The sequence below is a fragment of the Corallococcus macrosporus genome (genome assembly GCF_017302985.1).
GTDB lineage: Bacteria > Myxococcota > Myxococcia > Myxococcales > Myxococcaceae > Corallococcus > Corallococcus macrosporus_A.
On record NZ_JAFIMU010000012.1, the window covers coordinates 1 to 57671 of the forward strand.

Annotated in this window: 23 protein-coding genes (1 of these 23 running past the window's edge); 2 read left to right on the forward strand and 21 right to left on the reverse strand. The window is 71.5% G+C overall.

What is annotated here, in order from left to right; all coding sequences use genetic code 11:
- Both JYK02_RS33170 and JYK02_RS33175 read left to right on the forward strand, forming a co-directional pair.
- Positions 1 to 1583 (forward strand): Hsp70 family protein (locus JYK02_RS33170; RefSeq protein WP_207056921.1); only part of this gene is annotated, 1583 nt, incomplete at its 5' end.
- Between the two features lie 138 nt (positions 1584 to 1721).
- Positions 1722 to 39200, forward strand: a complete 37479-nt coding sequence (locus JYK02_RS33175) for a non-ribosomal peptide synthase/polyketide synthase (RefSeq protein WP_207056922.1) — start codon at positions 1722 to 1724, stop codon at positions 39198 to 39200.
- A 75-nt stretch (positions 39201 to 39275) separates the two neighbouring features.
- On the opposite strand, the gene JYK02_RS33180 is transcribed toward JYK02_RS33175, so the two are convergent.
- From JYK02_RS33180 to apbC, 21 genes are all read right to left on the reverse strand, one after another.
- Positions 39276 to 40064, reverse strand: coding sequence for a VTT domain-containing protein (locus JYK02_RS33180; RefSeq protein WP_207056923.1), 789 nt, complete (start codon positions 40062 to 40064; stop codon positions 39276 to 39278).
- Between the two features lie 308 nt (positions 40065 to 40372).
- Complete coding sequence (locus JYK02_RS33185; RefSeq protein ID WP_207056924.1) at positions 40373 to 40843, reverse strand: Crp/Fnr family transcriptional regulator; 471 nt, start codon at positions 40841 to 40843, stop codon at positions 40373 to 40375.
- Positions 40844 to 40876: 33 nt separating this feature from the next.
- A complete protein-coding gene (locus JYK02_RS33190) occupies positions 40877 to 41392 on the reverse strand; it encodes a gamma carbonic anhydrase family protein (RefSeq protein WP_207056925.1) in 516 nt (171 codons plus the stop codon).
- Positions 41393 to 41428: 36 nt separating this feature from the next.
- Positions 41429 to 42814, reverse strand: a complete 1386-nt coding sequence (miaB, locus tag JYK02_RS33195) for a tRNA (N6-isopentenyl adenosine(37)-C2)-methylthiotransferase MiaB (RefSeq protein WP_207056926.1) — start codon at positions 42812 to 42814, stop codon at positions 41429 to 41431.
- 73 nt (positions 42815 to 42887) lie between these two features.
- Positions 42888 to 43403 (reverse strand): hypothetical protein, encoded by a 516-nt coding sequence (locus JYK02_RS33200; RefSeq protein WP_207056927.1) that lies wholly within the window; start codon positions 43401 to 43403, stop codon positions 42888 to 42890.
- Positions 43404 to 43432: 29 nt separating this feature from the next.
- The gene (locus tag JYK02_RS33205; protein WP_207056928.1) at positions 43433 to 44830 is read right to left on the reverse strand and encodes a VWA domain-containing protein; all 1398 of its coding nucleotides are present in this window, start codon (positions 44828 to 44830) and stop codon (positions 43433 to 43435) included.
- 4 nt (positions 44831 to 44834) lie between these two features.
- The gene (locus JYK02_RS33210) at positions 44835 to 46130 is read right to left on the reverse strand and encodes a class I SAM-dependent RNA methyltransferase (protein ID WP_207056929.1); all 1296 of its coding nucleotides are present in this window, start codon (positions 46128 to 46130) and stop codon (positions 44835 to 44837) included.
- 39 nt (positions 46131 to 46169) lie between these two features.
- Positions 46170 to 46562, reverse strand: coding sequence for a PilZ domain-containing protein (locus JYK02_RS33215; RefSeq protein WP_207056930.1), 393 nt, complete (start codon positions 46560 to 46562; stop codon positions 46170 to 46172).
- 86 nt (positions 46563 to 46648) lie between these two features.
- Entirely contained in the window at positions 46649 to 47311 is a 663-nt protein-coding gene (locus JYK02_RS33220; RefSeq protein WP_207056931.1) for a CoA transferase subunit B, read from the reverse strand.
- Between the two features lie 3 nt (positions 47312 to 47314).
- A complete protein-coding gene (locus tag JYK02_RS33225) occupies positions 47315 to 48016 on the reverse strand; it encodes a CoA transferase subunit A (protein WP_207056932.1) in 702 nt (233 codons plus the stop codon).
- Between the two features lie 16 nt (positions 48017 to 48032).
- Positions 48033 to 49214 (reverse strand): thiolase family protein, encoded by a 1182-nt coding sequence (locus tag JYK02_RS33230; RefSeq protein ID WP_207056933.1) that lies wholly within the window; start codon positions 49212 to 49214, stop codon positions 48033 to 48035.
- 145 nt (positions 49215 to 49359) lie between these two features.
- The gene (locus JYK02_RS33235) at positions 49360 to 51066 is read right to left on the reverse strand and encodes a 30S ribosomal protein S1 (RefSeq protein ID WP_014397002.1); all 1707 of its coding nucleotides are present in this window, start codon (positions 51064 to 51066) and stop codon (positions 49360 to 49362) included.
- 271 nt (positions 51067 to 51337) lie between these two features.
- The gene (locus JYK02_RS33240) at positions 51338 to 52483 is read right to left on the reverse strand and encodes an acyl-CoA dehydrogenase family protein (RefSeq protein ID WP_207056934.1); all 1146 of its coding nucleotides are present in this window, start codon (positions 52481 to 52483) and stop codon (positions 51338 to 51340) included.
- A 20-nt stretch (positions 52484 to 52503) separates the two neighbouring features.
- The gene (locus JYK02_RS33245; protein ID WP_207056935.1) at positions 52504 to 52980 is read right to left on the reverse strand and encodes an AgmX/PglI C-terminal domain-containing protein; all 477 of its coding nucleotides are present in this window, start codon (positions 52978 to 52980) and stop codon (positions 52504 to 52506) included.
- Between the two features lie 9 nt (positions 52981 to 52989).
- Positions 52990 to 54132 (reverse strand): acyl-CoA dehydrogenase, encoded by a 1143-nt coding sequence (locus tag JYK02_RS33250; protein WP_120530068.1) that lies wholly within the window; start codon positions 54130 to 54132, stop codon positions 52990 to 52992.
- 35 nt (positions 54133 to 54167) lie between these two features.
- The gene (locus tag JYK02_RS33255; protein WP_207056936.1) at positions 54168 to 54782 is read right to left on the reverse strand and encodes a hypothetical protein; all 615 of its coding nucleotides are present in this window, start codon (positions 54780 to 54782) and stop codon (positions 54168 to 54170) included.
- A gap of 1 nt (position 54783) precedes the next feature.
- Positions 54784 to 55560: an enoyl-CoA hydratase-related protein gene (locus JYK02_RS33260; protein WP_207056937.1), complete on the reverse strand. Its 777-nt coding sequence runs from the start codon at positions 55558 to 55560 to the stop codon at positions 54784 to 54786.
- A gap of 21 nt (positions 55561 to 55581) precedes the next feature.
- Positions 55582 to 56430 (reverse strand): 3-hydroxyacyl-CoA dehydrogenase family protein, encoded by an 849-nt coding sequence (locus tag JYK02_RS33265; protein ID WP_207056938.1) that lies wholly within the window; start codon positions 56428 to 56430, stop codon positions 55582 to 55584.
- A gap of 59 nt (positions 56431 to 56489) precedes the next feature.
- Positions 56490 to 56897 (reverse strand): hypothetical protein, encoded by a 408-nt coding sequence (locus tag JYK02_RS33270; RefSeq protein WP_207056939.1) that lies wholly within the window; start codon positions 56895 to 56897, stop codon positions 56490 to 56492.
- Between the two features lie 4 nt (positions 56898 to 56901).
- The gene (locus JYK02_RS33275) at positions 56902 to 57411 is read right to left on the reverse strand and encodes a hypothetical protein (RefSeq protein ID WP_207056940.1); all 510 of its coding nucleotides are present in this window, start codon (positions 57409 to 57411) and stop codon (positions 56902 to 56904) included.
- A gap of 28 nt (positions 57412 to 57439) precedes the next feature.
- Positions 57440 to 57671 carry the end of an iron-sulfur cluster carrier protein ApbC gene (gene apbC, locus JYK02_RS33280; protein ID WP_207056941.1) on the reverse strand. 854 nt of this gene lie beyond the right edge of the window, so 232 of the gene's 1086 nt are visible here — the last part of the coding sequence; its start codon lies beyond the right edge, outside the window — the gene reads right to left on this strand; its stop codon occupies positions 57440 to 57442.

The following is a 57671-nucleotide window of genomic DNA, read 5'->3' on the forward strand; positions in this document are numbered from 1 at the left end:
TCGCGTTCAACCAGCGCGGCAAGCTGGTGGTGGGCCACCCCGCCAAGGGGCAGATGCTCACCAACCCGCGCCAGACGGTGTACGGCGCCAAGCGGCTGGTGGGCCGGCCGTACGCGTCGCCCATCGTGGGGCAGATCAAGGGCCGCTTTCACTACGAGATCGCCGCGGGCCAGAACGGCGAGGCGGCAGTGCGCCTGGGCGACCGCATCTATTCGCTCCAGCAGATCTCCGCGCTGATCCTGCGCGAGGTGCGCGAGGTGGCGCAGAACCAGCTGGGCCAGCCCATCTCGCGGGCGGTCATCACCGTGCCCGCCTACTACAACGACAACCAGCGGCACGCGGTGCGCGAGGCGGGCAAGCTCGCCGGGCTGTACGTGGAGCGCATTCTCAACGAGCCCACGGCGGCGGCGCTGGCGTACGGCTACGGCAAGAAGCTCAACCAGCGCGTGCTGGTGTACGACCTGGGCGGCGGCACCTTCGACGCGTCGGTGCTGGAGCTGCACGACACCGTCTACGAGGTCATCAGCACCGGCGGCGACACGTTCCTGGGCGGCATCGACTTCGACAACGCCATCGTGGAGTACCTCCTGGAGGAGTTCCAGCGGCAGACGGGCCGCGCCTTCCAGGGGGACCGGGTGGCCCTGCAGCGCATCAACGACGCGGCGGAGCGGGCCAAGTGCGCCCTCTCCGAGCGCTCCGAGATGCGTGTGCACGTGGCCTTCATCACGATGATCGACAACAAGCCGTACGACCTGGACGTCACGCTCACGCGGCAGAAGCTCATCGCCCTGACGGAGGGGCTGGTGGACCGCACGGTCCAGGTCTGCGAGGAAGTGCTGCAGGCCAAGGGGCTGAAGCCCACGGACATCGACGAGGTGATCCTCGTGGGTGGCCAGAGCCGCTTCCCGCTGGTGCACGAGAAGATCACGAAGTTCTTCGGGCGGCCGCCCAGCAAGGGCGTGCACCCGGACGAGGCCGTGGCGCTGGGCGCGGCGCTGCTGGCGCACAGCCTGGGACAGCTGGAAGGCGTGGTGCTCATCGACGTGCTGCCCATGGCCATTGGCGTGGGGCTGCCGGGTGGGCGCTTCAAGCCGGTGCTGGAGCGCAACGTGTCGCTGCCAGCCGCCAAGAGCTACACGCTGTCCACGCACCGGGACGACCAGACGGAACTGGAGCTCACCGTCTTCCAGGGCGACTCCGAGCGCGCGCAGGACAACGAGTACCTGGGCACGCTGCGGCTCGCGGGCCTGCCGAAGCGGCCTCGCGGCGCGGTGCAGGTGCAGGTGACCTTCGAGGTGAACAACGAGTCCCTGCTGAAGGTGACCGCGCGGGAGGGCACCTCGGGGCGTGAGGTGGTCAGCACGTTCACCACCCGCGACACGCCGGAGGCGGTGAAGGCGCGGCTGGCGCAGCAGGAGCCCGCGGCGGCTCCGGTGCCTCCCGTCGTGGGCCCGGGAGCGGCGGCTCGCAACCCCGTGGCGGCATCCCCTCCGGTCGTCGCGGAAGCGTCCGCGGACGTCGCGGTCGTGTCACGACAGAAAGGTTTCATGGGGTGGTTGAAGGGGTTGTTCGGCCGCGCATGATTCCCGGCGGGTTCCCGCTCGCCGAGTGGGCTGGCGGCGGGGGCCACGGCTTCGGGTCATCACCGCGAGTGCCTGCGGGACAAATCGCGAGGGCTGCTATTAAGTGTCGGCGGTTTTTCGACACATGGACGGCCCCCCGTGCCCGACTTCTCGCGAACCCTTCCTGGCGTCCTGCTGAAGCTTGTCCAAGGGCCTTCCGCCCACGCGCCGCTCTATACCTTTTTGGGAGACGGCGACGGCGAGGAGACCGTCTGGAGCGCGGCGGACCTCGACGTGCGCGCGCGGAGGATCGCGACGGCGCTGCGTGAGCGTGGCGCGGTGGGCGAGCGCGTGCTGCTCCTGTACCCGCCGGGGCTGGATTACGTCGCGGGCTTCTTCGGGTGTCTGTACGCGGGCGCGGTGGCGGTGCCCGCGTATCCGCCGGATCCGATGCGGCTGGAGCGCACCCTGCCCCGCCTGCGCGCCATCATCCAGGACGCGCGTGCGTCAGTGGTGCTCACCACATCCGGCATCCTGGACCTGTCGGACTTCGTCTTCGAGCAGGCGCCGGACTTCCGCGCGCTGCACTGGATGGCGACGGACGCGCTGCCGGAGGGCGGCGAGCGGGACTGGGTGGCGCCCGAGGGCGTGGGGGCGGAGTCGCTCGCGTTCCTCCAGTACACGTCCGGGAGCACGGGCACGCCGAAGGGCGTGATGCTCACGCACGGGAACCTGCTGCACAACCTGTCGCTGATCCACGGCGCGTTCGGGGCGCGCTCGGACAGCGTGGGCGTCATCTGGCTGCCGCCGTACCACGACATGGGGCTCATCGGCGGCATCCTGGAGCCGCTGTACGGTGGCTTCCCGGTGGCGCTGATGTCACCGATGGCGTTCCTCAAGCGGCCCATGGCGTGGCTGGAGGCGGTGTCGCGCTTCGGGGGCACCATCAGCGGCGGGCCGAACTTCGCGTTCGATTTGTGCGTGCGCAAGAGCACGCCGGAGCAGCGCCAGGCGCTGGACTTGAGCCGCTGGGAGGTCGCGTTCTGCGGCGCGGAGCCCATCCGCCCGGAAACGCTGGACCGCTTCGTGGAGGCGTTCGGTCCGAGCGGCTTCCGGCGCGAGGCGTTCTATCCCTGCTACGGACTGGCGGAAGGCACGCTCATCGTCTCCGGAGGCGAGAAGTCGGCTCCGCCGGTGTCGGTGACGCTTTCGGGTGGAGCGCTGGAGCGGCATCGCGCGGAGGAAGTGGGCGCGGCGGAGCCCGGGGCGCGGACGCTGGTGGGGTGTGGCCGGACGCTGGCGGAGCAGAAAATCGCCATCGTGGATCCGGAGACGCTGGAGCGGCGCGTCTCGGGTGAAGTGGGCGAGGTCTGGGTGTCAGGGCCGAGCGTCGCCCAGGGGTATTGGGGTCGCGAGGATGCGACGCGCGAGACGTTCCAGGCGCGCATCGCCGGTGATGCTTCCGGGCCGTATCTGCGCACGGGAGACCTGGGGTTCCTGCGGCCGGATGGCGAGCTGTACGTCACCGGGCGGCGCAAGGACCTGATCATCCTGCGAGGCAGGAACCACTATCCGCAGGACCTGGAAGCGACGGTGGAGCTGGCGCACCCGATGCTGCGGCCGGGTGGCGGCGCGGTGTTCGCGGTGGAGGTGGCGGGCGAAGAGCGCGCGGTCGTCGTGCAGGAGCTGGACGTCCGGCGGTTGGGTGGGCTGCGTGAGCAGTTGGCGGCGGCGGACGCGGCGGTGGGGGCCATCCGGCAGCGGCTGGCGGAGTCGCACGAGGTGCAGGCGCACGCGGTGGTGCTCATCGAGCCGGGCAGCCTGCCCAAGACGTCCAGCGGCAAGGTGCAGCGGCACGCGTGCCGCACGGGTTTCCTGACCGGGACGTTCCAGGAGGTGATGGCCTGGCGGGAGGAACTGCCCGGTGGGCCGGGTGCGTTGTCGGAAGCTCCCCTTCCCTCGGGTTCCAGCATCGCCGGGTCTGTTCTCGCATCGGGCGCTTCGGGATCGCATGGCTCCCCCAGCACAGGCTCCGGACCATCGGCTGCATCTGGTTCGCATGGCTCCCTCAGCGCGGGTCCTGGCGCACGCGACGCGACTGGCACGGGTCCTGACGTACGCGGGGCGTCGGGCGCTTCGGGTTCGCATGGTCCCTCTGGCACGGGATCCGGAGCACGCGACGTTTCGGCCGCCTCCGGTCTGCACGGATCCTCTGGCACGGGTTCCGGCGCACGCGAGGCGGCAGGTGCTTCCGGGGCGCATGGATCCCCTGGCACGGGTCCTGGCGCGCGCGAGGCCTCGGGCGCTTCGGGTTCGCATGCTTCGTCTGGGCGGGATCCGGCGGCGCTGGCTGCGAAGCCGGACGCGGAAGCGTTGGTGGCGTGGCTGCGCGACATCGTGGCGCGGCACGTGCGCATGCGCCGTGAGGAGATCGACGTCGAGGCTCCGGTCACGCGCTTCGGACTGGACTCTCTGGGCGCGGTGGAGCTGGCCCACGAGGTGGGCACGGGCACGGGCCTGACGGTTCCCATGGAGTGGTTGCTCCAGGGGCCGAGCATCACGTCGCTGGCGCGGCAACTGCTCACGCTTCGAGCGTCGACGGGGCCGGCTTCGAGCACGCTGCGTCGCCGGGACGTCGAGGGTGCCCGGGCTGTGTCCTTCGCTCAGGCGCGGTTGTGGTTCCTGGACAAGTACGCACCGGGCGACGTGGCGTACAACCTCCCCGCGGCCGTGCGCCTGGAAGGCGACCTGGACGTAGCCGCGCTGGAGGGCAGCCTCACGGCGCTCGCCGCGCGCCATGACGCGCTGAGGACGTCCTTCGGCAGTCAGGACGGACGGCCCCTTCAGCTCATCGCGAAGGACGCGGTGCTGCCGCTGGCCCGCGTGTCGCTGGAGTCCCTGCCTCTGGAAGCCCGCGAGGCTGAAGCCTCCCGCCTTGCTCATGAAGAAGCCCGCCGCCCGTTCAACCTGGCGCAGGGGCCGCTGGTTCGCGCCACGCTGCTGACGCTGGATGCACGCACGCATGTGCTGGTGCTCGTCATGCACCATGCCGTGTCGGACGGCACGTCCATGGCCGTGCTGGTGCGTGAGGTGTCCGCCCTCTACGCGGCGCTGCGTGAGAGCCGGCCTTCTCCGCTGCCCGCGCTGCCGCTGGGATACGCGGACTACGCGGAGTGGCAGCGGGAGTGGCTGGACGGCGCCGCGCTGACTTCGCAACTGGACTACTGGCGCAAGCAGCTTGCGGGTGCACCCCGGTTGCTGGAGCTGGCCACGGACCGGCCTCGTCCCGCCGAGCGTGGAACTCAAGGCGCGCGGGTGCCGGTGGTGCTGGACTCCCGGCTGGCTGAAGCAGTGCGCAAGCTGGCGGTGCGCGAAGGCGTCACGCCCTTCATGGTGCTGCTGGCGGGCTTCCAGGCGGTGCTCGCTCGCCGCGCCGGACAGGACGACGTCAGCGTGGGCACGGCCATCGCGGGCCGGGGACGTGCGGAGCTCCAGGGGCTGGTGGGCTTCTTCGTCAACACGCTGGTGATGCGCACGCGGCTGTCCGGTGCGCCCACCTTCCGTGAGCTTTTGGGCCGGGTGCGCGCGACGGCCATGGGCGCGTACGCGCACCAGGACGTGCCCTTCGAGAAGCTGGTGGAAGCGCTTCAGCCCACGCGCGAGCGCGGGCACACGCCCCTCTTCCAGGTCATGTTCATCCTCCAGGGCGCGCAGGTGGGCGCCCCCGTGCTGCCGGGCCTCCAGTCGAAGCTGCTGGACGTGCACCCCGGCACGGCGATGTTCGACCTGACGCTGTCGCTCTCCGAGTCCGCTCGGGGCTTCGAGGGCTGGCTGGAGTACGCCACCGACCTCTTCGACGCGGACACCGTGGCCCGCCTCGCTGGCCACCTGCGCGTGCTGCTGGAGGCCGCCGTCGCGGACCCGTCGCGTCGCGTGGATGCGCTGCCGTGGCTGGACGCCTCGGAGTCGGAGCACCTGCGCGCCCTCTCGCGCGGACCCGACATCGAGTTCCCCTCCGACGCCACCATCTCCGCGCGCTTCGCGGCGCAGGTGGCGCGCACCCCGGATGCCGTGGCGCTCGTCGCCGGGGAGACGCGGCTCACGTACCGCGAGCTTCGTGCTCGAGCCCGGGCCCTGGCGCACACGCTGAGGCAGCGTGGCGTAGGACCGGAGTCCGTCGTGGGGCTGTGCGTGGACCGCACGGCGGAGCTGGCCGTGGGGTTGCTCGGCATCCTGGAGGCGGGCGCGGCGTACCTGCCGCTGGATCCGGCCTACCCTGCACAGCGGCTCGCCGCGATGTGGGAGGACTCCGGGGCGAAGGTTCTCGTGAGTCCTCGTCACCTGGAGGACGTGGTCGCGGTGCCGGTGGAGCGCCGGCTCTTCCTCGACGACGTGGACCCCTCCGTAGGCGGGGACTTCGTGCGGTCCGCGAGTGACGCGCGGACGCTCGCGTACGTGCTCTACACGTCCGGTTCGACGGGGCGCCCCAAGGGCGTCGGCGTGCCGCACCGGACGGTGATGAACTTCTTCCGCGCGATGGATGCGCACGTCTCGCCGTGCCCGGGCACGTGGCTGGCGATGACGAGCATCTCCTTCGACATCTCCGTGCTGGAGCTGCTCTGGTCCTGGACGCGCGGCTTCCAGGTGGTGCTCGCGCCCACGGGCCTGGAGCCCGCCGCGCTCGCGGAGGCGCTGGAGCAGCACGCCGTCACCCACTTCCAGTGCACGCCGTCCTACGCGCGCGCCGTCGCGGAAGAGCCCCGGGCACTGCATGCACTGCGCGGCCTGCGGCAACTGCTCGTGGGCGGTGAAGCCCTTCCGGGCAGCCTGGCCTCGCGGCTGCGCGAGCACGTCCCTGCCCTGCTCAACATGTACGGCCCCACCGAGACGACGGTGTGGTCGTCCATGCATCGCGTGGAGACGGACACCGCTGGAACGGTGTCGCTGGGACGGCCGCTGGCGAACACCGGGCTCTACATCCTGGACGCCCGGCTGCAACCGATGCCGGTCGGTGTTCCCGGGGAGCTGTTCATCGGCGGTGAAGGCGTGGTGCGCGGTTACCTGGGCCGCCCGGACCTGACGGCCGAGCGCTTCGTGCCGGACGCGTTCCGCGACGAGCCGGGCACGCGGATGTACCGCACGGGGGACCGGGCGCGCTGGCTCCCGGACGGGACGCTGGAGTTCCTGGGCCGCATCGACCACCAGGTGAAGCTGCGGGGCTTCCGCATCGAACCCGGTGAAATCGACGCCGCGCTCCGCACGCACCCCGAGGTCCGCGAGGCCGTGGTCACCGTGCGCGAGGACGTGCCCGGCGAACAGCGCCTCGTGGCCTACGTCGTCCCCGCCTCCGTGGACGCGGACGCCCTGCGTGAACACCTGCGCTCCCGCCTCCCCGGCTACATGGTGCCCTCGGCCTTCGTCGGCCTGGGCGCCCTGCCCCTCACGCCCAACGGCAAGGTGGATCGCCGCGCCCTGCCCGCCCCCACGGCCGTCACCACCACCGGGGATGCCGGCCCCCTGACGCCGCTCCAGGCCCAGGTGGCCGCGCTGTTCCAGGACGTGCTGCACGTGGAGCGCGTGGGCGCGCACGATGACTTCTTCGCGCTCGGTGGGCATTCGCTGCTGGCCACCCAGCTCATCACCCGCGTGAGCGCTCGGTTCGGCGTGGACCTGCCCGTGCGTGCGCTGTTCGACGCGCCCACCGTGGCGCGGCTCGCGGAGCGCATCGAGGCGCTTCCGTCGCGGCATCCCGCCACGCCCATCCCCACCGTGCCCCGCGACGGCGCGCTGCCGCTGTCGCTCGCGCAGCAGCGCATGTGGTTCCTGGACCGGCTGGAGCCCGGTCAGGCCCTCTACAACATCCCCCTGGCCCTGCGGCTCTCCGGCCCCCTGGACGTGGAGGTGCTGCGCCGCACCTTCGCGGAGGTCGTCCGCCGGCACGAACCGCTGCGCACGACGTTCGAGGAGCGCGACGGTCAGCCGCTCCAGCGCATCCACGCTCCGCCCGCGGAGTGGCCGCTCCCGGTGGAGACGCTCCCCGAAGGTGACGCGCGCGAGGCCACCCTGCGCCAGCGCATGCGCGAGGACGCGACCTGGCCGTTCGACCTGGGCACCGGTCCGCTGATGCGCACGCGCCTGCTGCGGCTGGCCCCGGACGAACACGTGCTGCTGCTGTGCATGCACCACATCGTCACGGATGGCTGGTCCATGGGCGTGCTCGTGCACGAGGTGGGCAGCCTCTACTCGGCGCTCGCGGCGGGACAGCCGTCGCCGCTGCCGGCGCTGGAGGTGCAGGCCGCGGACTTCGCCGCATGGCAGCGCCAGCAGGAGGACTCCGATACCTCGCGGGCCAACCTGGGCGCGCTGCGCGAGTCCCTGAAGGACGTGCCCGTGCTCACCCTGCCCGCCGCGCAGGGGCTGCCCGGGACGCGGTCGACGCGCGGGGACACGCACGTCTTCACGCTGCCCGCGTCGCTGGTGCGCTCGCTGGAGCAGGTGGGCCGCGCGCATGACGCCACGCTGTTCATGGTGCTGATGGCCGGCTACCAGGCCGTGCTGTCGCGCTACTCCGGGCAGGACGACTTCGCCGTGGGCACGCCCGTGGCGCACCGCACCCGGCCGGAGCTGGAGCCCCTCATCGGCGTGTTCCTCAACACGCTGGTGCTGCGCGCGCGCCTGGACGGAGCCCCCCGCTTCTCCCAGCTCCTGGAGCGCGTGCGCGAGTCCTCCCTGGCCGCGTTCGCGCACCAGGACGTGCCCTACGAGCAGCTCGTGGAGGCGGTGGCGCAGGCGCGCGGCGGCGACCGGACCGCGCTGTTCCAGGTGATGTTCGTGCTGCAGAACGCGCCGCTGTCCGCACCGTCCCTGCCCGGCGTCCGCGTGGAGCGGCTGCCCACGTCGACGGAAACCGCGCGCTTCGACCTCATCCTGTCGCTGACCGCGCGGGACGGCGGCCTGGAGGGGGCGCTCGAATACAGCCGCGACCTCTTCTCCGCGGACGCGGCGGCGCGGTTCGCCACCCACTTCCGGGTGCTGCTGGAGGCCGTGGCTCGCGAGGCCTCGACGCCTGTGCGCCTGCTGCCCCTGATGGCCGAGGCGGAGCGTGAGCAGGTGCTCAACGACTTCAGCGCGCCGGACGTCCGGCCGCTGCGCGAGCCGCCCCTGCTGGACCTCTTCGACATGCAGGTCCGTCGCGCCCCCGACGCCATCGCCGTGGAGCACGAGGGCCGCACGCTCACGTACGCGGCGCTGGATGCGCGCGCGAACCAGTTGGCGCGGCACCTGCTGGCCCGGGGGCTCCAGCCCGAGGGCCGCGTGGGCCTGTGCGTGGAGCGCGGCCTGGACCTCGTCGTGGGCATGCTCGGCATCCTCAAGGCGGGCGGCGCTTACGTGCCGTTGGATCCGGCCTATCCGGCGTCGCGCCTGATGTTCATGTTCCAGGACGCGGGGCTGTCGCTGGTGGTGACGGAGCGCTCGCTGCCCGAGGCCGTCCAGGACCGGGCCTGGCCCACGGTGAGCCTGGAGGCGGACCGGGAGGAGCTCGAGCGCCACGACACGTCCTCGCCGGGCGTGCGGCTGCTGCCGAACCAGCTGATCTACGTGCTGTACACGTCGGGCTCCACGGGCACGCCCAAGGGCGTGGGCGTCACGTACGCGTCCGTCGTGCACGTGGTGCGGGACACGAACTACCTCCAGGTCACTCCGGACGACCGGATGGTGCAGGGCGGGACGCCGTCGTTCGACATCGCGACGTTCGAGGTCTGGGGCGCGCTGCTCAACGGCGCGCGGCTCGTCATCCTGCCTCGCGACGTGACGCTGGCTCCGGCGCAGCTTGCGCGCGTGCTGCGTGAGACGGGCGCCACCGTGGCCATGTTCCCCACGGCCCTGTTCCACGTCGTGGCGCGAGAGGTCCCCGACGCGTTCGCCACGATGCGGGCGGTCTACTTCGCGGGTGAGGCCGCGAACGCGGATGCGATCCGCGCCGTGCTGCGCGCCGGACCGCCGGTGCAGCTGGTGAACTTCTATGGCCCCACGGAGATCACCGTGGGCGCCAGCACGCAGGTCCTCAACGGCCTGTCCGAGCACGTGACCATCGTGCCCATCGGCCGGCCGATGACGCGCTGCCGGACGTACGTGCTGGATGCGCACCTGCAGCCCGTGCCCGTGGGCATCCCGGGCGAGCTGTACCTGGGCGGCGACGGCGTGAGCCGGGGCTACCTGGGCCGCCCCGCGCTGACGGCCGAGCGCTTCGTGCCCCTGCCCTTCGGTGACGTGCCCGGGGCGCGGCTGTACCGCACGGGCGACCGCGTGCGCTGGATGGCGGACGGCACGCTGGAGTTCCTGGGCCGTATGGACACGCAGGTGAAGCTGCGCGGCTTCCGCATCGAGCTGGGCGAGGTGGAGGCCATCATCCGTCAGCACCCGTCGGTGAAGGCCTCGGCGGCCGGGGTGCTGGACGATGGTGTGGGCGATCCGCGCCTGGTGGCGTGGTACGTGCCGAAGGCCCCGCTGGACGCGGCGGAGCTGCGAGCCTTCGTGTCCGAACGGCTGCCCGCGCCGCTGGTGCCCGGTGCGTTCGTGCAACTGGACGCCCTTCCGCTCACGCCCGTGGGCAAGGTGGACCGCAAGGCCCTGCCCCCTCCGGATGCGCGCTCGGTCGCGGCGGCAGCGCCGGAGAAGCCCGTACGGATGACGCCCTTCCAGCAGCGCATCGCGGATCTGTTCCGCGACGTGCTGCGCGTGCCGCAGGTGGGCGTGCACGATGACTTCTTCGCGCTGGGCGGCCACTCGCTGCTGGCCACGCGGCTGCTGTCGCGCGTGCGTTCCACCTTCCAGGTGGAGCTGCCCCTGCGCGGCCTCTTCGAGGGCGCCACCGTCGCCGGTGTCACCGAGCAGGTGGAGGCGCAGCTCCTCTCCCGCTCCGACCTGCCGCGCGTGCCCGCGATCCGCAAGGTCGCCCGTGATGGTGAGCTGCCCCTGTCGTTCGCACAGCAGCGGCTGTGGCTGGTGGAACAGCTCCAGCCCGGTGCCACGCCGTACATCCTGCTGGGCGCGGTGCGGCTGGAGGGCGCGCTGGACGCGGAGGCCCTGCGCCGCGCGCTGGAGCTGCTCGTCGAACGTCACGAGGCGCTCCGCACCACGTTCGCCCTGAAGGGCCGTGACCCCGTCCAGATCATCCAGCCCACGCCCCACCTGGCCCTGCCCCTGACGGACCTGGGCGGCGTGCCGGCGGCGGACCGCGAGGCGGAGGTGCAGCGGCTGGCGCGCGAGGAGGCCGGCCGGCCCTTCGACCTGGGCACGGGACCGCTGCTGCGCACCCGGCTGCTGCGGCTGACCCCGTCGCACCACGTGTTGCTGCTGGGCATGCACCACGTCGTCTCCGACGGCTGGTCGCTGGGCGTGATGGTGCGTGAGGTGGCCACGGCCTACGCGGCCTTTGCTTCCGGCGCGGCGCCGTCCCTGCCCGCCCTGCCCATCCAGTACGCGGACTTCGCGGCGTGGCAGCGCGGCTGGCTCCAGGGCGACGTGCTCGCCGATGAAGTCGCGTGGTGGAAGGAACAACTCGCCGGTGCGCCTCGGGTCCTGGACCTGCCCACCGACAAGCCGCGTCCCACGACGCGGTCCCCGCACGGTGCGCTGCTTCCCGTGCACGTGCCTCGCGACCTGACGGACCGTCTGGCGGGGCTTGCCCGCGCCGAAGGTGCCACGCCGTTCATGGCGCTGCTGGCCGTGTGGCAGGTGCTGCTGTCGCGCTACAGCCGGCAGGAGGACCTGCTCGTCGGCGCTCCCATCGCGGGCCGCACGCATGGCGACGTGGAGGGGCTGGTCGGCTTCTTCGTCAACACGCTGGCGCTGCGGGCGCACGTCCGTCCGGAGGCGTCGTACCGCACACTGCTGGGACAGGTGCGGGACACGACGCTCGCGGCCTACGAGCACCAGGACCTGCCGTTCGAGAAGCTGGTGGAGGAACTCCAGGTGCCTCGCGACCTGGGCCGCACGCCGCTGGTGCAGGCCGTGTTCGCGCTCCAGAACGCTCCGGCCGGGGCGCTTGAAGCGCCGGGCTTGAGGATGGAGTTGCTGGAGGTGGACGCGGGCACGGCGCACTTCGACCTGGGCCTGCTGCTCACGGAGACGCCGGACGGACTGCGCGGCTCCATCGAGTACAGCACCGACCTCTTCGAGCGCGACACCATTGCCCGGATCTCCGGACACCTGCGCGTGCTGCTGGAGGCCGCCGTCGCCGGCCCGGACGTGCCGGTCTCCGCGCTGCCGTGGCTCACGCCGGAGGAGCGCCAGCAGGTGCTCGTCGCGTGGAACGACACCGCGCTTCCCTACCCCTCCGACAGCACCGTCGCGGCGCGCTTCGAGCTTCATGCCGCGCGGCAGCCGGACGCCATCGCGGTGGAGGACGGGGATGAGCGGCTGACGTACTCGCAGCTGGATGCCCGGGCGAATCAGCTTGCGCATGTCCTGCGGGCCAAGGGCGTAGGGCCGGACGTGCCGGTGGCGCTGTGCCTGGAGCGCTCCGTGGGCTTCGTCGTCACGGTGCTCGGCATCCTCAAGGCGGGCGGCGCTTACGTGCCGCTGGATGCTTCGTATCCCGCGCAGCGGCTGAGCTTCATGCTGGAGGATGCGCGTCCGCACCTGCTCGTCACCACGCGCGAGCTGCGCGGACGGCTGCACCTGCCGGACGCGTCCCTGCCCTGTCTGTTCCTGGAGGAGCCGTCGCTGGCGGATCAGCCCGCCACCGCGCCGGAGTCCGGCGTGGGGCCGCGACACCTGGCCTACGTCATCTTCACCTCCGGCAGCGGCGGACGGCCCAAGGGCGTGGGCATCGAGCAGCGCGGTCTGCTGCGCCTGATGCACTCGGCGCCTTACACGCGCTACGGCGCTCGTGACACGGGGCTGCTCTTCGCGCCTGTGTCCTTCGACGGCTCCGTGCTGGAGCTGTGGACGCCGCTGCTGCATGGCGGCCGGCTCGTCGTCTTCCCGGGCAACGTGCCCGCGGGGGACATGGACACCCTGGCCCGCGTGGTGGAGCGCCACGGCGTCACGTTCGTCCACCTGCCCTCCGGCCTCTTCTCGCAGTTGATGGAGCACCGGCCGGACATCCTCGGGCGGCTGCGGGAGCTGCACGCGGGCGGCGACATCGTCTCCGTGCCGCACGTGCGCAAGGCCGTGGAGTCGCTGGGCATCCCCTTCACCAACGCCTACGGCCCCACGGAATGCTCCGTCGTCGCCACCGCCTTCACGGTGGAGCGGCCGGAGCAGGTGTCGCTGTCGGTGCCCATTGGCGCGCCGCTCTCCAACACGTCGGTGTACGTGCTGGACGCGCGGCTGCACCCGGTGCCGGTGGGCGTGCCGGGTGAGCTGTTCCTCGGCGGTGACGGCGTGGCGCGCGGCTACGTGTCTCGGCCGGACCTCACGGCGGAGCGCTTCGTTCCGGACGCGCACGGCGCGACTCCGGGCGCGCGGCTGTACCGCACGGGCGACCTGGTCCGCTGGCGCGCGGACGGGACGCTGGAGTTCCTGGGCCGCGCGGACCACCAGGTGAAGGTGCGCGGCTTCCGCATCGAGTTGGCGGAGGTGGAGGCCGCCCTGCGCGACCTGCCCGCGGTGCAGGAGGCCGCGGTGGTGGTGCGCGAGGACGTGGCCGGGGACAAGCGGCTGGTCGCCTACGCGATGCCCCGCATGGGGCAGGTGCTGGAGGCGCAGGCCATGCGCACGGCGCTGCGGCAGCGGCTGCCGGAGTACATGGTCCCGTCGGTGTTCGTGACGCTGGCCACCCTGCCCCTCAACCCCAGCGGCAAGGTGGACCGCAAGGCGCTGCCCGCGCCGGACGCCGCGTCCACCGGACGGCAGGGCCGGTTCGTGGAGCCCTCGCACCCGCTGGAGCAGCGGCTGGCGCCTGTCTTCGCTCGCGAGCTGGGCACGGACAAGGTGGGCGCGCAGGACCACCTCTTCGAGGACCTGGGCGCCACGTCCCTGACCGTGGTGCGCCTGGCCGCGCGCCTGCGCGAGGAGCTCCAGCGCGAGGTGCCCGTGGTGTGGCTGTTCGAGCACCCCACGCTCGAAGGCATCGTCCAGCGCCTGGAGCGCGAATCGCAGGGCCCGGGAATTGCCCCGCCCGCGTCCCCGGCTCCGGGGCATCGTCCTCGCGAGGCCCCGAAGGCGGGCGCTTCCGGTGGCATCGCCATCATCGGCATGGCGGGCCGCTTCCCCGGCGCGATGACGGTGGCGGAGTTCTGGAGCAACCTGCGCGGGGGCGTGGAGTCCATCTCGCGCTTCTCGCCGGAGGAGCTGGAGCACATGCCCGCCCTGCCGGAGGGCGTGGAGCTGTGGCACCACCCGGCCTTCGTGCCGGCCGCGGGCGTCATCCACGGCGTGGACAAGTTCGACCACGCCTTCTTCGACATGAGCCTGCGCGAGGCGCAGTTCACGGATCCGCAGCAGCGGCTGTTCCTCCAGACGGCGTGGGCCGCGCTGGAGGACTCGGGGATTGATCCGGACCGCTTCCCGGGCGCCATCTCGCTGTACGCGGGGGCCACGGGCTCCGGGTACACGGACGCCGTGCGCCAGGCGATGCCGCTGGACGCGGCGTCGTTCATGGAGCTGCACGGCACCGCCACGCACGAGAGCCTGGCGACGAAGACGTCCTTCAAGCTGGGGCTCACGGGTGAGAGCACGCTGCTCTACACCGCGTGCTCCACGGGTCTGGTGGCGGTGCACCTGGCCTGCCAGAGCCTGCGCACGGGCCAGTCCGACGTGGCGCTCGCGGGCGCGACGCGCCTGTCCGTGCCGCAGCGCACGGGCTACGTGCACCAGGAGGGGCTCATCTTCTCGCCGGACGGCCACTGCCGCGCGTTCGACGCGAAGGCGGGCGGCACGCTGTCCGGTAACGGCGTGGGCGCGGTGGTGCTCAAGCGCCTGGAGGACGCGGTGCGGGATGGGGATGCCATCTACGCCGTCATCCGGGGCTCGGCGCTCAACAACGACGGCCGGAACAAGTCCGGCTTCACCGCGCCCAGCGTGCAGGGCCAGGCCGCCGTCGTGTCCCAGGCGCTGGCCAACGCGGGCGTGTCCCCGGAGGCCGTGGGCTACGTGGAGGCCCACGGCACCGCGACGCCGCTGGGCGACCCGATTGAAGTGGCGGCGCTGACTCGCGCATACGGCCTGGGCGCCGAGCGCCGCGGGAGCATCGCGCTGGCGTCGCTGAAGACGAACGTGGGCCACCTGGACACGGTCGCGGGCCTCGCGGGGCTCATGAAGGCCGCGCTGTCGCTGCACCACGGGGAGATTCCTCCCAGCCTCCACTTCGAGCGGCCCAATCCGCAGATCGACTTCGACGCGGGGCCGTTCTTCGTCAACACCACCTTGCGGTCGTGGCCCCGGGGCGAGACGCCCCGCTTCGCCGCGGTCAGCTCCTTCGGCATTGGCGGTACCAATGCCCACGCGGTCCTCGAGGAAGCCCCCATGCGGCAGAGTGGTTCCACCACGCGGTCCCACCAGGTCGTCGTGCTTTCCGCGCGCTCGCAGGAGGCGTTGCAGGCGGCGGCGCGGCAACTGGACGCGCACGTGGCGGAGGGCATGGACGCGCAGGCGCTGGCGGACCTGGCCTTCACGCACGCCGTGGGGCGCAAGGCGTTCGAGTTCCGCAAGGCGCTGGTGGTGAAGGACGCGGCGGACCTGGCGCGGCAGCTGGGCAAGCCGGTGATTGCCGTCAAAGGCGAGAAGCGCGCGCCGCGCGTGGCGTTCGTGTTCTCCGGCCAGGGCGCGCAGCGGGTCGCGATGGGGCGTGAGCTGGCGGAGGCGTCGCCCCGGTTCCGCGCGCACCTGGACGCGTGCCTCGCGCTGATGGAGGCGCCGCTGCGGGCGCGGGTGTCGAAGCTGCTGTCGCCGGAGGCCGGCGCGGAGGCGGAGGCCTCGGCGGCGCTGGCGGACACGCGCGTGGCGCTGCCCGCGTTGTTCAGCGTGCAGGTGTCGCTGGCTCGGCTGTGGCAGGACCTGGGCGTGACGCCCTACGCAGTGATGGGGCACAGCTTCGGGGAGTACGCGGCGGCGTGTGTCGCGGGCGTGCTGTCCCTGGAGGACGCGATGCGCCTCACGGTGGCGCGCGGGGAGCTGATGCACCGCATGCCGCCGGGGGCGATGCTCGCGGTGGCGCTGCCTGTCGCGCAGGTGCAGCCGCTGCTGTCGGGCCGGCTGGAGCTGGCGGCGGTGAACGCGCCGGACCGCTGCGTGGTGTCCGGGCCGGTGGAGGAAGTGGAGCGGCTGGAGGCGGAGCTGAAGGGCCGCAAGGCCGGAGCGGTGCGCATGCCCGCGCCGCACGCGTTCCACTCGGTGGACGTGGAGCCGGTGATGCCGGAGCTGGCCCGGGTGGTGGGGACGCTGCGCCGGTCGGAGCCGACGGTGCGTTACGTGTCCAGCCTCACGGGGACGGTGGCGCAGCCGGGGCAGCTCGCGGATCCGCGCTACTGGACGGAGCAGATGCGCAGGCCGGTGCACTTCACCCGCGCGGTGGAGACGCTCCAGGAGGAAGGCTGCGCGGTGCTGCTGGAGGTGGGCCCCGGTCAGGACGTGACGCCGCTGGTGCGCGCGAACCTGACGCGCGAGGAGAACGGCCGCAGCCGCGTCCAGGCGCTGGCGTCGCTGCGCGTGAGCGGGGCGACGACGGAGCAGATGGGCTGGCTCCAGGCCGTGGGAGAGCTGTGGACCGCGGGCGTCGCGGTGGACTGGAACGCGTTTTACGCGCACGAGCAGCGCCTGCGGATGCACCTGCCCACGTACGTCTTCCAGGAGAAGACGGTCTGGGTGGAAGCGAAGGCACAAGCTCCTGCGTCTGGCCGCATTACCACGGGCACGCGTTCTCCAGCGCAGGTGCATGGCGCTGATGGAGGAGGAACCGACGGGCTGTCCAGCACCGCGCATCTGAGCGGGACAGGCCGGGTGGCACCGCCCACCGACAACCGCATGGCAGGGCCGTCGTCTTCGCTAATGGGCGCTGCGTCCGCGTCCTTCGACAGCGGGCCGCGGGCCGCGACCCAGACGCCGGCCGCGTCCTTCGACCCCTACGCGGCGATACAGCAGCCGGCCGCGTCCTTCGACCCCTACGCGGCGATGCAGACGGCGGCCTCGTCCTTCGATGCAACTGGCCGGGTAGCGCCCCATGCCGGAGCGACGTCCTTCGACAGCGGCCCTGGCGCCGCGACCCAGACGACCGCGTCCTTCAACAACGGGCCCTACGCCGCGACCCAGACGGGGTCTTCGTCCTTCGGAAGCACCCACGGGGCGACCCAGACCGCGTTCTCCGGCACGGGTCGCGTGGCGACGCTGACCGAGACCTCCTCCTTCGACGGACCTCCGTCGACGCCTTCCACCTCCGCCTCCCAGCCTCAGACCGGCGCCGCACCCTTCGACAGGTCCCAGATGCCCACGCGCACCGACGCCGCAGACTTCGACGAGCCTGTCTCCGCGGCCCCGGCCTCCTCGAAGCCTCCCGTCCGCGACGATGCTCCTCGCGGTGAGGTGGAGGAACGCGTGGCCGCGCTGTGGCGCGAGCGCCTGGGCCTGGAGTTCGTCGGCCGCAACGACGACTTCCTGGAGATTGGCGGCAACTCGCTGACGGCCGCCCAGCTCCTCAACCAGGTGCGTGACGCCTTCGGCGTGAACCTGCCGCTCGCGGCCCTCTTCGAGGCTCCCACCGTCGCGGGCATCGCGGAGCGCCTGGTGCCCCTGCTGCGCCAGGCCCCGCAGGCCCCCGTCTCCGTGGAGCTCCCCCTGGTGCCGCTGCCTCGCACCGGCGAGCTGCCCCTGTCCTTCGTGCAGGAGCGCGTCTGGCGCCTGGAGCAGCACCTGCCCGGCCAGTCCGCGTACAACATCCCGTTCGTCCTGCGGCTCGAAGGCGACGTGAACGCCGACGTGCTGGAGCGCGGCATCCAGGAGATCGTCCAGCGCCACGAAGCACTGCGCACCACCTACGACGTCGTGGACGGCCGCCCCGTGCAGCGCTTCCACGCGCACATGCGCGTCCCGCTCACCCGCGTGGAGCTGCGCGGCCCCATGGAGACGCGCGAACCCGAGGCCATGCGGCTCGCTCGCGAGGACGCCGCCAGGCCCTACGACCTCGTCAACGGCCCCGTCGTGCGCACCACCCTGGTCCGCCTGGATACGCGGCTGCACATGCTGATGGGCGGCATCCACCACATCGTCAGCGACACGCTCTCCATCGCGCTCTTCGTCCAGGAGCTGGTCCACCTCTACAACGCGTTCCTCCAGGGACGTCCGTCTCCCCTGCCCCCGCTGCCCCTGCAGTACGCGGACTTCGGTGCGTGGCAGCGCCACAGCATCGCGGGCAACCGGCTGCCGGAGCAGGACCAGGGCTGGCGGCAGCGGCTGGCCGGCATGCCGCGCAAGCTGGACCTGCCCACGGACCGCCCGCGCCCCCCGGAGAGCCCGCTCACCTCCGCGCGCATGAGCGTGGACTTCCCGCCCACGCTCGCCCGCGACCTCACGGCCTTCACGCGCCGCGAGGGCTTCACCGGCTACATGACCGTGCTCGCCGCGTGGCAGGCGCTGTTGCACCGCTACAGCGGGCAGACGGACGTCATCGTCGGCACGCCCATCGCCAACCGCACGCGGCCGGAGCTGCTGCCGCTCATCGGCTACGTGGCGCACTCGGCGGCGTTCCGCACGCGCTTCACGGACGGGCTCACGTTCCGCGACCTGCTCGCCCAGGTGCGTGACGAGGTCGCCGACGCGCAGACGCGTCCCGACGTTCCCTTCGAGTACCTGGTGGAAGCCCTCATCCCGGGCAAGGACATCGGCCGCGGCCGCATGACGGACTCCGTGTTCGTCTACCACACGGGCGCGGGCGCCGGCGCGACGACGCTGGAGCTCACCGGCCTGCGCGGCTCACTGGTGGAGGTGCCGGGCACGCCCGTGCAGTGGGGCGCCACCCTGGCGGACCTCACGCTCGTGCTCTCCGAGGCCCCCGGCCGCGTCCACGGCGCGCTGGAGTACGCGACGGAGCTGTTCGACGCGTCCACCGTGTCGCGGCTCGTGGCGCACTTCGAGGTGTTGCTGGCCGCCGCGCTCGCCCGGCCCGAGACGCCCGTCTCCCACCTGCCCCTGGCCACGGAGGCCGAGCGCCGCGCCTGGCCCGCGCCCCGGGCCTCGCAAGGCTTCACCTCCGTGCCCGCCCTCCTCGCGGAGCGGCGCGCGCGCCACGCGGACGCCACCGCCGTCTCGCGCGGGGACACGCACTGGACCTGGGCCGAGCTGGGCTCGCGCGCGGACGCGCTGGCCTCGCGCTTGAAGACCCTGGGCGTGACGGCCGGGACGCCGGTGGCCGTGTGCCTGCGCTCGTCGCCGGAGAAGCTGGCCGCGCTGTGGGGCGTGCTGGCCGCCGGTGGCGCGGGCATCGCGCTGGGCCCCGCGGACCTGGGGCAGCTGCCCGTCTACGCGCTGGAAGGCGCCCGCGTGCCGGTGCTCGTCACCACGCGCGCGCTGGTGACCTCGGTGCGCGTGGAGGCCTCGCGCGTCGTGTACGTGGAGGACGTGGAGGCTTCGGGCGCACCCGCCCACACGGCCGGTGACGCGCAGGCCCTGGCGTGGCTGCTGCCCACGGGTTCGGGCCAGCCCGCGTGGGCGCTGGGCCACCGTGAGCTGTCGGAGTTCTTCACCGGCCTGGACGCGCGGCTGTCCCCGCCGGATGGCGGCGCGTGGCTGTCCGCGAGCGAAGCGTCCGCGGATCGGCCGGAGCTCGAAGCCCTGTGGGCGCTCACGCGCGGGCTGCGCGTGGTGTACCCGCCGGAGCGCATCACCGCGGGGCTGGTGAGCCTGGGCGGCGGCGGGCCTCGCGCGAAGGCGATGGACCTGAGCCTCATCTACTTCGCCAACGACGAGGACACGCTCCAGGGCCCGAAGTACGAGCTGCTGCTGGAGGGCGCGAAGTTCGCGGACGCGAACGGCTTCTCCGCCGTGTGGACGCCGGAGCGGCACTTCCACTCCTTCGGCGGTCTGTACCCGCAGCCGGCCGTGGTGTCGGCGGGTCTGGCCACCATCACGAAGCACCTGCACCTGCGCTCCGGCAGCGTGGTGCTGCCGCTGCATGATCCGCTGCTCATCGCGGAGCAGTGGTCCGTGGTGGACAACCTGTCCCAGGGCCGCGTGGGCCTGTCCGTGGCCACGGGCTGGCACACGCAGGACTTCACCTTCGCGCCGGCCAACTTCGAGAAGCGCCGCGAGATCCTCGTGGAGAAGCTGGCCACGCTGCGCGCGCTGTGGCGCGGAGAGCGGTTCAAGCGCCCCGGCGGCGCGGGCACCACGATGGAAGCGGTGCTGCGGCCCAAGCCCGTGCAGAAGGAGCTGCCGGTGTGGCTCACCGCCACGTCCAACCCGGAGACCTTCCGCATGGCGGGTGAGCTGGGCGCGGGCGTGCTCACCGGCCTGCTGTCGCACTCGCTGGAGGAGATGAAGCCGAAGATCGCCCTGTACCGTGAGGCGTGGCGCCGCAATGGCCACCCGGGGCGCGGCCACATCACCTGCATGCTGCACACGTACCTGGGCGACGACGACCAGGAGGTGCTGCGCCTCGTGCGCAAGCCGCTGCTCGCGTACTTCCGCAGCTCGGTGGACATCGTCACGTCGCTGCTGCTCACCCAGGGCTACCAGGGCGAGATCAAGAAGCTGTCCGCGGAGGACATCGACGCGCTGCTGGAGCACACGTTCGAGAACCACGCCAAGACGACGGGCCTCGTGGGCACGGTGGACGGAGCCCTCAAGCGGCTGCGCGACGTGCGCGCGGCGGACGTGGACGAGGTGGCGGCCCTCATCGACTTCGGGCTCGACACGCCGGTGGTGCTGGAAGGACTGCGCCGGCTGGCCGTGGTGCGCGAGCGCATGGACGCGGAGGCCGCCGTCCGCCAGGAGCAGGTGCTGGTGGAGGCGGAGGCCGGCGTGGAAGGCCTGCTGGAGCTGGCGCGCGCGTCCGGCGCGGTGCTGGTGCACACGTCGGCCCGCCTGGCGCGCACGCTGAGCGAGCTGTCCGGTGCGCGTGAGTCGCTGGCCCACGTGGGCGCCCTGGTGGTGGAGGGCGCGTCCGTGGAGCTGGGCGCGGCGCTGCACCGGGCCGCGGGCGTGGAGGTGTGGCTGTCCGGTGACGCCCAGGAGGGCGCGCTCCTGCCGCGCACGCCGCGCGAGCGCATCCCCGCGAACCTCCAGACGTGGGTGCTGGACACGGCGGGACAGCCCGTCCCCGCGGGCGTGGTGGGCGAGCTGGCCCTCGCGGGTGCGGGTCTTCCCACCGCGCTGTGGCGCGCGGGCGATGAGGAGCACCGCCGCCTGGTGCCGCACCCCCGAGAGGCCGCGGCCCGGCTGTACCGCACGGGCCGCCACGCCCGGCTGCGCGCGGATGGCCGCGTGGAGCCCGTGGCGTCGCCGTCGCGCCTGCCGCCTCCGCCCGTGGCGCGTCCCGCCGTCGTGGAGGCACCGCGCCCCGTGGCGCCCGTCGCCGCGCGTCCCGCCGCCCCGGTCGTGAACGAGGGCCCGCCGCCCATCCCGCGCGTGGGCCGCGACCGGCCGCTGCCCCTGTCCTTCGCGCAGCAGCGCCTCTGGTACCTCCAGCAGTTGGAGCCCGGAAGCGGCACGTACAACAACCCGACCCTCTTCCGCCTCGTCGGGGACCTGGACGCGGACGCGCTCCAGGCCGCGCTGGACGCGCTGGTGGCCCGGCATGAGGTGCTGCGCAGCACGTACACGCTGGACGGCGATCGCGCGGTGCAGGTCATCCACCCGCCGCGCGGCATGGCGCTCCAGCGCCGGGACGTCCCGGGCGACACGCCCGAGGCCCGCGAAGCGGAGATGCAGCGCTTCTGCAAGGCGTACGCGCTGCTGCCCTTCGACCTGGAGCAGGGCGTGCTGCGCGCGACGCTGCTGCGCCTGGAGCCCCAGGTGCATGTGCTGGCGCTCATCTTCCACCACGCGGTATCCGACGCGTGGTGCAACATGGTCATCGCGCACGACCTGACCGCGAACTACGCGGCGTTCCACGCGGGCCAGCCGTCACCCCTGCCGGAGCTGCCGGTGCAGTACGCGGACTACGCCGTGTGGCAGCGCGAGTGGCTGGGCGGCGGCGAGCTGGAGTCGCAGCTCGCCTGGTGGAAGCAGCAACTGGCCGGGGCGCCCAACCTGGAGCTGCCCACGGACCGGCCGCGTCCCGCCGTCATCTCCTTCGCGGGCGCGCGGCACCGCTTCACGCTCCCGCCAGAGGTCGTCACGCCGCTGCTCGCGCTGGGCCGCCGCAACGGCGCCACCACGTTCATGGTGATGATGGCGCTCTTCCAGACGGTGCTGTCGCGCTACTCCGGCCAGGAGGACTTCGTCGTCGGCACGCCCATCGCGGGCCGCACGCGTCCGGAGGTCGAGTGGCTGATGGGGTGCTTCATCAACACCCTGCCCTTCCGCTCGAAGCTGTCCGGCCTGCCGTCCTTCGTGGAGCTGCTGGGCCGCGTGCGCGCCCAGGCACTGGAGGCCTACGCGCGCCAGGACGCCCCGTTCGAGCGCGTGCTGGACGTGCTCCAGTTGCCGCGCGACCTGAGCCGCACGCCGCTGTTCCAGGTGAGCATCAACGTGGTCAACACGCCGGAGGCCAAGGCGCGCCCCGCCGGCCTGGAGCTGAGCGGCGTGGACGTGCCGTCCGATACGTCAAAGTTCGACCTGGGCCTGGAGGTGCTGGAGGGCCGCGACGGCTTCACCTGCCGCCTGGAGTACTCCACCGCCCTGTTCGACGCGGCCACCATCGAGCGCCTGGCGGAGCACCTGGTGGGCCTGGCGCGCGAGATCGTCGCCAGCCCGCGGACGCCCGTCGCCCTGCTGCCGCTCTTGGGTGACGCCGAGCGCCAGCAGGTGCTGGGCGCCTGGAACGACACGTTCCGCGACTACCCGCACGACGCCTGCATCCAGGACCTCTTCGCCCGTCAGGCCGCGCTGCGCCCGGACGCGGTGGCGCTGGAGTTCGGCAAAGAGCGCCTGACGTACGCGCAGCTGGACGCGCGCACGAACCAGTGGGCGCACCTGCTGCGCGAGCACGGCGTGGGCCCGGACGTGCTGGTGGCGGTCTGCATGGACCGCTCCGTGGAGCTCATCGTCTCCCTGCTGGCCATCCTCAAGGCGGGCGGCGCGTACCTGCCGCTGGATGCGTCCTACCCGGCGTCGCGCCTGACCGCGATGCTGGAGGACGCGCCCGCGAAGCTGCTGCTCACCACGCGCAAGACGCGCGAGTCGCTGCCCCTGCCGGCGGAGCTGCCGTCCCTCTTCGTGGAGGAGGCGCCCGTCGCTGGCCTGCCCACGGCGCCCGTCGTCGCGGGGACGCACTCGCGCCACCTGGCCTACGTGGACTTCACGTCCGGCAGCACCGGGCGCCCCAAGGGCGTCGCGGTGGAGCACCGCTCCGTGATGCGCCTGCTGCATCACCCGAGGTTCGGGAACCTGGGGCCGGACGAGACCTTCCTGCTCGTCGCGCCCATCTCCTTCGACCCGACGACGCTGGAGATCTGGGGCCCGCTCGCGCACGGCGGCAAGCTGGCCGTGTTCCCGCCCACGTCGCCGTCGGACGTGGACCTGCTGGCCCAGGTCATCCAGCGCCACGGCGTCACCACGCTGCTGCTCACGTCGGGCCTCTTCACGCAGGTGGTGGACGTGAAGCTGGAGGCGCTGCGCGGCGTGAAGCGGGTGCTCGTGGGCGGCGACGTGGTGTCGCCCACGCACGTGCGCCGGGTGTTGGAGTCGGACCTGGGCACGGCGGTCGTCGCCTGCTACGGCCCGACGGAGTCGACCCTCTTCGCGTCCACCTACCCCGTGCCGGACGCGGCGTCGGTGGGCGGAACGATGCCCATTGGACGGCCCATCGCGCAGACGCAGCTCTACGTGCTGGACCGGCACGGGCAGCCGGTGCCCGCGGGCATCCCCGGCGAGCTGTACGTCGGCGGTGACGGCCTTGCTCGCGGCTACATCTCGCGGCCGGACCTCACCGCGGAGCGCTTCGTCCCGCACCCCTTCGCCTCCCGTCCGGGTGAGCGCCTGTACCGCACGGGCGACCTCGCGCGGTGGCGCCGCGACGGCGTGATGGACTTCCTGGGCCGCGCCGACAACCAGGTGAAGGTGCGCGGCTTCCGCATCGAACTGCCGGAGGTGGAGGCCGCGCTGCGCGCCCACCCGGACGTGCGCGAGGCCGTGGTCGTGGTGCGCGAGGACGCGCCCGGCGACAAGCGGCTGGTGGCCTACGTCGTCCCTCACGGCGCGGAGCCGGGCCAGGGCTCGCTGCGCGACTTCCTGCGGCAGCGGCTGCCGGAGTACATGCTGCCGTCCGCGTTCGTCGCGCTGGCGGCGATGCCGCTGACGTCGAACGCGAAGGTGGACCGCAAGGCCCTCCCCGCCCCCGGAGGCCAGCGCGCGTCCCGCAGGGAGTACGCCGCGCCGCGCACCCGCCTGGAGCGGACGCTGGCGGAGGTGCTGGGCCAGGTGCTGCGCGTGGAGCGCGTGGGCCTGGACGACAACTTCTTCGAGCTGGGCGGCGACTCCATCATCAGCCTCCAGGTCGTCGCGAAGGCGCGGCAGGCCGGCGTGCAGTTGCTGGTGAAGGACCTCTTCCAGCACCCCACCCTGGGCGCGCTGGCGGCCGTGGCCCGTGAGAGCGCCACCAGCCTCGCGGAGCAGGGCCCGGTGGTGGGTGACGTGCCGCTCACCGCCATCCAGGCGGACTTCCTGGAGCGCGAGCCGACGCACGCGCACCACTTCAACCACGCCCTGCTGCTGCGGGCGCGCCAGCCGCTGGTGCCGGCGCACCTGGAGCAGGCCCTCCAGGCGCTCGGCGTCCACCACGACGCCCTGCGCATGAAGTACGTCCGGAACGCGGACGGCGCGTGGCGCCAGCGCGACCCGAGCCCCGACGAGGCCGCGCTCACGCTGCGCCAGGTGGACCTCTCCGTGCTTCCGCCCGAGGCGCGTCTGGCCGCGATGGAGCAGGAGGCCACGCGCGCCCAGTCGACCTTCGACCTGTCCGCGCCGCCGCTCGTGCGCCCCGTGCTCTTCCACTTCGGGCCGGGCGAGGAGCAGCGCCTGCTGCTGGTCATCCACCACCTGGTGGTGGACACCGTGTCGTGGCGGATCCTCATGGAGGATCTGGAGACGGTCTACCGCCAGGTCCAGTCCGGCCAGGTCCCCACCCTGCCGGCGAAGACGACGTCCTTCCTGTCCTGGGCCCGCCGGCTGGAGACGCACGCGCTGTCGGACGTGCTCGGCTCCGAGCTGGCCTTCTGGCGGGACTCGGTGCGCGGTGACGTGGCCGCGCTGCCCACGGACGGTCCAGGCCCGCACACCTACGCGTCGCACCGTTCAGTGTTCGCCGAGCTGGACGCGGAGGAGACGCGGCTGCTGCTCCAGGAGACGCCCATCGCGTGGCGCGCGCGCATCGACGACGTGCTGCTGACGGCGCTCGCGCAGGCGATTGGCGAGTGGACGGGCAAGCCGGATGTCCTCATCGACATGGAGGGCCACGGCCGCGAGGAGCTGTTCTCGGACGCGGACGTGTCCCGCACCGTGGGCTGGTTCACGTCCCTCACGCCGGCCCTGCTGCGGCTGCCGGCGCAAGGCTCGCTGGGCGACCGGCTGCGCGCCGTGCGCGACACGCTGAGCGCGTGGCCGAACAAGGGCATCGGCTTCGGGCTCCTGCGCCACCTGGGGCCGCCGGAGGCTCGGGCCGCGCTGACCGCGCTGCCGCGGGCACAGGTGTCCTTCAACTACCTGGGACAGCTGGACGGCGCGACGGGCGCGAGCACCCTCTTCGCCCTGAGCGACGAGGGCGTGGGGCCCAACGTGGCGCCCCAGGCCGTGCACCCGCATGTGCTGACGGTGGAGGGCGCGGTGTCCGGCGGACAGCTTCGCCTGAACTTCGGCTACAGCACCCTGCTGCACCACGAGGAGACGGTGCGCGCGGTGTCCCAGCGCTTCCTGTCCACGCTGCGGGAGCTCATCGCCCAGCGCCACTCGGAGGACTCGCGCCGGCGGACGCCGAGCGACTTCCCGCTGGCGCGCCTGTCCCAGGCCGCGCTGGACGCGGTGCTGGCGGCGCAGGGGCCCACGGTGGAGGACCTCTTCCCGCTCTCCGCGCTGCAGGAGGGCATGCTCTTCCACGCCCTCCAGGATCCGCACGCGGGCTACTACTTCGAGCACACCGCGTGGTCCATCCACTCGGACGTGGACATCTCGCTGTTCCAGCGGACGTGGCAGACAGCGGTGGACCGCAACCCCATCCTGCGCACCGCCTTCGTGTCCCAGGACCTGGCGTCGCCGCTGCAAGCGGTGCACTCGCACGTGGCGCTGCCTTTCGAGGTCCATGACTGGCGCCACCTGCCGGAGGACGCGAAGAAGGCCGGGCTGGAGCGGCTCATCGTCGTGGACCGCGCGCGCGGCTTCGACGTGTCGCGCGCGCCGCTGAGCCGGATGACGGCGGTGCGGCTGGCGGACGCGCAGTGGCGCTTCATCTGGAGCCACCACCACCTGCTGTTCGACGGCTGGAGCCTGGGCCTGTTCTTCCAGGAGGTCTTCGCCATCTACGACGCCCTGCGCGCCGGGACGCCGCTGCCTCCCTCCGGCCGGCCGCCGTATCGCGACTACATCGCGTGGCTGGGACAGCGCGACCTCGTGGAGGACGAGCGCTTCTGGCGCAACCAGCTCCAGGGCCTGACGGCGCCCACGCCCGTGCCCGCCATGCGCCCCGTGGCCACGGTCGCCTCGGGCACCGTGAACCAGCCCATCCTCGGGGTGACGATTCCGGAGGCGCGCAGCGCGGCGCTGGAGTCCTTCGCCAAGCGGCATCAGCTCACGCTCAACACCCTGGCGCAGGCCGCCTGGTCGCTGGTGCTGGCGCGCCACGCCGACACGCGCGACGTCATCTTCGGCACCACGCTGGCGGGACGTCCGCCGGAGCTGGCGGGCTCGGAGGCCATGCTGGGCCTGCTCATCACCACGCTGCCGGTCCGCATCGCGCTGCCGGATGACAGCGCGCCCGTGCTGCCCTGGCTCAAGGACCTCCAGGTGAAGCTGCTGGGCATCCAGCAGCACCAGCACACGCCGCTCGTCACCGCGCACGGGTGGAGTGACATCCCCCGAGGCGTGCCGCTCTTCCAGTCGCTGCTCGTCTTCGAGAACTTCCCCTTCGACGAATCGCTGCTGCGCCGCTCCACCGCGCTGGACCTGCGCGACCTGCAGATGGGCGAGAGCATCAACTACCCGCTGGCGGCGACGGTGCTCCCGGGCCGTGAACTCCAGCTGCACCTGGCCTACGACGAGAACCGCTGCGACGCGGAGGCCGTGCAGCGCGTGCTGGGCCAGTGGCACCAGGCGCTGGAGACCCTCATCCAGCCCGAGGCCCGGCTGGCCGACGTGTCCCTCCTCCCGGCCGAGGACCGCGCGTGGCTGCTGCGCACCGGCCGCGGTGACGTCGCGGAGTTCGAGCGCGAAGCCACCGTGCACGCGCGCTTCGAGCGGCAGGCCGCCGCGACGCCGGACGCGGATGCCGTGGTGTTCGGAGAGACGACGCTCAGCTACCGGCAGCTCGACACGCGCGCCAACCAGCTCGCGTGGCACCTGCGCTCGCTGGGCGTGGGCCCTGAAGTCAGGGTGGGCCTGTGCCTGGAGCGCTCGACGGAGGCCATCGTCGCGCTGCTGGCGGTGCTCAAGGCCGGTGGCGCCTTCGTGCCTTTGGATCCGTCCGCACCCGCCGCGCGCAAGTCGTTCCTGCTCAAGGACAGCGGCGCGTCCGTGCTCGTGACGACGCAGGCCCAGGAAGAAGCGTGGCGTCCGGACGTGCCCCACGTGGTGCGGGTGGACGACGAAGCGGTCCGGCAGTCGGACCGGTTGGAGAGCCCACCGGCACTGACCGGGTCGGGGAACCTCGCCTACGTCATCTACACCTCGGGCTCCACGGGTACGCCCAAGGGCGTGATGGTGCAGCACCGCTCCGTGCTCAACCTGCACGGCGCGCTGACGCGGAGCATCTACGCGGGCCTGCCGCGCGGCCAGCGCATCACCGTGAACGCGCCGCTGTACTTCGACGCGTCCATCGAACAGGTGCTCCAGCTGCTGGATGGCCACTGCCTGTGCATCGTCCCGGAGGACGTGCGCGTGGATCCGGAGGCGATGCTCGCGTGGCTGGAGCGTCAGCGCATCGACGCGCTGGACTGCACGCCGTCGCAGCTCAAGCTCCTGCTGTCCGCGGGGTTGCTGGAGCGCACCCACGTCCCTGCCCTGCTCTCCGTGGGCGGCGAGGCGATGGACGAGGTGACGTGGAGGCAGCTCGCCGCGACGAAGCGCACGCGCGCGTTCAACGGCTACGGCCCCACGGAGGTCACCGTGGACGCGACGACCTGGGCCCTCCAGGACGCGTCCCAGCCGGTGCCCGTCATCGGGCGGCCGGTGGACAACCTGCGCGCCTACGTGCTCGACGCGAAGCTGCAGCTGGTGCCCATCGGGACGCCGGGCGAGCTGTGCTTCGCCGGTGAAGGCGTCACGCGCGGCTACCTGGGCCAGCCCTCGCTCACCGCGGAGCGCTTCCTGCCGGATCCGTTCAGCGACGCGCCCGGCGCGCGCCTCTACCGCACGGGCGACAAGGCCCGCTGGCGCGAGGACGGCACGCTGGAGTTCATGGGCCGCCTGGACTTCCAGGTGAAGCTGCGCGGCTACCGCATCGAGCTGGGTGAAATCGAGGCCACGCTGCGCGCGCACCCGGGCATCCGGGACGCGGTGGCGCAGGTCCTCGGCGACCGACTCATCGCGTGGGTCGCTCCGCGGGTGGACACGTCGCACCTGGGCGAGCACGTGCGCCGCCACCTGCCGGAGTACATGGTGCCCGCCGCTTTCGTCGCGCTGGACGCCCTGCCCCTGACGCCCAACGGCAAGGTGGACCGCAAGGCGCTGCCCACGCCGGACGTCGCGCCGGCCACCGAGCGCGTCATCGAACCGCCCGCGACGCCGACGGAAGCAGCGCTCGCCCCCCTGTGGGCCGAGGTGCTGCGCGTCCCCGCCGTGGGCCGCCACGACGGCTTCTTCGAGCTGGGCGGCCACTCGCTGCTGGCCACGCAGTTGGTGTCGCGCATGCGCACGCACTTTGGGGTGGAGCTGCCCCTGCGCGCGCTCCTGGAGGGCCCCACGGTCGCGGCGCTGGCCGAGCGCATCGACGCGCTCCGGCAGGCCCAGCCGCAGGCCACCGAGGCCGCGGCATCCCCCACGTCCGCCCTGCCCGCGCTGGTCCGCGCGGAGCGGCCGGAGGTGCTGCCCCTGTCGTTCGCGCAGCACCGGCTGTGGTTCATCGAGCAGCTGGGCACGGCGGGCAACGCCTACAGCCTCCCGAGCATCCTGGAGCTGGACGGCACGCTGGACATCATCGTGATGCTGGCCGCGTTCGACGAACTGGTTCGCCGCCACGAAGCGCTGCGCACCACGTTCCGCTCGCACGAGGGCATGCCGTCGCAGGTCATCCACCCGCCCTTCCCCATGCCGCTGCGCAACGTGGACCTGTCCGCGCTGCCGACGGCGGAGGCTCGCGAGGAGGAGGCGTCGCGGCTGGCGCTGGAGGAGACGCGCACCCCGTTCGACCTGGAGCAGGGGCCGCTGTTCCGCGGGCTCCTCATGAAGCTGGGGCCCACGAAGCACCTGCTGCTGCTCAACACGCACCACATCATCTCCGACGGCTGGTCCACGGGCGTGCTGGTGCGGGAGATGGGGGCGCTCTACGCGGCCTTCTCCGCGGAGCAGCCCTCGCCGCTGCCGGAGCTGCCGGTGCAGGCCGCCGACCACGCGCTGTGGCAGCGCGGCTGGCTCCAGGGTGAAGTCCTGGAGTCGCAGGTCGAGTACTGGCGCGGGAAGCTGGAGGGCGCAGCGCCCTACCTGGAGCTACCCACGGACCACCCGCGTCCGGCCCGCCAGTCCTTCCGCGCGGGCGTGCAGCCCATGACGCTGCCGCGCGAGCTGAGCGAGGCGCTGGAGGCCCTGGCGAAGCAGACGGCCTCCACGCCCTTCATGGTGCTGCTGGCGGCGTTCCAGACGCTGCTGCACCGGTACGCGGGCCAGGAGGACGTGCTCGTGGGCTCGCCCATCGCGGGCCGCCGTCACGCGGAGGCCGAGGACCTCATCGGCTACTTCGCGAACACGGTGGTGCTGCGCACGCGGGTCCGCGACACGCTGCGCTTCCGCGAGCTGCTGGACGACGTGCGCGCCACCACGCTGGGCGCGTACGAGCACCAGGACCTGCCGTTCGAGAAGCTGGTGGAGGTGCTCCACCCGGAGCGCGACCTGGGCCGCACGCCGCTGTTCCAGGTGACCTTCACGCTGCAGAACTCGCCCATGCCGGAGCTGTCCCTGCCCGGCCTGACGCTGCGCCCCCGCGAGGCCAACCCGGAGACCATCCTCTTCGACCTCCAGTGCATCCTGATGCGGACGCCGGAAGGCTTCGACGGCGCGCTCGTCTTCAACCAGGACCTGTTCGAGCCGGCCACGGTGGCCGGCATGGCCGAGCAACTGCGCGTGCTGGTGGAGGCCGCCGTCCGCGCGCCGGACACGCGGCTGTCGCAGCTGCCGTGGCTCACGGAGGCGGAGCGTCAGCGGCTGCTCGTCGGGTGGAACGACACGGCCCGGGACTACCCGCGCGACGCGTCCGTGGCCGCCCTCTTCGCGGAGCAGGCCGCGCGCACGCCGGACGCCATCGCGCTGAAGGCCGGCGCGGAGACGCGCACGTACGCGGCGCTGGACCGCGCGTCGAACCAGCTTGCGCACCACCTGCGGCGCCAGGGCGTGCGGCCCGGCCACCGGGTGGGCGTGTGCGTGGAGCGCTCGTTCGACCTCGTCACGGGCCTGTTGGGCATCCTCAAGGCCGGCGCGGCGTACGTGCCGGTGGACGTGAAGGCGCCCGCGGAGCGCATCACCTGGATGCTCCAGGCGGCCAGCGTCAGCGTGCTCGTCACGCAGGAGACCCTGGCCGACGAGCTGCCCCAGGTGACGGACCTCCAGGTCCTGCTGGACGGTGACGCTGCCCAGATCGCACGTCAGCCGGAGACGGCGCTGGACCTCACGGTGCCCGCGGAAGCACTGGCCTACGTGATGTTCACGTCGGGCAGCACCGGCCGGCCCAAGGGCGTCAGCGTGCCGCACCGGGGCATCACCCGCCTGGTGCGCGGCGCGGACTTCATCCACTTCGGTCCCGGGGAGGTCTTCCTCCAGCTGGCGCCCGTCGCGTTCGACGCGTCCACGCTGGAGCTCTGGGGTGCGCTGCTCAACGGCGCGACGCTGGTGCTGGCGCCGCCCAAGGCGCTGTCGCTGGAGGAGACGGGCGCGCTCTTGCGGCGCGAGGGCATCACCACGCTGTGGCTCACCGCCGCCCTCTTCGAGCAGATGGTGCTGCACCAGGGCGACGCGCTGGCCCGCGTGAAGCAGGTGCTGGCGGGCGGCGACGTGCTGCCCGTGGAGCGCGTGCGCGAACACCTGAAGCGGCTGCCCGCGGGCGCGGTGCTGGTCAACGGCTACGGGCCCACGGAGAACACCACGTTCTCCGCCACGCACACGCTGCGCGCCGGGGACGCCGTGGGCCGCTCGGTGCCCATTGGCCGGCCGCTGACGAACTCCTCGGTGTACGTGCTGGACGCGGCGCTCCAGCCCGTGCCGCCGGGCGTGCCGGGCACGCTGCACGTCGGCGGAGACGGCCTGGCCTGGGGCTACCTCCAGCGCCCGGACCTGACCGCCGAGCGCTTCATCCCCCACCCCTTCGCCACGCAGCCCGGAGCGCGCCTCTACGACACCGGCGACCGCGTGCGCTGGCGCCGCGACGGGACGTTGGAGTTCCTGGGCCGCACCGACTTCCAGGTGAAGCTGCGCGGCTTCCGCGTGGAGCCGGGCGAGATTGAAGCCGTGCTCCGCCAGGCGCCGGAGGTCGACGAGGCGGTGGTCGTGGTGCGCGAGGACGTGCCGGGCGACCGGCGCCTCGTGGCCTACGTCGTGTCCAGCGAGGAAGAAGGCGTCGACACGAACGCGCTGCGTGCGGCCGTGCAGAAGCAGCTGCCGGAGTACATGGTGCCGTCGGCCATCGTCGTCCTGCCGAAGCTGCCGCTGAGCCCCAACGGCAAGGTGGACCGCAAGGCCCTGCCCGCGCCGCAGGTCCGCGCCGCGGATCCGGCCGCGTCCGCCGCCCCCCGCAGCGCGCTGGAGAAGGCGCTCGCGGACATCTGGGCGGAGGTGCTGCACCTGGAGACCGTGGACATCCACGGCGACTTCTTCGAGCTGGGTGGGCACTCGTTGCTGGCCACGCAGGTGGTGTCGCGCATCCGCGCGTCGCTGGGCGTGGAGCTGCCGCTGGGCGAGCTGTTCCGCGCGCCCACGGTGGCGTCGCTGGCGGAGCGGCTGGTGGACGCGCGCCGCACGCAGGCCCCGCCGCTGGTCCGCGCATCGAGGACGGCCCCGCCGCCGCTGTCGTTCGCGCAGCAGCGCCTGTGGTTCATCGACCAGCTGGAGTCGGGCAGCCCGCTCTACAACATGCCCCTGGCGCTGAACCTCATCGGCGACCTGGACGTGGACGCGCTGCGCGCCAGCCTGGACGCGCTGATGGCACGGCATGAGTCCCTGCGCACGACGTTCCGCATGGAGGCCGGCAAGCCGGTGCAGGACATCCACCCGGAGGGCCGCGTCCCGCTGGAGCTGGTGGACCTGACGGGCCTGGGCAGCCGCGCCGCGAAGCAGGCCGAGGCCCAGCGCCTGGGCCACGCGGAGACGCTGCGCCCGTTCGACCTGAAGCGCGGCCCGGTCATCCGCGCCCTGCTGCTGAAGCTGGACGCGCGCGAGCACCTGCTGGTGCTGCATCTGCACCACATCGTGTCCGACGGTTGGTCGCTGGGCATCCTCGTGCGGGAGGTCACCGCGCTCTACGAGGCCCGCCGCGCCGGACGTCCCCCCGCCCTGCCGGAGCTGCCGGTGCAGTACGCGGACTTCGCCGTCTGGCAGCGCGGCTGGCTCCAGGGCGGCGTGCTGCAAGCGCAGGTGGAGTGGTGGAAGCACCAGCTCTCCGGTGCGCCGTTCGTGCTGGACGTGCCCACCGACCGGCCGAGGACCGCCACCGCTTCGCAGCGTGGCGGACTCATCCGGGTGACGCTGCCGCGCGCCCTTGCCGAGCGCGTGGATGCGCTGGCGCAAGCCGAGGGCGCCACGCCGTTCATGGCGCTGCTGGCGGCGTTCCAGGCCGTGCTGTCGCGCATGTCCGGACAGGACGACGTGCTGGTGGGCTCGCCCATCGCGAACCGCCGCCACGCGGAGACGGAGGGCCTCATCGGCTTCTTCGTGAACATGCTGGTGCTGCGCGGCCGCTTCGGCGCACGGACGACGTTCCGTGAGCTGCTGGCCCAGGTGCGCGCCACCACGCTGGGCGCGTACGAGCACCAGGACATCCCCTTCGAGCACCTGGTGGAAGCGCTCCAGCCCGAGCGCGACCTGGGCCGCACGCCGCTGTTCCAGGCGATGTTCGCGCTCCAGAACGCGCCCGTGTCGGAGCTGTCGGTGCCCGGCCTGTCCGTGACCCCGGCCCTCGTCGAGGGTGAGTCGCTGTCCCAGTTCGAGCTGGCGCTGGACCTGCACCGGACCGGCGACGGCTACGAGGGCGGCTTCCGCTACGCTGCGGACCTCTTCGACGCCAACACCATCGAGCGGTTCGTCGCCCACCTGCGACGGCTGCTGGAGGCCGTGTGCGACGCGCCCGACCTGCCGCTGGCGGACGTGTCGCTCGTCTCGCCGGAGGAGCTGGTGCGGCTGGTGCGCACCGGCAGCGGCGAGTGGGTGGAGTTCGAGCGCGACGCCACGCTGCACGGCCTCATCGAGCGGCAGGTGGCGCGTACCCCGGACGCCCCGGCCGTCGTGTTCGGAGAGACGACGCTGACGTACCGGCAGCTCGACACGCGGGCGAACCAGCTCGCGTGGCGGCTGCGCTCCATGGGCGTGGGCCCCGAGGTCCGGGTCGCCCTGTGCCTGGAGCGCTCGGTGGAGGCCATCCTCGCGTTGCTCGCGGTGCTCAAGGCCGGCGGCGCGTTCGTGCCGTTGGATCCTTCCGCCCCGTCGGCGCGCAAGGACTTCGTGCTGCGCGACAGCGGCGCGGCCGTGCTCGTCACCACCGAGGCCGCGTGCGGCGACTGGAGCCCCTACGGCGCCCAGGAGCTGTGGCTGGACGTGGAGCAGGCCGGCCTGGGGGCCCTCTCGCATGAGCCCCTGCCCGCGCTGACGGGCCCGGAGCATCTGGCGTACGTCCTCTACACGTCGGGCTCCACGGGCACGCCCAAGGGCGTGATGGCGCAGCACCGCTCCGTGCTCAACCTGCACCGGGCCATGGGCCGCGCGCTCTACGCGGGCCAGCCCCGGGGCCAGCGCGTCACCGTCACCGCGCCGCTGTACTTTGACGCGGTGATGGAGCGGGTCATCCGGCTCATCGACGGCCACTGCCTGTACGTCGTCCCGGACGCGCTGCGCCTGGATCCGGAGGCGATGCTCGCGTGGCTGGAGCAGCACCGCATCGACTCGCTGGACTGCACGCCCGCGCAGCTCAAGCCGCTGCTGGCGGCCGGGCTGCTGGAGCGCGCCTGGGTGCCGCCGCACATCGTGCTGGGCGGTGACGCACTGGACTCCGAGTCGTGGCGGAAGCTGGCCGCGACGGACCGCACGCGCGCCTTCAACGCGTACGGCCCCACGGAGTGCACCGTCGGCACGACGACCGCGCCCATCCAGGGCAACCCCCGGACGGAGCCCGTCATCGGCCGTCCGCTGGCGAACCTGAACGCGTACGTGCTGGACGCGCGGCAGCGCCTGGTGCCCTTCGGCACGCCGGGCGAGCTGTGCTTCTCCGGCGAAGGCATCACGCGCGGCTACCTGGGCCGGCCGGACCTGACCGCCGAGCGCTTCCTGCCGGATCCGTTCAGCGCGGAGCCCGGCGCCCGCCTCTACCGCACGGGTGACAAGGCCCGCTGGCGGCCGGACGGCACGCTGGAGTTCATGGGCCGCCTGGACTTCCAGGTGAAGCTGCGCGGCTTCCGCATCGAGCTGGGCGAAATCGAAGCCACGCTGCGCACGCACGCCGCCGTCCGCGACGCGTTGGCGCTGGTGCGCGAGGATGTCCCGGGAGACCGGCGCCTCGTGGGCTACGTGGTGACGGACGCCGACACGGAGTCCCTGCGCGAGCACCTGCGCCGGCACCTGCCGGAGTACATGGTGCCGTCCGCGCTGGTCACCCTGCCCTCGCTGCCGCTGACGCCCAACGGCAAGGTGGACCGAAAGGCCCTGCCCTCGCCGGAGGCGCAGCTGCGCGCCGCGCGCTCGTACGAGGCCCCGGCGACGCCCGCGGAGGTGGCCCTGGCCTCGCTGTGGGAGGAGCTGTTGAACGTCCCCGTCGTGGGGCGCAACGACCACTTCTTCGAGCTGGGCGGCCACTCGCTGCTGGCCACGCAACTGGTCTCCCGCATCCGCGCCCGCTTCGGCGTGGACGTGGGCGTCCGGGCGCTGTTCGAGTCCCCCACCGTGGCAGCACTGGCCCAGCGGCTGCCGGACGCACCGGAGGCCAGCGCCCTGCCGCCGCTGCGCCCCGCCGCGACGCCCGGTCCGCATCCGCTGTCGTTCGCGCAGCAGCGGCTGTGGTTCATCGATCAGCTCGACCCGGGCAGCGCGCTCTACAACATGCCCACCGCGCTGCGCCTCTCCGGCGCGGTGGACGTGCCCGCGCTCCAGCAGGCCTTCGACGCCCTGGTCCAGCGCCACGAAGGGCTGCGCACCACGTTCGAGTCCCACGACGGCGAACCCCGCCAGCACGTGCACCCCGCCCCCACCGGAGTCCTGTCGGTGGTGGACCTCACGGGGCTGTCCGACGAAGCGCGCGAGGCGGAGACGCTGCGCCTCGCGAGCGAGGACGCGCTGACGCCCTTCGACCTGGCCACGGGTCCGCTGGCACGCCTCACGCTCCTGAAGCTGGGCGAAGAGGAGCACGTGCTGCTCCTGTGTCTGCACCACGCCATCGGCGACGGCTGGTCCATGAGCATCCTCGTGCGCGAAGTCACCGCGCTCTACGAGGCCTTCCGGCAGGGCCAGCCCTTGCCGCTGGCCCCGCTGCCGGTGCAGTACCCGGACTTCGCCGTCTGGCAGCGCGGCTGGCTCCAGGGCGAGGTGCTGGACGCGCAGCTCGCCTGGTGGACGCAGCAGTTGGCCGGAGCCCCGCAGGCACTGGCGCTGCCCACGGACAAGCCGCGTCCGCCGCAGCGCTCCGCTCGCGGTGCGACGTTCCCGGTGCGCCTGTCGCAGGCGTTGAGTGAAGCCGTGGAGGCGCTGGCGCAGCGTGAAGGCGCCACGCCCTTCATGGTGCTGCTCGCGGCCTTCCAGACGCTGCTGCACCGGTACTCCGGTCAGGAGGACCTGCTCGTCGGCACGTCCATCGCGGGCCGGCGCCACGCGGAGACGGAGGGGCTCATCGGCTTCTTCGTCAACACGCTGGTGCTGCGCGCGCGGTTCGACGGCAGCCCGTCGTTCCGCAAGCTGCTCGCGCAGGTGCGCACCACGACGCTGGGCGCGTACGAACACCAGGACATCCCCTTCGAGCGGCTGGTGGAGGCCGTGCAGCCCACGCGCGACCTGTCGCGCACGCCGCTCATCCAGGCCCTCTTCGCGCTCCAGAACGTGCCGGACTCCGAGGTGCGCCTGCCGGAGCTGACGCTGCGCCCGGTGGAGGTGGACCTGCCCACGACGAAGTTCGACCTGGACCTGACGCTCGGCCGCACGGAGCGCGGCTTCGAGGGCGTCCTGTCCTACGCCACGGACCTCTTCGAGCCCGCCACCGCGCGCCGGCTGTCGGAGCACCTGGTCCAACTGCTGGAGGGCGCCGTCGCGAAGCCGGACGCCGCCGTGGACACCCTGCCCCTGCTGACGGCCGAGGAGCGCCAGTGGGTGCTGGAGGAGTGGAGCGGCGAGACGGCCGACTTCGAGGGCGACCTGCCCTTCCACACGCGCTTCGAGCAGCAGGTGACGCGCACGCCCAAGGCCCCGGCCGTGGTGATGGGCGACACGTCCGTGTCGTTCCACCAGCTCAACGTGCGCGCGAACCAGTTGGCGCACTACCTGCGCTCACTGGGTGTGGGCCCGGACGTGCCGGTGGCGTTCTGCCTGGAGCGCTCGCCGGAGGCCATGGTCGCCCTGCTGGGCATCCTGAAGGCGGGCGGCGCGTACGTGCCGCTCGACCCGGCGGCCCCGGAAGCGCGCAGGGCCTTCGTCCTGGAGAACAGCGGCGCCCCGGTGCTGCTGACCACCCAGGCCCAGGTGGAGACGTGGCAGCCGGCGGTGCGGCACGTCGTGCGGCTGGACGTGGACGCCCGACGCATCGAGTCGTCCTCGCCCAGCAACCCGCGCTCGGGCGTGCGGCCGGAGCACCTGGCCTACGTCATCTACACGTCGGGCTCCACGGGCACGCCCAAGGGCGTGATGATCCAGCACCGCTCGCTGGCGCACTTCCAGCGCTCGCTGAAGGACGCCTGCTACACGCAGGCGCCCCCGGCGATGCGCGTGAGCTTCAACGCGCCGTTCTACTTCGACGCGTCCGTGGCCCAGTTGGTGCTGATGGCGGACGGCCACTGCCTGTGCCTCGTCCCGGAGGCGACGCGGCAGGATCCGGAGGCGATGCTTACGTGGGTGGAGCAGCAGCGCATCGACGTGCTGGACTGCACGCCGTCGCTGTTCAAGCTGCTGCTGGACGCGGGCTTCCTGGAGCGGCCGCACGTGCCGTCCATCTGCTTCATCGGCGGTGAGGCGATGGACGAGGTGACGTGGCGCGCGCTCGCGGCGACGAACCGCACGCGCGCCTACAACGCCTACGGCCCCACCGAGGGCACCGTGGCGTCGACCACGGAGCGCATCCAGGGCACGGCGCAGCCCACGCCCGTCATCGGCCGGCCCATGCTCAACGTGGGTGTGTACGTGCTGGACGCGAACCTGAACCCCGTGTCCGTGGGCGTCCCCGGTGAGCTGTTCATCGCGGGCGAAGGCCTGGCGCGCGGCTACCGGAACCGGCCGGACCTCACGGCGGAGCGCTTCATCCCCCACCCGTTCAGCACGGAGCCCGGGGCCCGCATGTACCGCACGGGCGACCGGGTCCGCTGGAAGCAGGACGGCACGCTCGACTTCATGGGACGCGTGGACTTCCAGGTGAAGCTGCGCGGCTATCGCATCGAGCCGGGTGAAATCGAAGCCGCGCTGCGCACGCACCCGGGCATCCGGGACGCGATGGTGCTGGTGCGCGAGGAAGTGCCGGGCGTGCAGCGCCTGGTGGCGTACGTGGCCCCGGAGGTGGACACCGCTCCGCTCCGAAGCCACCTCCAGCGCTCGCTGCCGGACTACATGGTGCCGGCCGCCTACGTCGCGCTGCCGGTGCTCCCGCTGACGCCCAACGGCAAGGTGGACCGCGCGGCGCTCCCCGCCCCGGTGGACGAGGCCGCGAACCCCGAAGCGCGCGTGGGCCCCAGGGACGAGCGGGAAGCGCTGCTCGCCAGCCTCTGGGCCGAAGCGCTGGGCGTGGCCGCGGTGGACGTGCGCACCAGCTTCTTCGAGCTGGGCGGACACTCGCTGCTCGCGGTGCGCCTGATGTCGGCGGTGAACCGGGAGACGGGCCAGAAGCTCCCGCTGTCGGCCCTCTTCCAGGCCCCCAGCGTGGAGCGGTTCGCGGTGCTGCTGGGCGAGAGCGCGGCGGCGGAGGAGCCGCAGCCCTTCACGCCGCTGGTGCCCTTCACGAAGGAAGGCGCGAGCACCGCGCCGCCGTTCTTCTGCGTGCACCCGGTGGGCGGCACGGTGCTGGCCTACGCGGAGCTCGCGCGGCGGCTGGGACCGGATCAGCCCTTCTACGGCCTCCAGGCCCGGGGCCTGGACGGCACGAACAACCCGCTGGACACCGTGGAGGCCCTGGCCGCCAGCTACGTGCGGGCGCTGCGAGAGGTCCAACCCCACGGGCCGTACCACCTGGGCGGCTGGTCCCTGGGCGGCGTCATCGCCTACGAGATGGCGTTCCAGCTCCGCGAAGCGGGCGAGGTCGTGGAGCTGGTGGCGCTCATCGACTCGTATGTGCCGGAGACGGTGCCGGACTCCGAGCCGGACCTGGACCGCACGCTGGCGGTGGGCCTGTTCGCGCAGGACCTGATGGGCGTGTCCCTGGCGGACCTGGCCGTGGACACGGCGGAGCTGGCGACGCTGGAGGCAGAGGCGGCGCTCGCGAAGGTGCTGGAGTCCGCGGCCCGGGCCGGAGCCCTCCCGCCCGGAGTGGACGCCCAGAGCGCAACGGGGCTGTTCCAGGTCTTCGAGGCCAACCTCGAAGCGGCCCGGCGCTACCACCCGCCCGCGATGGAGCAGCGCGTGCTGCGCTTCCAGGCCGAGGAGCTCGTGGACGACACGGGCACGGGTGACGGCGGCTGGACGGCGCTCGTGGGAGACCGGCTGGAGTCGCACCGCCTGCCGGGCACCCACTACACGCTGCTGCGCGAGCCGGTGGTGCAGGCCGTCGCGGAGCTGCTGGCGAAGGCGCTGCGCGGCGAGAAGTAGGCCCGCAACGAAGAACCCCGCTCCCTCCTTCGAGGGGGCGGGGTTTCGGGAACCGCGGTCACCGTCGAGCTTCGGCTACTTGTGCGCGTTCCGGTCGGCGTCGGACGTGGGCGCCTTGTCGGCGGGCACGTCGAAGAAGGCGCTGGGGCTGGGCGGGCGCGCCACGCTGTTCTCCAGCGTCTCCGGCACGGGCGGCAGGGCCACCGGCGTCATCTGCGCCTTGGCTGCGGCCTCGGCCGCGAGCTTCGCGTTCTTGCGGCGGCGGTAGAGGAAGTAGCCCACGCCCAGCACCGCCAGCGTGCCCATCACCACCACCTGGCCGTCCTTCAGCTTGCGGATGACCATGTCCAGCTCGCCACCGAAGTGGAACCCGAGCCACACGAACACCGGCGCGGACAGCAGCGCCGCCAGGCCGTCCCAGAAGATGAAGCGCCAGTAGCTCATGTGGACGGAGCCCGCGGTGAAGTACGTCACCGCGCGCACGCCCGGCATGAAGCGGGCGATCATCACGATCTTCTGGCCGTGCGTGATGAAGAGCGACTCCACCTTCGCCCGCTTCTCCGGCGTGACGATCTTGGAGAAGAACCCCCCACCCTTCGCCCCCGGGTCGCGTCCCAGCCGCGTGCCCAGCCGGCGCCCCGCCAGGTAGATGAGGCTGTCACCCACCAGGATGCCCAGGAACCCCACCACCATCATCACGTGGACGTTGGCCGCGCCCTTGTGCGCCAGGAACCCACCGAGGATGAGCGAGATGTCCTCCGGCAGCGGCACGCCCAGGCCGCACGCCACCAGGATGGCGAACACGGTCAGGTAGGCGAAGAGGCCCTGGGAGTTACCGAGCAGGTTGGTGAGCAGTTCTTCCACGCGTCGTTCCGTCCAATCACTTCCGAAGGGCCGCTCGGCAACCACCCGGGCCGGCCCGTCCATCACCCAGCCATCAACCGGGTGGGACAGTTGAAAACTCCGGCCGCCCAGCTTCCCACCTCAAGCGCCCGCGCCCCACCACGAAAGCCCTCGGCCTTGTGCCTACCCACGCCCACGGTGTGCGACAGCCTGCGAGCCCGGAGGGGCTCCAGGCAAGCAGAGTAACCACCTCGGGTGCGGGTGGCAGCGTCCTGGCTGCTTTCCGGCCTCCGGGCAGGAGCCCGACGCCACCTGTCCGACAGCCGGGGTCAGCTTCCCGGGGCCCGCGCCACGAGCGTGCGCAGCATGTCCCGGTTGTCCCGAGCCTTCGCGCCGAAGTGGCTGACGATGCCCATCAGCAGCTTGATGCAGGCCTGCGGCTTCGCCGCGAGCAGCTTCTGGAAGTCCGCGGCGCGGATCTCCAGCGCCATGACGTCCGTCTGCGCGGTGGCGGAGCACAGCCGCTCCCCCTTCTGCACGAGCGCGAGCTCGCCCAGGGGCTCACCCACCGTCACCTCACCCAGCGGGATGTCCTCGCCCGACGGGCTCCGGGCGCTCAGCCGCACGGTGCCCTCGCCGACGATGAGCAGCGAGTCCCCCGGCTTGCCCTCGGTGAACAGCGACGTCCCCTTGGGGAAGGCGCGCGACACGGCCGCCGCCGCGAAGATGGAGATGCCGGTGTCGGTGAAGCCCTTGAAGAGCGGACAGGCCTTCAGGGTCGTCTCGGGCACGAGAGCCATGGGGGTGTTCCTAACACGCACAGCGTGGCCGCGTCAGCGGCTGGCGCGGTGTTCGGCGGCGGTGTGCACGTAGTGGAGGGCGGACTGCACCAGGAACTCGCGCTCGCCGTCGTGGATGGGGCGCTTCACCTTGCCGGGCGAGCCCACCACCAACGACCCCGGTGGAATCTTGGTCCCGGGCGTCAGCAGCGTGCCCGCGCCGATGATGCAGTCGTCCCCCACCTCCACGCCGTCCATCAGGATGGCGCCCATGCCCACCAGCACCCGGTTGCCCACGACACACCCGTGGAGGATGACCCGGTGGCCCACCGTGCAGTCGTCGCCCACCGTCGTGGAGTCACCCTGGCTGGTGACGTGCACCATGGTGAGGTCCTGGATGTTGGTGCGCTTGCCGATGCGGATGGAGTTCACGTCCCCGCGCAGCACGGAGTTGAACCAGATGGACGAGTCCTCGCCCAGCTCCACGTCGCCCACCACCTGGGCGGAGTCCTCGATGAAGCAGCTCGGGTGGACGCGGGGGGACACCCCGCGAAACGGCTTCAACGGCATGGGAGTACCTCCGACGGCGGGACAGCGGCGGAAGCGTCAGGCCTCCGCCGGCACATGCAGCGGCACGGGCAGCTCCACCGCCGGCGGCGTCACGGTGGGGGCCTGGAGCATCGCCACCTGCTTGCCCGCGAGCTGGTTGGGCGTGGCGCGCTCCACGTGCACCTTCACGATGGAGCCCGCCGGAGCGTCGCCCTCGAAGTTCACGGTGCGGTTCTCCGGCGTGCGGCCGAAGCGCTTGGTGGCGTCGTAGCGCGAGCGGCCCTCCACGAGGACCTCCACGTCCAGCCCCACCTGCGCCTGGGTGTACTCGCCGCTGATGCGCCGCTGCAGCTTCTGCAGCCGCTCCAGCCGGGCCACCTTCACCTCGTGCGGGATGGGGCCCCAGTCCTTCTCGCGCAGCGCGGCGCCCGTCTTGGGGCGCGGGCTGTACACGAAGGAGAACTGGTTGTCGTACTTCACCCGCTCCGTGAGCTGCATCGTCATCTCGAACTCTTCCTCGGTCTCTCCGGGGAAGCCCACGATGATGTCCGTGGTGATGGCGATGCCGGGCCGCGCCGCGCGCAGCTTCTCCAGCCGCTCCATGTACTGCTCGACGGTGTAGTCGCGGCGCATCATCTTCAGGATGCGGTCGCTGCCGCACTGCACGGGCAGGTGGAAGTGCGGAGCAATCTTGGGCTGCACGCGGAAGGCTTCAATCAGCTCGTCCGACAGGTCGTGCGGGTGGCTCGTGGTGAAGCGCACGCGCTCGATGCCCGGCACCTCCGCGGTGCGCAGGAGCAGCTGCGCGAAGCTGATGCCGCCCTGGTACGAGTTGACGTTCTGGCCGATGAGCGTGACTTCGCGCACGCCCACGCCGGCCAGGTCCGCCACCTCGTTGAGGACCTCCGGGAAGTTGCGGCTGACCTCGCGGCCACGGGTGTGCGGGACGATGCAGAAGGAGCAGACGTTGTCGCAGCCCTTCATCACCGTGACGAACTCGGACACCTTGCCTCGGGACGTCTCCGCGTCAGCGCGCGGGAAGACGTACTCCTCGGAGTCCACGAAGGCCGTCTCCACCACGCGCTCGCGGGCGTCCTGCACGCGGGCGATGACCTCCGGCAGCTTCGCGATGTTGTCCGGGCCGAAGACGAAGTCCAGGTACGGGACCTTCTTCAGCAGCTTGTCCTTCTCCTGCTGGGCCACGCAGCCGCCCACGCCCAGGATGGCGCCGCGGCTGGCCTTCACGGCGCGGTAGCGCCCCAGCGCGGACAGCATCTTGTCCTCGGCCTTCTCCCGGATGGAGCAGGTGTTGAGGATGATGAGGTCCGCGTTGTCCGCCTCGGGCGTGGGGACGTAGGACATCTTCGACAACGCCTCGCTCATGCGGAGCGAGTCGTTGACGTTCATCTGGCAGCCGAAGGTGTGGATGAAGTAGCGCTTCATGGGTGGGCCTTGAAGGAAAACGGGCCGTTATGGAACGCCCGGACGCGGAATGCAACCGGGCGGACACTCCGGGTCATCCCCGGCTGAGCACCTTCGTGAGCCGGGTGTGCAAGGCCAGGATCTCCGCCTCGCGCTCCCGGAGCAGGGCCACCGTCTCCACGCCGTACCGCCGGCCCAGGGCGTCCGTCTCCCGCTCCTGCTTCACCAGCTCGTCCTGGACGCGCTTCTTCACCTCGGCCACCTCCGGCCCGGAGCGCGACTCCAGCTCCGTCAGCTTCGAGCGCAGCCGCTGCACCGTCCACCGCCGCCCGCCAAAGGCCCGCAGCACGGCGCTCCCCCACTCCGCCGCCTTCACGTCCAGGCCGCTCGTCTCCAGCCCTGCCTTCGCCGCGCGGGCCATGGCCTCCGGGCCGGCGTCCGCCTCCACGTGCGCCAGGAAGGTCTCCTGGTAGCGGACCAGCGCGTCGAGCAGCGCCTTGTCCACCGGGCGGGACGCCATGCGCAGCGTGCGGTCGTCGGCGGCGTCGAAGTCTGGACCGCTCTCCACGTTGGGGACGTCCTGGTAGTCGTCGAAGAAGGACGGGGCCATGGGGCTCCTCTGCGTTGGGAAGCGGGGTTTCAGACGGGGACGAGCTGGTCCGCGATGCGGGCCAGGTCCGACACGGAGGTGACGACGACGGCCTGGGTGCAGTGCTTCTCGTAGGTGAGCATCTCGCTGTCGCCGATGCCCCAGTTGCCCCGGTCCTCGGGGCAGATCCACAGCACGCGCTTCGCCTTGCGCTTCAGGTCCTTGAGGGCCCAGGCGTTGCTCGCGTTGTAGTTGTTGCGGCCGTCGCCAATGATCATCACGGTGGTGCGGCGCGTGATGCTGCCCAGGTGGTCGCGCGTGAAGTCCGCCAGCGCACGGCCGTAGTTGGAGTTCGCGCTCATGGACACGGTGCGCCCGGCGGTCGCCGCGTCGATGGCCTCGCTCACGTCCAGGTCCTTGAAGAACTGGGTGACTTCCCCCACGTCGGACACGAAGACGAACGAGCGCACGCGCACGAACAGCGACTGCATCGTGTGCATGAACAGCAGCATCATCCGGGACGTGTTGCGGACGGAGTCGGACACGTCACAGAGCACCACCAGCTCCGGGCGCTCCGGCCGGCGGGTGCGGAACACCGGCACCATGGGCACGCCGTCCCAGGGCATGTTCCGGCGCAGCGTGCGCTGGGCATGGAGCGACCCGCGCCGGTGCGACCGCTGCTTGCGGATCATCCGGCTCTTGAGCTTCTCCGCCATCGTGCGGACGGCGGCCTCCATCTGGTCCACCTCCGCCTGCGTGAGCAGGTGCAGCGGCTTCTCCGTGACGGCATCCGTGCGGCGGCGGATGCGAGCCTCGGACTGACGTTTCACCTCGGCGCGAGCGGCGTCTTCAATCTTGCGCATCGCCGCGGCCACGTGGCGCGAGACGATCTCCACCCCTTCGGCATGGAGCCCGCGAGCCTTGAGCTCGTCCTCCAGCGACTTCAAGTCGGAGCGCGCCCGCTCCATGCCCGCGGCCGCGAGCATCCGCCGCGTGAAGAACCCCGTCTGCAGCGGGCTCTCCAGTTGCCCCAGGTCCAGCTGGAGCGACGCCTGACGGAAGATCTGCGCCAGCCGCGCGCGGTCGCCCGCGAGGAGCGCCTGCGCCAGCGGGGACATCTCCGGGGCCAGCAGGTTCATCTGGTAGATGACCATCTTCAGCAGGTCGCCTTCCAGGTAGCCCTCTTCCTCCAGCTGCTTCGCCAGCGATGCGTCGATGGCCTCGAACGTGCGGGCCGCGCCGGAGAAATAGAAGTCGAACGCGCGGCGGAAGGTCTCCACGTCCAGCTCGCGCTTCACCAGCGTGGTGCGCAGCACGGAGCGGAACAGCGCGCGGTCCTGGACGCCCACCTCGGCGGTGGCGCGCAGGGCGTCCTGCACCTCGGACGTGCTGACGCGGACGCCGTTCTGGCGAAGCACCTCCGCGAACTCGACGATGCGCGCGTCCATGGCGTCAGGCCTCCCGCTCGAAGGACATCACCGCTTCCACGTGGTGCGTCTGCGGGAACATGTCCACCACCTGGAGCGCCACGGGCTTGTAACCGGCCTCCACCAGCCCCGCCGCGTCGCGCGCCAGCGAGGCCGGGTCACACGCTACGTACACGACCCGGCGCACATTCAGCGCGCGCATCCACTTCGCCAGGCCCGGAGCCCCGGCACGCGGCGGATCCGCGAGGCACAGGTCGAACGAACGCCCCTCCGCCACCAGCCCGTCGCACACCTTGCGCGCGTCACCCTGGACGAAGCGCACGTTGGCCACGCTGGCCTCGCGAGCACTCCGCTGCGCCAGCTCCACGCCCACCGGGGAGGACTCCACGCCCAGCACCGACCCGGCCGTGCCGGCCAGCGGGAAGGTGAAGTTGCCGTTGCCGGAGTACAGCTCCAGCACGGAGTCCGTCTCCTTCGCGCCCAGCTCGTACAGGGCCGCGGTGACGAGCCCCACGTTGGCCTCCGCGTGCGCCTGCGCGAACGCATCCGGCCGCAGGTACACCGGCACCTCGGGGCGCAGCGGGGACAGCGAGCGCAGCACCGGCCGCCCAATCAGCCGCGCCGAGCCCTCCTTCGGCACCAGCACCGCGCCCTCCAGCCGCAGGGCCCGCACAGCGGCCTCCGCCGCCTCCAGGTGCCGCGCCGTCACCGTGCCGCTGAGGTTCACGGCGAACGCGGCCTTGTCGCCCTCCGCGAGCAGCAGGACCTCTTCCGTGTCCTTCGCCAGCGGCTTGAGCAGCGGGGCCAGCTTCCCGGGCAGCGCGGTGAGCACCGGCGTGAGCGCGGGGCAGACGTCGATGGGAATGCGCTCATGCGTGCGTCGGCCGAAGTAGCCGAGCGCCCCCTTCCCCGCCCCGTGCAGCACCGCGCGCCGCCGGTAGCCCCAGTCGCGCGGCGCCACCATCAACGGCCGCACGGTGAACGCCGAGCGCTTCAGGTGGCCCAGGTGCTCCAGGGTGGAGAGGACGATCTCCTGCTTCGCGGACCGCTGCGCCGGCACCGCCAGCTCCAGCCAGTCACAGCCGCCGCACGCGTCCGAGTACACGCAGCGCGACGCCACGCGCTCCGCACCGTCCGTCAGCACCTGGCCCAGCAGGCCACGCAGGACCTTGCCCTGGGCCTCCAGGTGGACGCGCACGGTGTCGCCGGGGAACGCGCCAGGGACGAAGACGGTGCGTCCCTCCCATGAGGCCACGCCCTCCCCGAGCTGGCCCAGCCGTTCAATCGTCAGTTCAATGGGAGCTTCGGGCAGCGTCGTCATCGCAGGCGCACTCGCGGGGGCCGCCTGGGTGGGGCCGCCCTACTTCCGGGTCGCACTGCCACGCTCGTCCGCCGGCAGGGCTTCCCGCAGGCGCTCCACGAACGCTTCGATGCGCGACCGCTTCTCGTCGTCAACGTCCAGGAACTCCACCGCCATCCCCGGCACCTCCGCGCCCGTCGTGCCCTGCGCGTTGGTCCGGGTCACCTTCCCCGACAGGTCCACCGGGAAGCTGGCCCCCGGCAGAGACACCAGCAGGCGCACCACCGTGCCCACCGGCAGCGGCTGCTGCGTGTTGATGTAGAGCCCGCCGCGCGACAGGTTCACCGCCCAGTCCGTCACGAAGCCCGCCACCGTGCGGTACGCCACGGGCAGCTCGTGGTCGATGCGGTGCGCGCGAGGCGCGGGGACGGGCTTCTCCGAAGTGTCGGCCATGAGGTGCTCCGTTCCCCGGGGGAAGGTGGCTTCCGTCCGCCTCCAAGAATTGGCGGGGAGACGGAAGCGCACCCTAGCACCCTACGTCAGGCGGGAAACTTCATCTCGCGCAGGTCGGGCGCGATCTTCAGCTTCGGCTCGGTGAGCTGCTGCACCCGTTCCACCGTCAGTCCTGGCGCCAGCTCCCGCAGGACCAGTCCTTCGGACGTCACGTCGATGAACGCGTGGTCCGTGACGATGTGGTGCACGCACTTGAGGCCCGTCAACGGCAGCGAGCACTTCTTCAAGATCTTGGGCTGCCCGTCCTTGTTGGCGTGCTCCATGGCCACGTAGATGCGCTTGGCACCGACGGCCAGGTCCATGGCGCCGCCCATGCCCTTCACCATCTTGCCGGGGATCATCCAGTTGGCCAGGTCACCCTCTTCGCTGACCTCCATGGCGCCCAGCACGGCCAGGTCGATGTGGCCGCCGCGGATCATCCCGAAGGACAGCGCGGAGTCGAAGAAGGCGGAGCCCTTCACCACCGTCACCGTCTCCTTGCCCGCGTTGATGAGGTCCGGATCCTCCTTCCCCTCCTCCGGATACGGCCCGATGCCGAGCAGGCCGTTCTCCGACTGGAGCACCACCTCCACCCCGGGCGGGATGTAGTTGGGGACCAGCGTGGGGATGCCGATGCCCAGGTTCACGTAGAAGCCGTCCTTCAGCTCCTGGGCGATGCGCTGCGCGATCTGTTCACGAGTCAGGGGCATGGCTCAGGACGCCTTCTTGCGGACGGTCCGCCGCTCGATCCACTTCTGGAGGTTCTGCGCCTGCACGATGCGGTGCACGAAGATGCTCGGGATGTGCACCTGATCCGGGTCCAGCTCTCCCGGCTGCACGATGTGCTCCGCCTCCACGATGGTGACCTTGGCGGCCATGCACATCATGGGCGTGAAGTTCCGCGCCGTCTTGTGGAACACCAGGTTGCCCCAGGTGTCCGCCTTCCAGGCGTGGACGATGGCGAAGTCCGCCTTCAGCGGCGTCTCCAGGACGTGGAGCCGCCCGTCGATCATCCGCGACTCCTTGCCCTCCGCCACCTGGGTGCCCGCGCCCGTCGGCGTGAAGAACCCGCCGATGCCGCAGCCCCCGGCGCGGATGCGCTCCGCGAGCGTGCCCTGCGGGTTGAGCTCCACCTCCAGCTCACCGGAGAGGAACTGCCGCTCGAACTCCTTGTTCTCCCCCACGTAGCTGGCGACCATCTTCTTCACCTGCTTGTTCTGCAGGAGGACGCCCAGCCCCAGTTCCGTGGTGCCGCAGTTGTTGGAGATGATGGTGAGGCCCTTCACGTTCTTCTTGTGCAGGGCCGTGATGAGGTTCTCGGGGTTGCCGCACAGCCCGAACCCACCACTCATGAGGGTGATGTTGTCCGGGATGTCGGCGACCGCCTCGTCCGCGCTCGCGTAGACCTTGTTCATGCGGGCGGTGTCCTCTTCAGCGCTCGACCATCAGCGCGATGCCTTCGCCGCCGCCGATGCAGAGCGACGCCACGCCGCGCTTCTTGTCCTGGTCCTTCATCGTCTGCAGCAGCGTGACGAGCACGCGCGTGCCGGACGCGCCAATCGGGTGGCCCAGCACCACCGCGCCGCCGCGCACGTTCACCTTGGAGGGCTCCAGGCCGAGGATCTTGTTGTTGGCGATGGACACCACGGAGAAGGCCTCGTTGATCTCCCAGAGGTCCACGTCCTTGGCGGTGATGTTCTGCTTCTTGAGCAGCGCGTTGATGGCGTCCGCCGGCGCGATGGTGAACTCCACCGGCTTGCGAGCGGCCTGCGCGTAGCCCTTGATGCGGCCCAGGATGGTGCGGCCCTCGGCCTTCGCGCGCTCCTCGCTCATCAGCACCACGGCGGCGGCGCCGTCGTTGATGGAGGACGCGTTGGCGGCCGTCACGGTGCCGTCCTTCTTGAACACCGGCTTCAGGCCCGGGATCTTGTCCGGCTTGGCGTTCTTGGGGCCCTCGTCCTCGGAGACGGTGGTGAACTCATCCGGCTTCTTGCCGGGAATCTGCACGGGGACGATCTCCGCGGTGAACAGGCCTTCCTTCTGGGCCTGGATGGCGCGGCGCGTGGACTCCAGCGCGAACTCGTCCTGCTGCGCGCGGCTGATGCCCTGCGAGGTGGCGCACTCCTCGGCACAGTTGCCCATGTGGACGTTGCCGTACACGTCCCAGAGGCCGTCGTGGATCATCGCGTCCTTGAACTCCACGTTCCCCATGCGCGAGCCGCCGCGCATGGTGTGGCTCAGGTAGGGCGCGTTGGACATGGACTCCATGCCGCCCGCGACGACGACGTCCGCGTCACCCAGGGCGATGGACTGCGCCGCGGCGATGACCGTCTTGAGGCCGGAGCCACAGACCTTGTTGAGGGTGACGGCCGGCACGGACTCCGGGATGCCCGCGAAGATGGCAGCCTGACGGGCAGGCGCCTGTCCCACGCCGGCCTGGAGGACGTTGCCCATGATGACCTCCTGCACGGCCTCCGGCTTCACGCCCGCGCGCTCCAGCGCCGCCTTGATGGCGATGGCGCCCAGCTGCGGGGCGGTGAGCTTGGACAGCGCTCCCTGGAAGGAGCCGATGGGGGTACGGGCCGCGCCCACGATGACGACTTCACGAGCCATGGAACTGTCTCCTTGAGAGGGGAACCGGAACCGCTGGAAAGGTTTGGATGCGACTTATCACGGGCGGTTTCGGGCGAATCAAATGGAAACGGCCGGGCTCCCGCATGGGAACCCGGCCGCCATCCACTTCAAGACGTGGGGCTGATTACTTCTTCAGCTTGCTCGCCATCACGTCGCCCAGGCGGGCCTTGGACCCTTCCGCCTGCTTGCGCAGGTACTCGCGGTAGTCCTCGCCCTCGCCGATGAGCGCCTTGATGGACAGCGCCACCTTGCGGTCCGGGGTGTTGATGTCGATGAGCTTGACCTCGACCTCCTGGCCCTCCTGCACCACGTCGCGGGGGTTCTCCACGCGCTCTTCCTTCAGCTCGGAGACGTGGACCAGGCCTTCGATGCCCGGCTCGATCTCCACGAACGCGCCGAAGTCGGTGACCTTGGTGACCTTGCCCTTCACGCGGCTGCCCACCGGCAGGCGCTCGGACAGCGTCTCCCAGGGGTCCGGCTGGAGCTGCTTGATGCCCAGGCTGAAGCGCTCGTTCTCGACGTCGATGTTGAGGACCACCGCCTCGACCTCGTCGCCCTTCTTGAACATCTCGCCCGGGTGCTTGATGCGCTGGGTCCAGGAGATGTCGGACACGTGCACCAGGCCGTCCACGCCCTCCTCGACGCCGACGAACACGCCGAAGTCGGTGACGTTGCGGATCTGGCCCTTGATGACGGAGCCGATCGGGTACTTGTCCTCGAGCAGCGTCCAGGGGTTCTGCTCGATCTGCTTCATGCCCAGCGCGATGCGCTTGGCCTTCGGATCGATGTCGAGGACGACGGCCTCCACCGTCTGGCCGACCTCCAGGATCTTGGACGGGTGCTTGAGGCGCTTGGTCCAGGACATCTCGGACACGTGCACCAGGCCCTCCACGCCCTGCTCGATCTCGATGAACGCGCCGTAGTCCGTGATGGACACGACCTTGCCGGCGACGCGGGTCCCGACGGGGTACTTCTCGTCGGCGCGGTGCCACGGGTCCTCCTGGATCTGCTTGAGGCCCAGGCTGACGCGCTCCTGCGCGGGGTCGAACTTGAGGACGACGACGCGCACTTCGTCACCGACGTTGAACATCTCGCTGGGGTGACCGATGCGGCCCCAGGACATGTCGGTGATGTGGAGCAGGCCGTCGATGCCGCCGAGGTCGATGAAGGCGCCGTAGTCCGTGAGGTTCTTGACCACGCCCTTGAGGACCGCACCCTCCTTGAGGTTCTTGAGGGTCTCCTTCTTCATCTCCTCGCGCTGCTTCTCCAGCAGCACGCGGCGAGAGAGGACGATGTTGCCGCGCTTCTTGTTGAACTTGATGACCTTGAACTCGAATTCCTTCGAGATGTACTGGTCAAGGTTGCGCACAGGGCGGATGTCCACCTGGGAGCCGGGGAGGAACGCCTTCACGCCGATGTCGACGGAGAGGCCGCCCTTCACGCGTCCGACGATGGTGCCCTTGACGATCTCATCACGCTCGCACGCGGCGGAGATCTCGTCCCAGATGCGCATCTTGTCGGCCTTCTCCTTGGAGAGGACGACCATGCCGGTGTCGTTCTCGCGGCTCTCCAGGAGGACCTCGACGGGGTCACCGGACTTCACGGTGACTTCACCGCGGGGATTGGTGAACTCGGAGATCGGGACCTGACCCTCGGACTTGTAGCCGATGTCCACGATCGCGAAATCCTTCGTCACCTGCACGACCGTGCCCTTGACGATCTCGCCTTCCTTCAGGATTCCGTCGCCGCCACGCTCCTTGAGCGAGGCCTCGAACATCGCCGCGAAGTCTTCGTCACCGCCGTCGATCTGCTGGTTCACGTTCTGCTGCATGAAGTGGAAGTCCTTGGAACGGTACAACTGCCCCCTGTTGGAATGGGTGCGCGGCCGTCTGCGGGGAGCGACGGATGACCGCGGATGTCCCCTGAATGGGAACGCAAGGCTGGTTGGAAGCCGCGCACCCTAGACACCTGGGTTTCCGGGAGTCAAGTGGAGCGCCGCGCCATGTGGTGATCCGTGTTCTATGAACCCCCGGCCGGGTCCGCATCTGTCCTACCCGGCCGGTGCCCCCTGCCCGCTCGCCCTGTGTGGGACAAGCGGAGCGCTACCCCTCGCGCCGGAATGTTTCCCGGGCGATGACCATGCGCTGCACCTCGCTGGTGCCCTCGTAGATGGTCTGCACGCGCGCGTCGCGGAAGTAACGCTCGACGGGGAACTCGTCGATGTAACCGTAGCCCCCGTGCAGTTGCACGGCCTTGTCCGCGACCTTGTTGCTCATCTCGCTGGCGAAGAGCTTGGCCATGGAGGCCTCGCGGGTGAACGGCTGGCCGGCCTCCTTGAGGGCGGCGGCGCGCAGGGTCAAGAGCTCCGCCGCGTCCAGCTGGGTGCGCATGTCCGCCATCATGAAGCGCGGGCCCTGGAGGTCCGCCACGGCCTGGCCAAAGGCCTTGCGGTCCTTGGTGTAGGACACGGCCGCCTCCAGCGCCGCGCGGCCGGTGCCGCACGCCTGCGCCGCGATGCCGATGCGCCCGCCGTCCAGCGCCATCATGGCCAGGCGGAACCCGTCGCCCTCCTTGCCCAGGAGGTTGGCCGCGGGGACTTCACAGTCCTCGAAGGTGAGCCCCACGGTGTTGGACGCGCGCAGGCCCATCTTGTCCTCGTGCTTGCCCACGTGGAGGCCCTTCGCGCCGCCCTCCACGATGAAGCAGGACAGGCCCTTGTTGCCGGCCGCGCCCGTGCGGGCCCAGACGACGATGACGCCCGCGTAGGCGCCGGAGGTGATCCACTGCTTGCTGCCGTTGAGCACGTACACGTCGCCGCGCTTCACGGCGGTGGTGCGCATGGCGCCCGGGTCGGAGCCCGCGTGCGGCTCGCTCAGCGCGAACGCGCCCACGATGGCCTCACCCGACGTGATGCGCGGGACGTACTTCTCCCGCTGCGCGTCGTTGCCGGCCGCGTGGACGAGCTCGCCGCACATGTTGGTGACGGCCATGGCCACGGCCACGGAGGCGTCCGCGGCGGCCATCTCCATCATGGCCAGCGCGTAGGACACGACGCCGGCCTCCGCCCCGCCGTACTTCCCGGGCAGGTTCACGCCCAGCAGGCCCACTTCCGCCAGGGCCTTGAAGACTTCCGGGTCGAAGCGCTCCTCGCGGTCGGACGCGCGGGCATGCGGGGCCACGCGCTCGCGGGCGAACTTGCGAGCGGTGTCACGGATGAGCGTCTGGGTCTCGGTGAGGTCGAAGTTCACGGGCGCGGGTGTCCTGGTCGCTACTCGATGGCCTTGAGGTTGAACGGGTACTCGATGGGGTGGTCGCGGCCGTCCGGGGGCTTGGGGAAGTCCATGGACGACAGCACCGCCACCACGCAGTCGTTGAGGCCCGCGTCCTTCAGCGTGCTGCCGTGCTTGTCGATCTTCGCGCTGCGCACGGTGCCTTCCGCGGTGATGGTGAAGGTGGTCCGCAGCAGGCCCTCCACCTTCTTGTCCTTCTCCACCATGTGGTCCTCGTAGCACTCCTGGATGCGAGGCATGTGGTGGGCCATCACCTGGCGGATGGAGTCCGGGGTGAAGGGCAGCTTGCTGACGTCCAGCCCGTCGTCCTTCTTGGGGGCCGGAGCCTGGGTCGTCTCCGAGGCCTTGGGAGCGGGCGTGGCCGCCGCCTTCTTCTTCGACGTACCCTGGGCGAGCGCCAGCGGAGACGCCAGGCCCAGGGACAGGAACAGCACGGGGAGGAGCGCGCGCTTCATGGCGGGTGACTACTCCTTCAGCAGGTTGGCGGAGATGACGATGCGCTGGATCTCGCTCGTCCCCTCGTAGATTTCGGTGATGCGCGCGTCGCGCACGTGGCGCTCGGCGTCCATCTCCTTGCTGTAGCCCATGCCGCCGTGGATCTGCAGGGCCTTGTTGGCCACGCGGCTGGCCATCTCGCTGGCGTACAGCTTGGCCATGGCGCTCTCCGGGCTGTGACGCACGCCCTTGTCCTTCATCAGCGCCGCGCGCCACACCAGCAGGCGGGCCGCGTCGATCTCCATGGCCATGTCGGCGATCATGAACTGGATGGCCTGGTGGTCGCGGATGGGCTTGCCGAAGGTCTTGCGCTCACCGGAGTAGCGGACGGCCTCCTCGAACGCCGCGCGCGCGATGCCCAGCGCCTGGGACGCGATGCCGATGCGGCCGCCGTCCAGGGTGGACATGGCGACCTTGAAGCCCTCGCCCTCCTTGCCCAGGCGGTACTTCTCCGGCACGCGCATGTCCTCGAAGAACATGGAGCAGGACCAGGCGGCGCTGATGCCCATCTTCTTGTCGGGCTCCGCGCGGGTGAAGCCGGGGGTGTTGGTGGGCACGAGGAACGCGGTGATGCCCTTGTTGCCCGCTTCCTTGTTCGTCATCGTGATGAGGACGATGGCGTCGGCCTTGGGGCCGTTGGTGATCCAGTTCTTGGAGCCGTTGATGATGTACTCGTCGCCGCGCTTCACGGCGATGGTCTTCTGGGCGGCGGCATCGCTGCCGGCCTCGGGCTCCGTCAGGCCGAAGCAGCCGATCTTCTGGCCGCTGGCGAAGGGCTTGAGGAACTGCTCCTTCTGCTCGGGGGTGCCGAACTTGGACACCGGGTCGCAGTAGAGCGAGTTGTTCACGCTCATGATGACGCCGGTGGAGGCGCAGCCGCGCGAAATCTCCTCCATGGCGATGGCGTAGCAGACGTTGTCCAGGCCCGCGCCGCCCCACTCCTCCGGCACGGCGATGCCCAGGAGCGACAGCTCCGCCAGCTTCTTCACCGCGTCCGTGGGCCAGGCGTGCTGTTCGTCCCACTTGCGGGCGTTGGGGATGAGTTCCTTGGCGGCGAACTCGCGGCACAGCCGCTGGATCTCGCGCTGGATGTCGGTCAGCTCGAAGTTCATGGTGGACCTCCCATAGTACGGGGTCCGCCCCGGGGCTACTCCGAAGACGTCCCCCCGTCCTCCGGAGGAGGAATCCGCGTCCCAAAGAACATCGCGAGCGGCACCGTGACGTCGAAGGACACGTCCGTCCGGGCCCCCGCGTCCGTCCACGCCCTGCGCACCACCACCGACACCGTCCAGGGTTGGGTGTCCCGGTGCCGTTCAATCAGGTCGTACGTGAGCCCCACCCCGGCCACCCCACCCTTGCCGTCTCCGCCCCACACGCCCGCCCCCTCGGCCAGCACGCCGAAGCGGTACGCGTCCGGGAACGCATACGCGCGGGCCCCGGCGAGCAGGCGGAAGGTGGACGGCCGCAGCCGCAGCTGGGGCTCCACGAAGGGTGACAGGATGAGCGTGGGACCCAGCACGCCGGGTACGTCCAGGGGCGGTGTGGCCCAGGGGTGGATGGGCCAGGAGAGCACCCAGTGGGCGCCGTCGCCCCACTCCCGGCGCAGGTCCGGGATGGCGGGCTCCAGGAAGCACAGCGTGTAGAGACACAGCGTGCGCTTCCAGGACACCAGGGCCGGGGCGCGGGGCTCACGCTCCTCCGCCCGGGCCGGCGGCGTGGCCAGGAAGCACAGCAGGCTCCCGGCCGCGACCGCGTGCTTCACGTCACTTGCCCTGGAAGTTGGCCGGACGCTTGGCCAGGAACGCGGCCATGCCCTCGCGCTGGTCCTCTGAACCGAAGAGGACCGCGAAGCCCTGGCGCTCCAGCTCGTTGGCGGCGCGCAGGTCCTGGTCCGCGCCGTACTCCACCACGCGCTTGGCCTGGGCCACCGCGAGCGGGCCGTTCTTCAGGATCTTGGCGGCCACCGCCTTGCAGTGGGCCATGAGCTGATCCGCGGGCAGGACCTCCAGCACCAGGCCGATCTCCTTCGCCTTGGCCGCGTCGATGCGGTCCGCGGTGAAGAGCAGCTCCTTGGCGCGGGCGCGGCCCAGCAGGCGCGTGAGGCGCTGCGTGCCGCCGAAGCCCGGGATGACGCCCAGGGTGACTTCCGGCACGCCCAGCTTCGCCTTCTCCGACGCGTAGATGAGGTCGCAGCCCAGGGCCAGCTCCAGGCCGCCGCCCAGCGCGAAGCCGTTCACGGCCGCGATGGTGGGGATGGGCAGGTTCTCCAGGGACGCGAAGACGTGGTGTCCCAGCGCGGAGAACTCCCGGGCCTGCGCGGCGCTGATGGTGGACATCTCCGCGATGTCCGCGCCCGCGACGAAGGACTTGTCCCCGCCGCCGGTGACGATGAGCGCGCGCGTGTCGTCCTTCAGCGAGCGCAGCGCGTGGTCCATCTCGTGGAACGTGGCGCTGTTGAGCGCGTTGAGCGCCTTGGGGCGGTCCACGGTGAGGATGGCGATGGCGCCGTCCTTCTCGAACTTGATGTTCTGGTAGTCCATGTGCGTGGTGTCTCCGGGGGCTTAGTACTTGTAGAAGCCGCGGCCGCTCTTCTTGCCGTACCAGCCGGCGTCCACGTACTGACGCAGCAGCGGGCACGGGCGGTACTTGGAGTCACCCAGGCCCTTGTGCAGGACCTCGGCGATGTAGAGCACCGTGTCCAGGCCGATGAAGTCCGCCAGCTGCAGCGGGCCCATGGGCTGGTTGGTGCCCAGCTTCATCGCGGTGTCGATGTCCTCCGCGGTGCCCAGGCCCTCCATCAGCGCGAAGCAGGCCTCGTTGAGCATGGGGATGAGGATGCGGTTGACGATGAAGCCCGGGTAGTCCTTGGAGACCACCGTCGTCTTGCCCATGCGCTCGGCCATCGCGCGGATGGTGGCGTAGGTCTCATCGCTGGTGGCCGCGCCGCGGATCAGCTCCACGAGCTGCATCACCGGCACCGGGTTCATGAAGTGCATCCCGATGACGGCCTCGGGGCGCTTCGTGGCCGCGGCGATGCGGGTGATGGGGATGGAGGACGTGTTGGTGGCGAGGATGCCGCCGGGGCGGACGACCTCGTCCAGCTCCAGGAAGATGCGGCGCTTGAGGTCCTCGTTCTCCGTGACGGCCTCGATGGCGACGTCCACGTCCTTGGCCTCGCGGGCGCTCGTGAAGGTGGCGAGGTTGGCTTCCGCGGCCTGCTGCTTCGCCGCGTCCAGCTTGCCCTTCTCCACCAGCTTCTTCAGGCCGGCCTTGATGCGGTCCGCGCCCTTGGCGAGTCCGTCCTTGTTGACGTCCACCAGCGACACGCGGAGGCCCGCCTGGAGCGCCACCTGCGCGATGCCCGCGCCCATCTGCCCTGCCCCGACGACGACGATGTGTTCCGTTGCCATGGCGTCTTCTCTCCTGTGCCGGCGGCCATAACGCACGCCCCCAGGAGGGTCAACGACGGTCAGCGGCTGGTGGCGGGCAGTCTTGGCTGGCGGACGATGGCCTCACCTTCGCCCACCGTGAGCCGCTCCTCCACGCGCACGCGCGGTTCGCGGCCCTCCACCTTCACGAACAGGAGCGCGCGGAAGGTCCCCTCTGGCAGGCGCATCTTGAACGTCACCTCCGGGGGCGGGCCGTTCGCGAAGAAGCGCTCCTCCCGCTTGAGGATGTGCTCCTCGTCATCCAGCACCTGGAGGTCCAGGGCGCGCGCGCTGCTCCAGCCATCCCCGGTGAGCTGGAAGATGATCTGCCGCTCCGGCAGGTCCGTGGCCTTCCACAGCCACAGGCCCACGGCCACGATGGCGATGAGCGCCAGCCGCTTGATCAGGGGATGGGTGCGCCAGCCTCGGCGCGGTGCTTCCTCCGCCACGTCCCTACTCCCGCTTCGAGCGCTTGGAGGCCGGCCGGCGCGCGTTCACGTCGGTGATGACCACGCGCGCGGTGGGCGCCTCCGAGGCCTTCTTGCTGGCCTTGGCGTGCGGCTCCGGCGCGGGCGCCTCTTCCGACTTCTCCGATGGCACCAGGCGGATCTGCGCCTTGACCTCCACCGTCATGCCGGAGAGCAGCTTGAGGAACTCGTCGCGCAGCTTCTCCGACTGCATGAAGCGGCGGAGCTCCTCCGTGACGACGCGGCTGATGTCGTCCTTGGTCTTCTCCGCCTGGGAGAGGATGAAGCCCAGCGCCTCCTTGGGGAGCTTGAGCTGGCCGGCGAGGGCACGGATGCCCTCCTCGCCCATGAAGACCGCGCCCATGCCGGCCACCGCCATGCGCCGCACGAAGTCCGGCACGAAGCCGCCCGAGCGGCCCTCCCGTCCGGGCTGCTGCTCCGAGTCGTCGTCGAACAGCGGATCAGGCGGGAGGTCGTCGTTGCCGGCCGGGGCCATGCGGGGTCTCCTTCGCTTCAGTTGAGCCCTACCGGGCCTGCATCACCGGCAGGGGCACGCTCTTCATGGTCTGCGCGGACACGCGCCCCGCCACGGCACGGGCGACGTCCTGGAAGGCCTTGGCCTCCGGGCTGTCCTTGTGCCCCACCACCACCGGCACGCCGGAGTCTCCCGCCTCGCGCACCTTGAGGTCGAGCGGGATCTCCCCCAGGAATGGGATGCCGAACATCTCCGCCGCCTTGTGCCCGCCGCCGTGGTTG

Coding starts and splice junctions, on each gene's coding strand:
- JYK02_RS33185 (WP_207056924.1), bottom strand. CDS start 40,843: ATGGCTCTCGTGCCCGAGACGACCCTGAAGGCCTGTCCGCTCTTCAAG.
- JYK02_RS33190 (WP_207056925.1), bottom strand. CDS start 41,392: ATGCCGTTGAAGCCGTTTCGCGGGGTGTCCCCCCGCGTCCACCCGAGC.
- miaB (WP_207056926.1), bottom strand. CDS start 42,814: ATGAAGCGCTACTTCATCCACACCTTCGGCTGCCAGATGAACGTCAAC.
- JYK02_RS33200 (WP_207056927.1), bottom strand. CDS start 43,403: ATGGCCCCGTCCTTCTTCGACGACTACCAGGACGTCCCCAACGTGGAG.
- JYK02_RS33205 (WP_207056928.1), bottom strand. CDS start 44,830: ATGGACGCGCGCATCGTCGAGTTCGCGGAGGTGCTTCGCCAGAACGGC.
- JYK02_RS33210 (WP_207056929.1), bottom strand. CDS start 46,130: ATGACGACGCTGCCCGAAGCTCCCATTGAACTGACGATTGAACGGCTG.
- JYK02_RS33215 (WP_207056930.1), bottom strand. CDS start 46,562: ATGGCCGACACTTCGGAGAAGCCCGTCCCCGCGCCTCGCGCGCACCGC.
- JYK02_RS33220 (WP_207056931.1), bottom strand. CDS start 47,311: ATGCCCCTGACTCGTGAACAGATCGCGCAGCGCATCGCCCAGGAGCTG.
- JYK02_RS33225 (WP_207056932.1), bottom strand. CDS start 48,016: ATGAACAAGGTCTACGCGAGCGCGGACGAGGCGGTCGCCGACATCCCG.
- JYK02_RS33230 (WP_207056933.1), bottom strand. CDS start 49,214: ATGGCTCGTGAAGTCGTCATCGTGGGCGCGGCCCGTACCCCCATCGGC.
- JYK02_RS33235 (WP_014397002.1), bottom strand. CDS start 51,066: ATGCAGCAGAACGTGAACCAGCAGATCGACGGCGGTGACGAAGACTTC.
- JYK02_RS33245 (WP_207056935.1), bottom strand. CDS start 52,980: ATGAAGCGCGCGCTCCTCCCCGTGCTGTTCCTGTCCCTGGGCCTGGCG.
- JYK02_RS33250 (WP_120530068.1), bottom strand. CDS start 54,132: ATGAACTTCGAGCTGACCGACATCCAGCGCGAGATCCAGCGGCTGTGC.
- JYK02_RS33260 (WP_207056937.1), bottom strand. CDS start 55,560: ATGGACTACCAGAACATCAAGTTCGAGAAGGACGGCGCCATCGCCATC.
- JYK02_RS33265 (WP_207056938.1), bottom strand. CDS start 56,430: ATGGCAACGGAACACATCGTCGTCGTCGGGGCAGGGCAGATGGGCGCG.
- JYK02_RS33275 (WP_207056940.1), bottom strand. CDS start 57,411: ATGGCCCCGGCCGGCAACGACGACCTCCCGCCTGATCCGCTGTTCGAC.